Genomic DNA, 55,772 nt, shown 5'->3' with positions numbered 1-55,772 from the left:
CGTAGCGCCTCGAAAGGTGGGGGACGCGGGCAGGGCTATGCCGGAGGTTGTTGAGGAGCATCGGGAGGCAGCCGATAACCTGAATTGACCGCCGACCACCACCGGAACTGGCGGCTGCGCAACTCCTCGGAGGGGACGACAGTCATGAGCGCTGCCCGCGTGGGCGTAGTGACGTTTCCAGGCACACTAGACGACCAGGACGCCGCCAGGGCCGTGCGCCTCGTGGGCGGGGAAGCGGTGCCGCTGTGGCATGCCGACCGGGACCTGAAGGGGGTCGACGCGATCTTCCTGCCGGGCGGGTTCTCGTATGGCGACTACCTCCGGTGCGGGGCGATATCCCGGTTCGCGCCGGTGATGGAGGAGATCGTGCCCGCCGCGCGGGCGGGGCTGCCGGTGCTGGGGACGTGCAACGGGTTCCAGATTCTCTGTGAGGCTCATCTGCTGCCGGGGGCGCTGACCCGTAACGCCTCGCTGCATTACATCTGCCGTGATCAGCGGGTGCGGATCGAGACGGCCGGCACGGCGTGGACGAACTCGTACGAGGCCGGCCAGGAGATCACGCTGCCGATCAAGCACGGCGAGGGCCGGTATGTGGCCGACCCGGAGACGCTGGCCGAGCTGGAGGCGACGGGCCGGGTCGTGGTCCGTTACGTCGGCGGCAACCCGAACGGCTCGCTCAACGACATCGCGGGCGTCAGCAACGAGGCGGGCAACGTGGTGGGCCTGATGCCGCACCCCGAGCACGCGGTCGAGGAGCTGGTCGGCGCGCGGAGCACCGACGGCCTGGGTTTCTTCACCTCCATTCTCAAGAAGCTGGTGGACGCATGAGCACCGACTCCGTCAAGCGCGCGGAGGCCACGCCCGACGAGCAGCTGCCCTTCGCCGAGCTGGGCATGAAGCGGGACGAGTACGACCGGGTCCGCGACATCCTGGGCCGCCGCCCGACCAGCTCCGAGCTGGCGATCTACAGCGTCATGTGGTCGGAGCACTGCTCGTACAAGTCGTCCAAGGTGCATCTCAAGCAGTTCGCCACGAAGGCCCCCGAGTCGGATGCGCTGCTGGTGGGCATGGGCGAGAACGCCGGGGTGGTCGACATCGGCGACGGCTGGGCCGCCACCTTCAAGATCGAGTCGCACAACAGCCCCTCGTACGTGGAGCCGCACCAGGGCGCCGCGACGGGCGTCGGCGGGATCGTGCGCGACATCATGTCGATGGGCGCGCGCCCGATCGCGGTGATGGACTCGCTGCGGCTCGGCGGCGCCGACCAGGCCGACACGCGCCGGGTGCTGCCGGGCGTGGTGCAGGGCATCAGCCACTACGGCAACTGCCTGGGCCTGCCCAACATCGGCGGCGAGGTCGTCTTCGACCCCTGCTACATCGGCAACCCGCTGGTCAACGCGCTCTGTGTGGGCCTGCTGCGCAAGGACCAGATCAAGCTGGCGACCGCGCCGGGGCCGGGCAACAAGGTGGTGCTGTTCGGCGCGGCGACGGGCCCCGACGGCATCGGCGGCGCGAGCGTGCTGGCGAGCGCGACGTTCGAGGAGGAGTCGGCGGCCAAGCGCCCCGCCGTCCAGGTGGGCGACCCGTTCATGGAGAAGCTGCTCATCGAGTGCTGCCTGGAGCTGTACGCGGCCGACGTGGTCGTGGGCATCCAGGACCTGGGCGCGGCCGGGGTGTCCTGTGCGACGACCGAGCTGGCCGCGAAGGGCACCGGCGGCATGAACGTGGACCTGAACCTGGTCCCGCTCCGCGATCCCTCCCTGAGCCCGGAGGAGATCCTGATGAGCGAGTCGCAGGAGCGGATGATGGCGATCGTCCGCCCCGACGACATCGCGGCGTTCATGGCGATCTGCGAGAAGTGGGACGTCCCGGCGACCGTGATCGGCGAGGTGACCGACACCGGCCGGCTGGTGATGACCTGGAACGGCGAGGTCATCGTCGACATCCCGCCGGGCACCGCGGCCGACGACGGCCCGGTGTACGAGCGCCCGTACCACGAGCCGTCGGGCCAGGCGGCGCTCAACGCCGACACCCCCGACCGGCTGCCGCGCCCGTCCGACCTGCGGGCGACGCTGCTGCGGCTGCTCGGCTCGCCGAACCTGGCGTCGAAGGAGTGGGTGACCAGTCAGTTCGACCGGTACGTACGCTCCAACACGGTGCTGGCGCAGCCCGCCGACGCCGGGATGCTGCGCATCTCCGAGGACATCGCGGGGGGCGTGCCGACCACGCGCGGCATCGCGCTGTCGGTCGACGGCAACGGCCGTTACGCCAGGCTCGACCCGTACGCGGGGGCGCAGCTCGCGCTGGCCGAGGCGTACCGGAACGTGGCCGTCACCGGCGCCCGCCCGCTGGCCGTCACCAACTGCCTCAACTTCGGCTCGCCGGAGGACCCCGAGGTGATGTGGCAGTTCGCCGAGGCGGTGCGCGGCCTGGCCGACGCCTGCCGCACCCTGGGCGTGCCGGTGACCGGCGGCAACGTGTCGTTCTACAACCAGACGGGTTCGACCCCGATCAACCCGACCCCGGTGGTCGGCGTGCTCGGCGTGATCAACGACGTGTCGAAGCGGGTGCCGACCGGGTTCACCGGCGAGGGGCTGCGGGTGGCGCTACTGGGCGAGACGCGGCCGGAGTTCGGCGGCTCGGAGTGGGCGCACGTCGAGCACAGTCACCTGGGCGGCCTGCCGCCGCAGGCGGACCTGGAGGCTGAGCAGGCGCTGGCCCGGGTGCTGGTGGAGGCGGCCGCGCGGGGCCTGCTGGAGGGCTCGCACGACCTGTCCGACGGCGGGCTGGCGATCGCGCTGGCCGAGTCGTGCCTGGCGCGCGGCGTGGGCGCCACGGTGACGGTCACCGGCGACCCGTTCACGGAGCTGTTCAGCGAGTCGGCGGCCCGGGCGCTGGTCGCGGTGAAGCCGGAGGCGTTCGAGGCGCTGGCCGGGCTCTGCTCCGAGCACGAGGTGCCGTGCTCCGGGCTGGGCGTCACGGGCGGGTCGTCGCTCGTGGTGGAGGGCGTGCTGGAGGTGCCGGTCGCGGAGCTGCGCGAGACGCACGAGGGCACGCTGCCGGCGCTGTTCGGCTGATCGAGCGTACGAGAAAGGGCCGGTACGGGTCGCGTACCGGCCCTTTCGGCGTCTTTAGGAGGATGCCTTGAGGCAGACCACGTAGACGGTGCCGCTCGTCTGCCCCTGGCCCTGGACCGTCACGGCCCAGGTGCTGGGGCCTACGGGAGCGTTGCCGATGACCTGCGTGCCGGAGCTGACGGCGAAGCCGCCGCCGGTCGCCAGGTCGCCGTGGTCGCAGCTGGCCGTGCCGCCGCTGCGGTTGAACTTCGCGGACTTGGTGTAGGTCGTGTAGGTGACCCCGCCGCCGCCCGGCTCACCCTTCGGGCCCTGCGGACCCTGGGGGCCGCGGTCGCCCTTGGGACCGGCCGGTCCCTGGTCGCCCTTCTCGCCCTTCTCGCCCTTCGGGCCCTGCGGACCCGGCTTGCCCTGCGGGCCCGCCGGTCCCCTGTCGCCCTTGGGGCCCTTGACGCCGGGCTTGCCCTGGGGGCCGGCCGGGCCGGTGTCACCCTTCGGGCCCGCCGGGCCGGTGTCGCCCTTGGGGCCCTGCTCCCCCTTCGCCCCCTGCGGGCCGGTGTCGCCCTTCGGGCCCTGCGGGCCCTGGGGGCCCTGCTTGCCCTGCGGGCCGCGCATGCCGCGGGGGCCCTGGGCGCCGGTGTCGCCCTTCGGCCCCTGCGGGCCGGTCTCGCCCCGGGGGCCGCTGGAGACCGTGCTCTGCAGCACCGTCTCGCCGCCGATCTTCATGCGGGTCTCGGTCTTGCGGCACTTGCCGGTCGCGTTGATGATGCGGACGTATCGCGACTTCTTGTGCACGCAGGCCGTGACCTCGCCGGCCGCGGCGGCGGTGGTGGCGGCGGTCGAGGCGGTCGCCGAGCCGCCGACGGCGAGGAGGGAGGCGGCCAGCGCGCCCACTGCGGCCACGCGCAGAATCTTCATCGGAGGAACCCTTCAGGTACGGATGTTACTGCTGTTGGTCACGCGCCAAACGTTCCAGGGGATGACAATTTTTACGTAACGTGTTTATCACAGTACAAAACGTGACACTCCGGCCTGACGTTACTTGACACCGTCAGCAGGGTCGATGGGGGTAAAAGGACGCATTCGCGGGCCCGATCCCCGGTGGATAATCAAGGGCGTGCCGACGTCCGCGCCCTACCTCCCGCCCGCGACCCAGCCCGTGCGCGGCGCCGTCTGGGTGATCCATCTCGCGCTGCCCATGCTCGGCTTCTGGCTGCTGATCGCGCAGCCCCAGCTGAACGTCGAGTGGCAGCACAACCCCAGCCACTTCTGGATGATCGTGATCGTCGCCGGGCTGAACGTCGGGCTCGGCACCCTCATCAGCGAGGCCTCGCGCAGGCGGCAGGACGCGCGGCTGTTCCTGGTCTCGATGGTGTTCATCAGCAGCGCGGGGTTCTTCTTCCTGCACGGGCTGGCCACTCCTCAGGTGATCCTGCCCACCGGGTCGCTCGGCTTCGACCTGGGGCAGACGGTCGGGCTGACGATCGCGTCCGGGTTCGCGTTCGCCTCGGCGCTGCCGCTCGGCGAGCGGGCGGCCCGCCTGGTGCTCCGCGAGCAGCACCTGATCCGGGGGGTGCTCTTCGGGTTCATGGCGCTGTGGGGGTTGGCTTCGCTGATCCCGGACGTGACACCGCTCAGCCGGCCGCCGCTCACCGACCCGGTCATGTGGGTGGTCTGGCTGTCGGTGCCGGGGCTGGTGCTCTACACGGCGGCGGGCGTGATGATGTTCCTGCTCCACCGGCGGCGCCCGTCGGCCATGCTCATCAGCCTGATCACCGCGTACGCGCTGCTGGCCGAGTGCATGATCGCCGGGATGCCGCAGCTCAACTGGCACCTGACGTGGTGGGAGTGGCACATCCTGCTGACGTTCGCCTTCGGGTTCGTCGCCTACAGCGCCTACCTGCAGTTCCGGCGGGAGGGGTCGAGCGCGGGGCTGTTCGACTCGGTGGCGCTGTCGGCGACCGTGCGGCGCATCCAGCGCGACTACGACCGCGCGCTGGAGGAGCTGGTCGAGCACGTGCGGCGGGGCGAGCCGCTGGCCGCCGCCCGGCTGTCGGGCAAGTTCCGGCTGAGCGAGGGGCAGGCGGCGGTGCTCGACCGGGCGGGGCGGGCGCTGGCCGACGAACGCGAGCTGTCCGAGCGGCTGGGCGCGCTGGTCGACGTCAGCGCCCAGACCCGGGTGGGCCTGCCGGAGCAGGAGTTACTCGCCGTCGCGCTGGATCGCGTCAGGCAGGCGTACGGGGACGTGCGGATCGGACTGGTGGCCGAGGGCCGCGCGCAGATCGGTTCTCGCGCGTACGAGTTCGACGGCGCCGACCCCGTCGAGCGGGACGGCCGGATCGCCTTCCCGCTGACGGTGAAGAGCCGGCTGGCCGGGGTGCTGGAGGTGCCGCTCGGCCGGACCGGGCAGGACCGGGCGCTGGCCGCCACCCTGGCCGGGCAGCTGTCGATCTCGCTGGAGAACGCCCGCCTCTACCAGGAGCTGCACACGCTCTTCCGGCAGTACATGTCGCCGGACGTGGCCGGCGCGCTGCTTGCCGACCCGGGCCAGGCCGAGCTGGGCGGCCAGGTCAAGGAGGTGACCGCGCTCTTCGCCGACCTCAAGGGGTTCACCTCGTTCTCCGAGCGGGTCGAGCCCGGCGAGATCGTGGAGATGCTCAACCGCTACCACACGGCCGGGGTGCCGTGCGTTCTCGACAACGGCGGCACGATCGTGCAGTTCGTCGGCGACGCGCTGCTGGCCCTGTTCAACGCCCCCGCCACGCAGGCCGACCACGCCAGGGCCGCCTGCCGGGCCGCGCTGGAGATGCAGCGGGCCGCCGCGGAGGTGGCGGAGGAGATGGCGTGGAAGCGGGCCGGTCAGGAGCCCTGGCCGACGTTCCGGGTCGGGGTCAACACCGGGCCGGCGCTGGTGGGCAACATCGGCAGCCCGGAGCTGCGCGGCTTCAACGCGATGGGCGACTGCGTGAACGTGGCCGCCCGGCTGGAGGCACTGGCCGAGCCCGGCACGGTGGTGATCGGCGCGGCCACCCTCGAACAGCTCGGCGACGGGGCGACCGTGCGGCCGCTGGGCGAGCTGAGCCTGAAGGGCAAGCAGGAGCTCGTCGAGGCGTACGTCCTCACCGGGCTGCGATAGCCCGGGCGCTTCCCGTACGGAGATAATCGGCGCATGAAAGCAGAGTCCGGCGAGTTACTCGCCCTGCTCACCGACGACGAGATCGCGGCCCTGCGCGCGGCCGGGCGGCCGCGCCGGTGGGACCGCGGGGCGACGGTCATGTCCGAGGGCGACACCTCCGACTGGGTGCTCGTGCTGACCGAGGGCCGGGTCAAGGTGTCCTCCCACACCAGCGCCGGCACCGAGGTGGTGCTGGCCGTGCGCGGGCCGGGCGGGCTGATCGGGGAGATGTCGGCGATCGACGGCTCGCCCCGCTCGGCGACGGTGACCGCGCTGGAGCCGATCTCCGGCATCCTCGTCAGCGACTTCCCCGGCTTCCTGCAGCAGCACGGGCGGATCGCGGTGCTGCTCATGCGGATCGTCACCGGGCGGCTGCGCGACTCCGACCGCAAGCGGATCGAGTACGGCGCGTTCGACACCACCGGGAGGGTGGCCACCCGGCTGATCGAGCTGGCCGAGCGGTACGGCGAGCAGACCAGCGCCGGGGTGCGGGTGGCGCTGCCGCTGTCGCAGGACGAGCTGGCGGGGTGGACCGGCGCGTCCAGGGAGGCGGTCAGCAAGGCGCTGCGCTCGCTGCGCGACCGGGGGCTGATCGAGACCGGGCGGCGCCGGGTTACCATCCACGATCTGGAGGGGCTGCGGAAGCGGGCCCGGTGAACGAACTTCTAGAACAGGCCTCACCCCTCCTGACTGTGACGTACGCCGTACGTCATAGTGGTGTGCATGGTCGCCGTCACCCCCGATCGGGCCCGGATGCGTTACGCCTGGCGCGTGTGCTCCGTCACCAGCCTGGGGCTGGTCCTCATGGGACTGGCGGGCAGCACGCTCAACGTGGCGCTGCCCACAGTCGTGCGGCACTTCCAGGCCACCCCGTTCCAATCGGGGTGGATCCTGCTGGCCTACCTCCTGATCAACACCGCGAGCCTGCTGTTCTTCGGCCGGGTCGCCGACCTGCTCGGCCGGCGGGAGGTCTACCTGGCCGGGTTCGCGCTGTTCACCCTCGGCTCGCTGGCCGCCGGGTTCGCGCCGGACGTCTGGTTCCTGATCGCCATGCGCGGGGTGCAGGCGGTGGGGGCGGCGATGATCCTGGCCAACGGCACCGTCATCATCACCGAGGCGTTCCCGCCCGACCGGCTCAGCCAGGGCATGGGCGTCTACATGGGCACCCTGTCGGTGGCGCAGCTCGCCGGGCCCACGCTGGGCGGCCTGATCGCGTCCACCGCCGGCTGGCAGTGGATCTTCTGGGTGAACGTGCCCGCCGGGCTGGCCGCGACCGTCTGGGGCGCGCTCACGCTCCGCAAGATGCCGCGCGGCCCCAGGAAGCCGGTGGACGCGCTCGGCAACGCGCTGATCTTCGCCGCGCTGTCGGCCATCCTGCTGGCCCTGTCGGAGGCCGGGTCGGGCGGGCTGACCAGCCCGGTGGTGCTGGCCGGGGCCGGGGTGTTCGCCGCGCTCGTGCCGCTGATCGTGCTCGTGGAGCGGCGGGCCGCCCACCCGGTGCTGGACCTGCGCCTGTTCGGCGGGCGGATGCTGGCCTGCGCGAACCTGGCCTCCTTCGGCAACGCGCTGGCAAGGGCGTCGCTGATCCTGGTGGCGGCGCTCTACTTCCAGGCGGCCCGGGGCGTGGACGCCTTCGCCGCCGGGGTGAGCGTGCTGCCGGTGCCGGTGGGCATGGCGCTCGCCTCGCCGATCGTGGGCGCGCTCGGCCGCCGGGTGTCCCCGTACGCGCTGTCCATCGGCGGCGCGCTGATGAGCGCCGCCGGGCTCGGCACGCTCATGCTCACGACCGGCCCGGACGCCCCGTACTGGGTGATCGGGCTCGGGCTCTTCGTGGCCGGATGCGGCAGCGGGACGTTCCTCACCGGCAACACCACCCAGGTGATGACCGCGCTGCCGAGCGGCAGCCTGGGCGTGGTGAACGGGTTCCGGCTCATGGTGATGAACGTCGGGATCGTGCTCAGCGTCGGGCTCTCGCTGAGCGTGCTCGGCGGCGCGGTCGGCCCGGACGTGCGGGCCCAGGTGTACGCGGGGACGCTGTCGAGGCTGTCACCCGTCGCGCTCGACCAGCTCATGACCGGTTTCCAGCGGACGTACGCCGTGCTGTTCGCGGTCGCGCTGACCGGTGCCGCCTTCGCCGCCCTGGCCCGCTCCCCCCGCCGCTGACCGCCGGGCCGCCAGGGCCTCGATGCCGGCCAGGACCAGGTCGACGCCGAACGTGTCGTACAGCTCGGGCGGGACCCGGACGAGGGGGCCCGCCATCGCCACCAGGTTCGGGTAGCGGTCGGCGGGGAGCGCCTCCAGGCCGAGGCGCTTGACCCGGACGATCTCGTCCACCTCCTCCGGCGAGTGGCAGGCGTCGAAGTGGATGGGGGCGTCGGCGATGGAGACCGCGCTATGCAGCAGGTACCTGGCGATCAGGACGCTCTCCTCGTCGGTGAACCCGGCTGAGCGGGTCAGGCCGAGCGCCTCGTCCCAGATGGCCAGGAAGTTCGGCACCTCGGTCTGGCCGACCTGCTCCAGGATGCTCTTGGCGCACGGGTGGGCGCGCAGCGTGCGGATCAGCCCCTGCACCAGGTCGCGCAGGCGCGCCTGCCAGGGCCGGTCGTCGGCGGGCTTGACGGCGAAGCCCGCGATGAGGTGGTCGGCCATGCCGACGAGCAGCCGTTCCTTGTTCTTGAAGTGCCGGCCGGTCACGGCGGCTTCATCAGCGAGCACCTGCACTGGGGCTGGATCTACCTGATCAACGTGCCGCTCGGGGTCGCGACCTTCGGCCTGGCCGCGCTGGCCGGGCTGGCGTTCGCGCTGGTGGAGACGCGCGGTGCGGAGCCGATGATCGACATGACGCTGTTCCGGTCGCGCCAGTTCACCGGCGGCACCCTCACGCTCGGCCTCTGGTCGTTCGGCGTGTTCGGGATCTACTTCTTCAGCGCGCTCTGGCTGCAGAACGTGCTCGGCTTCACGCCCACCGAGGCCGGGGGCGCGTTCGTGCCGATGGCGCTGGTCATGGGCACGGTGGCGGTGCTGTCGCAGCGCATCGGCGCCCTGCTGGGCCTCGGGCGCACGGTGGCGCTCGGCATGGCGCTCATGGGGGCCGCCATCTTCATGATCTCCGGTGTCGGCGCCGACGGGACCTACGGGGACGTGCTGCCCTGGTTCCTGCTGTACGGGCTCGGCGGCGGCATGCTGGTGCCGCTCAACGCGGCGGTGCTCGACGGGATGCCGGCGGGCCGCTCCGGCATCGGCTCGGGGGTGCTGAACGTGTCGCGCGAGGTGTTCGGGCTGCTGGGCATCACCGTGCTGGGCGCGGTGCTGAGCGCCAGGCAGGCGGCGAGCGGGGCAGCGCCGCTGACCGCTTTCCTGGAGGGCTACCAGTTCACGCTGGTCATCGCGGCCGGCGTGGTGCTGGCGGGCATCCCGCTCGCCCTCTACACGCTGCGCGCGAACCGTACACTGCCGCCCGCCCCCGAGCCTCAGGCGGCGACGGCGGGCTCGCTGAACTGAGTGCGGTACAGCTCCTCGTAGCGGCCGCCGGCGGCGAGCAGCTCGGCGTGCGTGCCGCGCTCCGCCACCCGGCCGTCCTCGATGACCAGGATGACGTCGGCGGCGCGGATCGTGGACAGCCGGTGCGCGATCACCACCGCGGTCCGCCCGTCGAGCGCCTCCGCCAGCGCCTCCTGCACGGCCGCCTCGCTGGTGGAGTCGAGCGCGGCCGTGGCCTCGTCCAGGATGACCACCCGGGACCTGGCCAGCAGCAGGCGCGCGATGGTCAGCCGCTGGCGCTCGCCGCCCGACAGCCGGTAGCCGCGCTCGCCCACGACCGTCTCCAGCCCGTCGGGCAGGGACTCCACCAGAGCGGCGAGCCGGGCGCGGCGCAGCGCGTCCCAGAGCTCGTCCTCGGTGGCCTCGGGCCGGACGAACAGCAGGTTGTTCCGGATCGTGTCGTGGAACAGGTGGCCGTCCTGGGTGACCATGCCGAGCGTCTCCCTGATCGAGTCGGCCGACAGGTCGCGCACGTCCACGCCGCCGATCCGCACCGCGCCCGAGTCCACGTCGTACAGCCGCGGGATGAGCTGGGCGATCGTCGACTTGCCCGCGCCCGACGAGCCCACCAGGGCCACCGTCTGGCCGGGCGCCGCGGTGAAGGAGACGCCGTGCAGCACCTCGACGCCGCCCCGGGTGTCGAGCGCGGCCACCTCCTCCAGCGAGGCGAGCGACACCTTGTCGGCGGACGGGTACGCGAACCGTACATCGTCGAACTCGACCGACACCGGCCCGTCCGGCACCGAGCGCGCGTCCTTCCTGTCCTTGATCAGCGGCTCCAGGTCCAGCACCTCGAAGACCCGCTCGAAGCTGACCAGCGCGCTCATCACGTCCACCCGGGCGCCGGCCAGGGCCGTCAGCGGCGAGTAGAGCCGGGTGATCAGCATCGCCAGCGCCACCACCGAGCCCGCGTCCAGCCGCCCGACCAGCGCGTAGAAGCCGCCGATCCCGTACACCAGCGCCAGCGCCAGCGACGAGACCAGCGTCAGCGCGGTGACGAACGCCGCCTGGGTCATGGCCGTGCGCACCCCGATGTCGCGCACCCGCCCGGCGCGCGCCACGAACTCCGCCGACTCCCTGGCCGGGCGGCCGAACAGCTTCACCAGCGTCGCCCCCGGCGCCGAGAACCGCTCGGTCATCTGGGTGCTCATGGTGGCGTTGTGGTCGGCGGCCTCCCGGCGCAGCCGGGCGATCCTGGCCCCCATCCGGCGGGCGGGCAGCACGAACACCGGCAGCAGCAGCATCGCCAGCAGCGTGATCTGCCACGACAGCGAGATCATCACGGTGACCGCCAGCACCAGCGTCACGACGTTGCCCACCACGCCGGAGAGCGTGTCGGTGAACGCCCGCTGCGCCCCGATCACGTCGTTGTTGAGCCTGCTCACCAGCGCGCCGGTACGGGTCCGGGTGAAGAACGCGACCGGCATGCGCTGAACGTGGTCGAAGACCGCCGTGCGCAGGTCCAGGATCAGGGTCTCGCCGATGCTCGCCGACAGCCAGCGGCCCACCAGCCCCAGCCCCGCCTCGGCCAGCGCCAGCCCGGCGATCAGCAGCGCCAGCCCGGTCACCACGCCGGCCGGCTCGCCCGCGCCGATCGCGTCCAGCACCCGCCCGGCCAGCACCGGCGGGGCCACCGCCAGCGCCGCCAGCACCACGCTCAGGCCCAGGAACAGCGCCAGCTTCCGGCGGTTCGGCCGGGCGAACATCCAGACGCGGCGGAGCGTCGCCTTCGAGATCCGGCGACGCTCCGTCTTGTTGTTCAGCGAGTACAGCTGATGCCAGGCGGTCACTTCCATGCTCATGACATGGAGGCTAGAAGCTCAAGTTATGTTGAGGTCAAGCGCCGATCTTCTTGCCGCGCCCATGCCAGACCACCGCCACCGACGGGCGCGGCTGGCTGCCCTCGCCGTCGGGCCAGCGGCTCGCGGGCTGGTCGGGCGACGCGCCGTCCGCCTCGCCCGGGTGCTGCACCGCGACCCAGACGCTGAGCTGGTCGTCGCTGATCAGCGGGCCGCAGGTCTCCGCGGCGACCGGCACGGTGAGGAACTGGCGTACGTAGCCGCGCTCCTTGCCCTTGACCGGCATCACGAACAGGCCGTCGTTGGTGCCGAGCGCGTTGCCGTCGGTGGAGATCCACAGGTTGCCGTCGGGGTCGAAGGCCACGTTGTCCGGGCAGGAGATCGGCGACACCTTCTTCTTGTCGAACCCGGCGAAGTAGGTCGAGGCGTCGTTCGGGTCGCCGCACACCAGCGGGATCGACCAGGAGAACGTCCTCGCCGCCGCGTCGTTGCCCCGCTCGAACAGCTCCAGCACGTGCCCGTGCTTGTTGGCCGCCCGCGGGTTGGCCTCGTCGACCTGCGCCGGGGTGCGGTTGGAGTTGTTGGTCAGCGCGATGTAGACGCCGCCGGTGACCGGGTTGCGCTCCATGTCCTCCGGGCGGTCCATCTTCGTGGCGCCCACCTTGTCGGCGGCGCTGCGCGTGTAGACCAGCACCTCCTCGGCGGTCATGCCCTTCACGAACGACTTCTTCCCGCTCACCAGCGGGATCCACTCGCCGGTGCCGTCGAACGCGCCGTCCTTCGGCAGCCTGCCGGAGCCGTCGAGCTCCTTCTTCGGGCTGTCGCCGCGGAACTTCGCCACGTACAGCGTGCCCTCGTCCAGCAGGGTGCGGTTGTGCCGGTCGTGGCCCTTGATGTAGCGGCGCTTGGAGACGAACTTGTAGACGTACTCGAAACGCGAGTCGTCGCCCATGTAGGCGACCACGCGGCCGTCGCGGGACAGCGTCGTGGTCGCGGCCTCGTGCGCGAAGCGGCCCAGCGCGGTCCGCTTGATCGGCGTCGAGTCCGGGTCGAACGGGTCGACCTCCACGATCCAGCCGAACCGGTTCACCTCGTTCGGGTGCTTCTCCAGGTCGAACCGCTCCTCGACCCGGTCGAACCGGCGGCCCGAGACGCCCGACGGGATGCTGTAGCGCTCGATGTACGGCTTCTGCGCCTTGGGGACCTTGTCGCCGTTGACGAAATACTGGTTGAAGTTCTCCTCGGCGGTCAGCACCGTGCCCCACGGCGTCGTGCCGCCGGCGCAGTTGTTCAGCATGCCGATCGGCTTGACGCCCCTCGGGTCCGCCTCCGTCTTCAGCAGGTCGCTCCCGGCGGCCGGGCCGCTGAACCGCATCGGCGTGTGGACGGTGATGCGGCGGTTGTAGCGGCGGGCGCCCTTCGTGACGAGCTTCCACTCGCCCGTGTTGCGGACCCGCTCCACCTCGACCACCGAGCCGCCGTGGGCCGCCATCGCGATCCTGATCTGCTCCTCGGTGGCCTCGTCGCCGCCGGAGTAGCCGCGGAACATCAGGTTCTCGTCGGTGTACTCGTGGTTCACCCAGAGCAGGCCGCGGTTGCGGCCCTTCGGGAAGAACGACACGTAGTCGCAGTTGTAGCCGAACTGCATGGCCTGGGCCTCGGCCGTCTGGTTCTCGAAGTCGAACTCCGGCGCTCCCGGCAGCACCGGGTCACCCCAGCGCACCACCACCGACGACCGGTAGCCCTCGGGCACCCGCAGCGCGTCGTCCTTGTTCGGCGGCACCGGCTTGAACCGGATCCCGCCCGGCCCGCCCTTCCTGCCGGGGGCGGCGACCGCCGGGCCCGCCGCCACCGTCACCCCGGCGCCCGCCACCAGCGCGCCCAGCGCACCGGCCGCCAGCGCGCCGCGGCGGGACAGCGCCTGCTCCACCACCTCGCCGAAGTAGGGGTTGGCGCTGGTGTTGGCCACCTCGTGCGCGCACTGGTTACCACAGCGGAACTGGCAGGTCATCGCGGATCGGCCACCCTTGTGCGGGGTGGAAAGCAGCGGCAGCAGCCGGCGCGGCGACAGGTTCGCCACAGGGTCCTCCAAGGTTGCGCGGTTCTCCCGGCCGGGACGTTACGGTCGCCGCGCTAACCGCGGGTGAACGATCGCCGCCACCTTGATGAACGCTTTACACCTCGCCGGTCGGCAGCCCGGACGCCGCGGCCGGTTCCGGCCCGTTCAGCGCCGCCGAAGGACCGCAGGAGAATGGGACCGTGCCACCACGCAGACGTGACCCCGAAAAACTGAGAACCGCCCTCGACGAGCAGCTTGTCACGCTCGGCCAGCCGCCCTACGACGGCCCCGACGGCGGCCTCGAAGACGCGCTCGTCGCCGCCGTGCTCACCGCCTACGACCGCGGCCTCGAACCCGAGCGCGCCGCGGCCCGGTTCGCCGTGCGCCACCTGCTCGATCGGCTCGCCGCCGCCGCGCCCGGCCGCACCGTCGAGGTCCGCGTCCCCCCGTACGCGGCGATCCAGGCCATCGCCGGCCCCCGCCACACCCGCGGCACCCCGCCCAACGTCGTCGAGACCGACCCGCGGACCTGGATCGAACTCGCCACCGGCCGCCTCACCTGGGCCGACGCCGTCGCCCGCGGTTCCGTCGCGGCCAGCGGCGCGCGCGCCGACCTGTCCGAGCACCTGCCGCTCTAGCGGGGGCCGCGCATCCACGGGATCCGCTCCTCGAAGCACCGCTCCGCGAGCCCCTGCGGCAACCTGCCGCACTCCTGGACGATGTCGTAGAACCAGACGACGGCCGCGCCGAGCAGCAGCAGCGCCAGCACGCTGAACGCGATCCCGGTGATCGCCCGGCCCTTGCCCGCCCGCCTCACCAGGGCGATGATCCCGAACACGATGGACAGGATCGCGGTGAGCAGCCCGGTGAAGCAGACGAACACCAGGAACGGGCTCGCGACCCCCAGCACCAGCGACGCGGTCGCCATCCCGCTCCCCGGCCGCGCCGCCTCCCATCCCCCGGGCCCGTACGCCCCGGGCGCCCCGCCGTACGGGCTGGAAGGCGACGTCCCAGGCACAGGCCCCTGCTCCCCGTACGCCCCGTAGCCGTGCGGCGCCTGACCATAGGGCGCGCCGTAACCCGGCCCAGGCCCTCCGTACGGCTGCGCGCCGCCCTCGGGCACGCCATAAGAACCAGATCCGCCGTAAGGGGACCCCGGCCCGCCGTACGGCTGCGCACCGTAACCACCAGACCCGCCGTAGGACTGCCCTGGCCCGCCGGGCGGCTGCGCACCGTAACCACCAGACCCGCCGTAAGACTGCCCCGGCCCGCCGGGCGGCTGCGCACCGTAACCACCAGACTCGCCGTAAGACTGCCCCGGCCGACCAGGCGGCTGCTCGCGCTGAGGGCCGCTCTCGTCTCGGTGCTCGCCGTACGAAGACGGGGGTCCGCTCTCCTTCCCCTGGTCGTGCGGAGTGTCCTCGTAGCGGGATGGGGGGCGGGTTGCTCCGGTGTCCCGCTGGTCTTCGGGGGTGCTCTCCCAGCCCGGGTACGGCGGGGTGGCGCCGGGAGTGGGATAGGCGCGGCCCTCGTCCCTGTCTCCGAAAGTCCCCTCATCCCTGTCGTTGATGGCCGGGAACACCGCTGTCTGCTCGGCGTCGCTCTCATCGGACGCCTGGGCGGGCGGCGGGGTCTCGGGTGAGGTGGGCAGGTCAGGGTGGCCCGGCTTCCTCGGCTCAGGCCGTGGTTCAGGGCCGGGCGCGGGCGGCGGGCCAGGTGTGGGCGGCGGGCCGGGCATGGGCGGCTCGGGACGCGGCTGAGGGCCAGGCCCAGGCGGTTCAGGGCGCGGCTCCGGACCCGGCCCCGGCGGCTCGGGACGGGGCTCAGGGCCCGGCCCAGGTGGCTGGGGCTCAGGGCCCGGCCCAGGTGGCTCGGGCCGCGGCTCGGGGCCGGGTCCGGGCGGCTCGGGACGGGGCTGAGGGCCTGGCGTGGGCGGCTGAGGGCCGGGCGTCGGCGGTTCTGGGCTCGGCTGAGGGCCGGGCGGTTCGGGGCGGGGTGCGGGGCCTGGGGGTGGGGTGGGTTCGACGGGGCCCGGGCCGGGGACGGGACCGGGGCCGGGGACCGGGCGGGAAGGGTCCGGGGGGCGGGGGTTGTCGCCGGGCTCCTCCGCCGGGGATCCGGTGGGGTCGTCGGAAGCGGGGTCCGAGTCGCCTTCGGCCCACCAGGGGCGGTCCGAAGGGGGTTCGGGGTTCTGGTTCGGGTCGCCAGGTGTGGTCACGTCTGCTCTCCCGACGGGTATGCATGCCGGACACTTCACCCTTTCGCGGGAGCGGCCCTTGAAACCCGGCGACACGGTAAGGATCGGTGAATCCTTCGGTCACCAATGGACAGAGGGGGACGAGCACCGACCCGGGTGTACGAGCACGGAGCCGGCCGACCTAGACTGAAGTACGTGCTGAAGGGCGACGGCCGGCTGGGCCATGACCTTGACCCTCACGACCGCGCGCCGAAAGACGCTTGCGGCGTGTTCGGCGTCTGGGCGCCAGGCGAGGAAGTTTCCAAACTCACCTACTACGGGCTGTACGCGTTGCAGCATCGCGGACAGGAGTCCGCCGGCATCGCGGTCAGCGAGGGCAGCCGCATCCTCGTCTACAAGGACATGGGCCTGGTCGCCCAGGTCTTCGACGAGTCGGTGCTGGGCACCCTCCGCGGCCATCTGGCCATCGGCCACTGCCGCTACTCGACGACGGGCTCCAGCGTGTGGGAGAACGCGCAGCCCACGCTGAGCTCGACCGAGGTGGGCGGTCTCGCGCTGGCCCACAACGGCAACCTGATCAACACTCCGGCGCTGGCCGAGCGGCTGAAGCCGGGCGCGACCCGGGCGACGACCGACACCGAGGTGCTGACGACGCTGCTGGCACAGGATCCGGGCAAGTCCGTCGAGGAGACCGCCGCCGAGCTGCTGCCGCAGGTCAAGGGCGCGTACTCGCTGGTGTTCATGGACGAGACGACGCTCTACGCGGCGCGCGACCCGCAGGGCATCCGCCCGCTGGTGCTGGGCCGGCTGGAGCGCGGCTGGGCGGTGGCGTCGGAGACGGCGGCGCTCGACATCGTGGGCGCCACGTTCGTGCGCGAGATCGAGCCGGGCGAGCTGCTGACGGTCGACGAGCGCGGCGTGCGGTCGCGCCGGTTCGCGCTGGCGGAGCCGAAGGGCTGCCTGTTCGAGTACGTCTATCTCGCCCGTCCCGACACGACCATCGCCGGGCGCGGCGTGCAGGTCACCCGGGTCGAGGTGGGCCGGGTGCTGGCCCGCGAGCATCCGGTCGAGGCCGACCTGGTGATCCCGACGCCCGAGTCCGGCACGCCCGCCGCCGTGGGCTACGCCCAGGAGAGCGGCATCCCGTACGGCCAGGGCCTGGTGAAGAACTCCTATGTCGGCCGTACGTTCATCCAGCCGTCGCAGACGATCCGCCAGCGCGGCATCCGGCTCAAGCTCAACCCGCTGCGCGAGGTGGTCGAGGGCAAGCGCCTGATCGTAGTCGACGACTCGATCGTGCGCGGCAACACCCAGCGGGCCATCGTGAAGATGCTGCGCGAGGCGGGCGCGCGCGAGGTGCATGTACGGATCTCGTCGCCGCCGGTCGCCTGGCCGTGCTTCTACGGCATCGACTTCGCGACCCGGGCCGAGCTGATCGCCGGCTCGCTGACCGTGGAGGAGATCCGGGCCTCGCTCGGCGCCGACTCGCTCGGCTACATCTCGCTGGAAGGGCTGACCAAGGCCACCACGATCCCCGCGGAGCGGCTCTGCAGAGCCTGCTTCGACGGCTCGTACCCGATTCCGATCGACGAGGACAACGTCGGCAAGTTCGTGTTGGAGAGCAAGGCGTGACCACCTATGAGGCCGCGGGCGTCGACATCGAGGCGGGTGAGCGCGCGGTCGCGCTCATGAAGGAGAAGGTGGCGCGGTCGCGCCGCCCCGAGGTGGTCGACGACGCCAGCGGGTTCGCCGGGCTGTTCGACGCCTCGGCGCTGCTGCGGTACCGCCGGCCGCTGCTGGCGACGTCCACCGACGGGGTCGGCACGAAGGTCATGCTGGCCCAGCGTTACGGCAAGCACGACACGATCGGCGTCGACCTGGTCGGCATGGTCCTCGACGACCTGGTGGTCTGCGGGGCCGAGCCGCTGTTCATGACCGACTACATCGCCTGCGGCAAGGTCGTGCCCGAGCGGATCGCGGAGATCGTCGGCGGGGTGGCCGAGGGCTGCCGGCTGGCGGGGGCGGCGCTGGTGGGAGGCGAGACGGCCGAGCATCCCGGCGCGATGGGCCCCGACGAGTACGACCTGGCGGGCGCCGGCACGGGCGTGGTCGAGGCCGACGCGATGCTGGGCCCCGAGCGGGTGCGCGAGGGCGACGTGGTGCTGGCGCTGGCGTCGTCGGGCGTCCACTCCAACGGCTACTCGCTGGTGCGCCACGTGCTGAAGCTGGCCGACCTCTCGCTCGACGCGGAGCTGCCCGAGCTGGGCCGGCCGCTCGGCGAGGAGCTGCTGGAGCCGACGCGGATCTACTCGCTCGACTGCCTGGAGCTGGCCCGCGCGGTCGAGGTGCACGCCTACGCGCACATCACCGGCGGCGGTCTGGAGAGCAACCTGTCGCGCTCGCTGCCCGGCCATCTCGACGCGGTGCTGGACCGGTCGTCGTGGACGCCTCCGGCGATCTTCGAGGTGCTGGCGGGTCACGGCCGCATCGCGCAGGCCGACATGGACCGTACGTTCAACATGGGTGTCGGCATGGCCGCGATCGTCCCGGCGGAGGTGGCCGACGAGGCGGTCCGCCTGCTGGAGGGCCGCGGGCTGCCCGCGTGGGTGCTGGGCGAGGTCGTGCCCGGCGAGGGGCGCGCCCGCTACCGCTGACTCGATTCCGGGCCGGGGCCGCTCATCGGTTCCGGCCCGCGCGCCCCGGGACGCGCCGCCCCGAAAGGCGTCGGCGGGTTTCACCGCCGTAAAAAAATTCAGCCGCCGAAAATGGCGACGCCGTGGTGCACCGCCGTCGGAATGGGCGGCGGTGCACCACGGCGACAGGACGCCTACGTGACGAAGCCCCACGGTCGCCCGTGGGGCTTTTCACGCTCGAGTGCGGGAGGCCCCGGCGGGCGCCGGAGGTCCTGCCTCGGTCAACGAGAAGAGTGAGAACGTCTAGCGGCGGCCGGACGAGCGGCCGTCGTCGTCGTTCCCGTAGTCGTCGGCGTAATCGGCATAGCGATCCACCAGCTCATCGTTGAGGTCGTCGGCGTCGTTGTTGCGGCTGGAGTCTCCGACCCCGAGTTCGTCGCGAAGTCGGTCAAGATCCGTGCCACCGCTGTTGTACTTCAGCTGGCGAGCAACCTTGACCTGCTTGGCCTTTGCTCGGCCGCGCCCCATTGGCTCGACCCCCTCGTGTGGGGTCGTGTCCCGACCCCTCGTCGCTAACGCACCACACGCTGACGCCGCCCATGCTCCGGGCGTCAGCCTATCGTTCGCCTATTACCGTACCTGTTTTGTGCCCAGCTCGGTACGTCGTATGGGCGCGGGGCGTCAGCGCCCTAGCCAAATGCCCCGAATCCGCCCTATTTCCGACATTCTTCTCTCCGCCAGCCTATCCGCTGCCACCGCCGGAGGCACGCCCTCCTCGGACGAGATGGCGAAGATCTTCCGCGTCGTGTCGTAGATCATCGCGGCCTTGGCGCGGGCACGTTCCATGACGAAGCCCTCGATCTCGTCGGCGACCTGGATCACGCCGCCGGAGTTGACCACGTAGTCGGGCGCGTAGAGGATGCCGCGCTCGTCGAGCTGCTTCTCCACGCCGGGGTGGGCGAGCTGGTTGTTGGCCGAGCCGCAGACGATCGCGGCCCGCAGCCTGACCACCGTCGCGTCGTCCAGCGCCCCGCCGAGCGCGCACGGCGCGTACACGTCGATGTCGGCGCCGGTCAGCTCGTCGGCGTCGGCGACCACGTCGACCTCGGGGTGGGCCCGCTTGATCCGCTCGATCGCACGCTCGCTGACGTCGCAGACCACCACGTCGGCGCCGTCCTCGAGGAGCAGTCCGACCAGGCGGTGGCCGACCTTGCCGACGCCTTCGACGCCGACCCGCCTGCCCCGCAGCGAGGGAGTGCCGAAGACCCGCTCGGCCGAGGCGCGCATGCCCTGGAAGACGCCGAACGCGGTCAGTATGGAGGAGTCGCCGGCGCCGCCGTGGGCGAGCGTGCGGCCGACGACGAAGCGGGACTCGCGGGCCACGAGGTCCATGTCCTCGCTGTAGGTGCCCACGTCGCAGGCGGTGATGTAGCGGCCGCCGAGCGACTCGACGAAGCGCCCGTACGCGCGCAGCAGCGCCTCGCTCTTGTCTTTGGAGGGATCGCCGATGATGACGGCCTTGCCGCCGCCGAGGTCGAGGCCTGCCAGCGCGTTCTTGTAGGCCATGCCCTTGGCGAGGTTGAGCACGTCGGCGAGGGCCGCCTGCTCGCTCTCGTACGGGTAGAACCTGGTGCCCCCGAGGGCGGGGCCGAGTGCGGTGTTGTGGATGGCGATGATGGCTCGCAGCCCGCTCTGCTCGTCGGCGCAGAAGACGACCTGCTCGTGAAGGTCCTTGTGGGACCTGCCGAAGACGTCGGTCACTGTAGTGACTCCCTGTCCGGTCCGCCGCCTCTTCACAGCGGAGATCACCCAAGCGTAATGGGCCTGACGGTGCACGGCAGGTGGGCTTCATGACACGATGCCTCCGTGCTGCCCTATGCCGCCTACCTCCGCGTCTATGAGCCGCTGACCGCGTTCTCCGAATCGGAGCGCAAGGTCTGGGCCGAATATGCCGAGTCGCGCGACCGTCCGCGCCGGGCCACCGCACTCCAAGCCGAGCACGAGGAGTCGGTCAGGCGCATGCTCGGCACCCCTCCCCAACCCGTACCCGCCCAGGAGAGCCCCAACGCTTACCTGCGGCGTGTGGAGGATCGTCTGTACGTCTGTCCTTGGCAGACTCGGTTGCGCTCGTGGCTGGCCTTCTCGCGGCTGCGCGGGAGCATTCCAGCGAAGCTGCTGGACCGGTTCGTCCCGAATGCGATCGCCGAGCAGACGGCCGACGACTTCGACCGTTACAAGCGCGCCGCGGGGTCGGGCGGGCTGCGCACGCACATCCGCACCACGGCCTGGCACGTGCCGCCGTCGTGGTTCGTGCCGTTCGACGGCAATGAGCGCTGGCTGGTGCTCGGCACCACCGCCCCCGGTCAGGACGTGACCACCGCCACCGGGCGCAACCTCATATACGTCACCTCCATGGCGCAGGCAAGGAGGCGTGCCGCGCGGGCGCTGCAGGTGATGCGGCGCCACCTCGGCGACGCGGCGCCCAACTTCGACGTGGAGGACGTGGCGCGGTGGCTGGAGGAGTTCCACCCGCACTCGCTGGTCGAGCTCGACTACGGCGGGCTGGTCCACCTGATGGACGACGAGGCGCTGCAGGCCGACCAGTCGGTGGCGGAGCTCTCGGCGGCCCTCACGGGGCTGGACACGGGTCAAGAAGAGCTTGCCTACGCCATGTACCAGAGAGTCATCCTTCGCTGGAAGTCAATGCAACTCCTGGAATCTTCCAACTGAGCCCCAATACGGCCGTCTGACCTGCATGAGTAGGTCATGACTCGCGGCTGCTCACTTCTGCGAACTGAGTAGTTTGCCGTTTTCACTGCGATACCACGAAACGTGTCGCTAGAATCACCGAGCGTGACATCGCCGCAGGGGCGGGCAGTTGGGTCGAAGAAGGACTCGCCAATCGCTCTGCGTGGCGGTATGGTCACATCGGGTGATGCCGCATATGGCTCAGAAAAGCCGCACGCTCTGGGCCATAGAGGGACATCCGTGACACGCGCAAAGGCAGTCGCAGGATCGCGAAGCCGGTCCACACGGAGGAGAGGCCGCACACATGTCAGCTCGTACACCCGAGGCCGAGCCGCTGCTCACGCCCGCCGAGGTCGCCACCATGTTCCGGGTCGACCCCAAGACCGTCACCCGGTGGGCCAAGGCAGGCAAGTTGACGTCGATCCGCACCCTCGGCGGTCACCGGCGCTACCGGGAGACCGAGGTCCGGGCTCTGCTGGCGGGGATTCCGCAGCAGCGCTCGGAGTAGGGGCGGGGTCGTCACCAACCTCAGGGGGGTTTCCGCGGTGGGCCAGGTCGGCTTGGCCCGGTCCACCTCAGTGACGATTCCGGCGTCATAGACGTCGTACAGGGGAGTTGGCGCCGCCCGCCCGGCGCCATCCTTCCCGTGATTTCCCGCGCCGCCCGACAGCGGTGCTCTTTACTACGCGACCGGGGGTCGCGCGTTGTTCGCGGGCCGTCGAGTCTTCAGCATGCTCCGGTTCCGCTCCTCGGTGACCTGCGGTGATCCGATCAATCCCGGGCTTCCGGCATGAAGGCCGTACCCTGCGGCGAACTCGATCGTTTGGTGGTACAGGTGCCCCAACATCCGCATCGCGGGGGAGACACATGCCAGGACCGCCAGTGAAGACATCGACCGTCACCGAGTTGAGAGAGGTAGACGCACTGCCTCGACCCAGACCCACCATCCGTAACGTCGCCGAACGCGCCGGCGTCTCGAAATCGCTGGTGTCACTCGTGCTGCGCGGTTCCCCGCACGTGAGCGAGCACCGGCGCCAGGCCGTGCTGCAGGCGGCCCGCGAGCTCGGCTACCGGCCCAACGCCGTCGCGCGCAGCCTGGTCGAAGGCCGCACGCACCTCGTCGGCGCCCTCGTCGCCGACCTCCACAACCCCTTCTACGCCGAGTTCCTCGACGGTCTGCAGGAGAGCCTGCACGGCGACGGGCTGCGCATGCTCATCGGCAACAGCCAGTGGGACCCGGCGTTCGAGGACGAGGCCGTGGAGGCCTTCCTGGAACTCCGGGTCGACGGGCTCGTGCTCTTAGGCATAGCGCCCACCAGCGAAACGCTGATCGAAGCGACCTCGTACACCCCGACGGTCGTCGTCGGGGAACGTGACATCCAGCTGGACGGCGTCGACACCGTCGTCGACGACGACCAGCACGGCGCCCGCCTGGCGATCGACCATCTGGCCGCCGCCGGGCACAAGCGCATCGCGCACATCGAGGGGCCGCGCCCCTCCCGCTGCGAGGGCTACCTCGTGGCGATGCGCAGGCACTCGCTGGCGCCGTACATCATGGTCGAGGCCGCGGACTCGTCGGAGGACGGCGGCAAGGCGGCGGCGATCGCGCTGCTGACCCGCGAACCGAGACCCACCGCGATCTTCGCGGCCAACGACGTGGTCGCGCTCGGCGTGCTCACCGCCGCGGCCGAGCTCGGCCTGCGGGTCCCGGAGGACCTCTCCGTCGTCGGCTACGACAACACCCACCTGGCGGCGTCGGAGCACATCTCCCTGACCTCGGTCGACCTGCCCCGCCGCGCCATGGGTCGGACGGCCGCCGCGCTGCTCAGCGACCGCATCTCCGAGCCGGTCAAGGCCGCCCGGCTACGCGAGGTGACCCCCGAGCTGATCGTGCGGCGCAGCACGGGTCCAGCCCAATAGCGGGCCAAGGCTGGGTCAACCCGCTCCGCGAAACGCCCGGCCGGCTGTTAACTCGTCAGGGTCATGCTAATTGTGGCCGGACTTGCGGTCCGGCCACGATCTGATCCGGGGGGACAGCCATGCGTGATCCGGAACTGGTCTCGTGCGCCCAGCGTGCCGCGGCCGAGCTAGAGCGCGCCTGGGCGCAGTGGCGCGCTGGGCGCGGGCGCGGCACCGACGTCGGTGTGGAGTCGGTCGCCAGCTACGTCGCCCACTCGCTCGACCACCCGTGGGGCCGCCCCCGCGTCGTCCTCGGCCTGGACGCCGAGGACGCGCGGGAGCTGGCCGCCCTCCTCCAGCGCCAGGAGGTCGGCGAGCACGTCTGGTAACCATGCCGTGCCGCGCCCGGAAGGCGAGGTTGCCGTAAGTTGGAGCGCATGCGCGCTCTACCCGTCTCCGTCCTCGCCCTCTGCGGCCTGGCCGTCTCCGCCTGCGGCGGCGCCCTTCCCGGTGCCCCCGTAGCGGACCAGATGGCGCGGCGGGACGCCGCGCCCACGGTGAGCGCCGAGCCCGCCGGCACGGCCGGCTCGGCCCGGCCCGCCGAGAAGGCGCCGCTCGTCCGGCCGCTCGAGGGCAGGGTCGTCGTCATCGACCCGGGGCACAACGGAGGCAACGCCCGCGCCCCGAAGGAGATCAACCGCAAGGTCAACGTGCTGACCCAGTGGAAGTCCTGCGACACCACCGGCACCTCCACCAACAGCGGCTACCCCGAGGCGGCCTTCACCTGGGACGTCTCCAAACGCCTGCGGAAGATCCTCAAGAAGCGCGGCGCGACGGTGAAGCTCACCCGCCCGAACAACACCGGCGTCGGGCCGTGCATCACCGAGCGGGCCGCCATCGCCAACCGCCTCAAGGCCGACGCCGCGATCTCGGTCCACGCCGACGGCTCCGCCCCGGGCAACCGCGGCTTCCACGTCATCATGCCGAAGAAGATCGGCGGGCCGGTCGACCCCGTGGTGGGCGAGTCGGCCAAGCTGGGCAAGGCGGTCCGCGACGCCTTCCGCAAGGACACCGGTCTGCCGTACTCGACCTACATCGGCAAGAAGGGGCTCGACTACCGCAGCGACCTGGGCGGGCTCAACCTCTCGACGGTGCCGAAGATCTTCATCGAGGCCGGCAACATGCGCAACGCGGGCGAGGCGGCCAAGTTCCGCGACCCGCGCTTCCGGCAGAAGATCGCCCTGGCGCTCGCGAACGGGTTGCAGCACTATCTGAATGCGTGATCCCTTACCCCAGACTCTGCCGTTCCCTGCCCTCCTCCTACGAACTGACCGCCGGGGCCGCCGTCTCCGGCCCCGCCGACCTGATCGGCGCCGTCCGCACCGCGCTGCCGGGGCTGGACCTGCTGCCGGGTGACCACGGCGCCGTCGACCTGCGGCTCGACCCGTCGCTCGGCGCGGAGGCGTACCGGCTGACCGTGGGCTCGCGCGGGGTCGAGATCGCCGCGGGCGGCCGGGCGGGCGCGTTCTACGCCGCCCAGTCGCTGCGCCAGCTGCTCCCCCACGACTCTCTCCGGTACGGGGCAGGCGGCTCTTGGACCGTGCCCGGGGTGCGTATCGAGGACGAGCCCCGCTTCCCCTGGCGCGGCCTGCACCTGGACGTGGCGCGCCACTTCTTCCCCAAGCGGGAGGTCATGCGGCTGGTCGACCTGATGGCGCTGCACAAGCTGAACCACCTCCACCTCCACCTGGCCGACGACCAGGGCTGGCGGGTGGAGAGCCCGGCCTACCCGCTGCTGCACGAGGTGTCCTCCCACCGGCCGCGCTCGGCCGTCCACCACTACGGCGAGCCCGAGGCGTACGACGACATCCCGCACGGCGGCTACTACACGCTGGCCGACCTGGCCGAGATCGCCGCCTACGCCCGCGCCCGGCAGGTGACGGTGGTGCCGGAGATCGACGTGCCGGGGCACGCCTCGGCGATCCTGGCCGCCTACCCGTCGCTGGGCGCGACCCGCGAGCCGCACGACGTGCTCGACCGGTGGGGCATCTCCCCCGCGATCCTGTCGCCGCTGCCGCCGACGATCGAGTTCCTGACCACGATCTTCGACGAGCTGCTGGGAGCGCTCGGCGAGACCCCGTACGTGCACATCGGCGGCGACGAGGTGGTGCTCGACCAGTGGGCCGCCTCCGCCGAGATCCGCGCCTACGGCGAGTCGCTGGGCCTGGCCGGCGTCAACGAGCTGCAGGCGTGGTTTCTGCGGCGGCTCGCCGACGCGCTCGCCGAGCGGGGCAGCCGGGCGGTGGTGTGGGACGAGGCGTTCGTGAGCGGCGGCCTGCGGCAGGACACCGTCGTCATGCCGTGGCGCGGCCAGGGCGTCGGCCGCCGGGCCGCCGCCGCGGGCCACGACGTGGTGGCGACGTCGGTCTTCCCGCTCTACTTCGACTACGCGGAGGCGGCGTCGGCGGACGAGCCACGCGCCATCGGCGAGACGATCACCGTGGCGGACGTGACGGCGTTCGACCCGGCCCCGGCCGAGTGGGCGCAGGAGGAGCGCGACCGGGTGCTCGGCGTGCAGGCGCAGCTCTGGACCGAGCGGGTGCCCGACCCGCGCACCCTCGACTACCGGCTCTGGCCGCGGGCCTGCGCGCTGGCCGACATCGCGTGGGGCGCCGGCGACGACTTCGCCGGGCGGCTGGAGACGCACCTGGGAAGGCTGGACGCGCTCGGCGTCGAGTATCGCCCGGCGGCCGGGCCGCACCCGTGGCAGCGCCGCCGCCCGCACCGGCCCGGCGTCATCAAGCTGGACGAGGTGATGGAGCGCATCGAGGCCATGACCCACGACCCCGAGTCGACCCGGCCCAGCATCTGACCCTTCACCGGGCCAGCGCGAGGGCGAGCCGCTGCGGCAGCGAGGTGTTGCGCCTGCGGCCGAGGGTGTGGACGGCCGTCTCCAGGGCCTCGCGCTGGCCCACCAGCACCACCCACGACTTGGCCCGGGTGATCAGGGTGTAGAGCAGGCTGCGGCGGAGCATGATGCCGCCGGCCTCGGTCACGATCGGGGCGACCACGAACGGGTACTCGCTGCCCTGGGCGCGGTGCACGCTGATCGCGTAGGCGTGGGTCAGCTCGTCCAGCTCGTCGAAGGCGTACTCGACCGTGCGGCCGTCGTCGGTGCGCAGCTCGACCAGCCGCTCGCGCTGGTCGAGGCCGGTGACGGTGGCGATCTCGCCGTTGAAGACGCCCTTGTCGTAGTTGTTGCGGATGGGCAGCACCCGGTCGCCGACGCGGTAGACCGAGGAGCCGTACCAGTGTTCGTCCACCCCGTCGCCCGGCGGGTTGAGGCGTTCCTGGAGGCGGCGGCCCAGCTCGGCGGTGCCCGTGACGCCCTTGCGCATCGGGCAGAGCACCTGCACCTGGTCGGGGCGGATGCCCTGCTTGCGGGGGATGGCCTCGGTGGCCAGGTGGATGACCCGGTCGGCCACCGCCGCCGGGTCGTCCAGCTCCTCGAACCAGAACCCGCCGCCGCCGGGCAGCCCCGGCAGCTCTCCGCCGCGCACCCGGTAGGCGGCGCGGACGATGCCGCTGTCCTGCGCCTGGCGGAAGACGTGGGTGAGCCGGACGCGCGGGACCTCCTCGACGCTCAGCAGGTCGGCCAGCACCCGGCCGGGGCCGATGCTGGGCAGCTGGTCGCTGTCGCCCACCAGCAGCAGGTGGCTGCCGGACGGCACGGCCGACGCCAGCCGGGTGGCGAGCTGCAGGTCGAGCATGGACGCCTCGTCCACCACGATCAGGTCGGCCTCGACGGCCCGCTCCTGGAAGAGCGCGCCGTCGTCCTCCGGCTGCTGGGCGAGCATGCGGTGGACGGTCATCGCGGGCAGCCCGGTCAGCTCCGACAGCCGCTTCGCGGCCTTGCCGGTGGGCGCGGCGAGCGTCACCCGGCCGCCCATCCCCCGCACGGTGGCGGCGATGGCGGCCACGGTGTGGCTCTTGCCGCAGCCGGGGCCACCGGTCAGCACGGAGACGGTGCTGGTCAGCACCAGGTTGACCGCCGCCCGCTGGTCCTCGTGGAGCGAGTCGTCCTCCTGGTAGTTGCGGAGCCGCAGCGTGGACGGGGCCCGCAGCAGCCGGGCGAGATGACCGGCCAGGGCGACCTCGCGGCTGTGTTCCTGCTTGCCGTAGACGACCAGCCGGCTCGGGTCGGCGGGGACGGCCTCCACGACCACCCGGCGGTCGGCGTGCAGCGCGTCGACCGCCTGCCTGATCGCCGGCTCGTCCTGCTCGACCAGCGCGGCCACCTGGGCGACGAGCGCGCGCAGCGGCACGAAACAGTGGCCGCCGCCCGCCGCGGCCGCCTCGATCCGGTCGACCACCGCCGCCTTGACGCGCTGCGGGCTGTCCTCCGGCACGCCGGAGCGGAGCGCGATCCGGTCTGCGCTCTGGAACGCGATGCCGCGCACCCGGCCCACGAGCTGGTACGGATCGGTGGTCAGCACGTGCAGCGCCTCGTCACCGTACGTCTGATAGATCTTGGCGGCGAGCAGCGGGCTCACCCCGAAGCCCTGGAGGGCGACCATGAGGGCGGCGACGGCCTTCTGCTCGGCCCACGCCTCGACGATCTGGGCCTGGCGGACGGCGCCGATGTTGACCACCTCGCGCAGCCGGGCCGGCTCGGTGTCGATGACCTTGAGCGTGTCTTCGCCGAAGTGGCTGACGATGGCGTGGGCCAGCCGCGGGCCGACCCCGCGGATGAGGCCGGAGCCGAGATAGAGGGCGATGGCCCGGACGGTGGACGGGGCGATCCGCTCGCAGCGGCGGACCTGGAGGCGGGCGCCGAAGCGCGGATGGTCGCCCCACTCGCCGCCCAGCAGCAGCCGCTCCCCCGGCTGCACCCCCGCCAGCGACCGGCCGGAGGCGACGAACGGGGGCCGGTCGTCCTCGCTCACCCGGGCCACGGTGTAGTCGTCGTCGCCGACGTGCACCAGCTGCTCGACCGTGACCTCGACCTCGTCGGGTCTCACCACTCAACTCCCGGCCGTCGTGTCCGGCATCGGACATTAGCCTGCCGTGCCGACAGTTCTACCCGTCGTGCAGGATCTTCTGGAAGAGCAGGTGGTCGCGCCAGGCGCCGTCGATGAGGAGATACTGCGCGGCCACGCCGATCTCGGTGAAGCCGCACTTGCGCAGCACCCGCTGGGAGCCGTGGTTGCCGAGGAGGGTGCCGGCCTGGAGGCGGTGCAGGCCCAGCGACTCGGTGGCGGCGCGGCACACCTCGCGGACGGCGGCGGTGGCCAGGCCGCGGCCGGTGAGCGCGCCGTCGACCCAGTAGCCCAGGTGGCCGTTGCGGAAGGCGCCGAGGACGATGTCGTTCACGTTGACGCTGCCCACGATGCGGTCGCCGTCGGCGAGCACCCAGGGGAACATCCGGCCCTCGTCGCGGGCCTGGAGCATGTCCCTCACCCGCCTGGCCTGCGTGGAGGTGGTGAAGAACTCCTCGGCGCGCCGCGGCTCCCAGCGGCGCAGGTGGTCGCGGTTGCGCGTGTACGCCTGCGCCAGGGCCTCGGCGTCGTCCGGGGCCAGCGGCCGGAGCACGACCCCGCCGCTCAGCTCCGCCGTACCGGTCACCGGCCGGCTTCCGCGCGGCGCGGACTCGTACGAACGACCACCGCACGACGCCGCGGGGCCGTGCGGGAGAGAGGCCGGGGAGGTTGCGTACGGGCGACCACCGCGCGGCGTGAGGCCGGGCGGGCGGTCATGGGGAGGCCGTCCGGCCGATGATGTCGGTGATCGACGAGAGCCGGTGGAGGCGGACGCGGCGGGAGAGCTGCCGGTGGATGCGGGAGGCCCAGAGGGGGCCGCCGTAGATCCAGCCCGTGTAGCCCTGGACCAGGGTGGCGCCGGCCAGCAGCCGTTCCCAGACGTCGTCCACGTCCTCGACGCCGCCTACGGACACCAGCGTGAGCCGGTCGCCGACGCGGGCGCGCAGCCGCCGCAGGACCTCCAGCGAGCGGGCCTTGAGCGGGCGGCCGGACAGCCCGCCGGTGGGGCCGTCGTGCGCGATCGTGGTGTTGGTCGCGATGATGCCGTCGAGCCCGAGTTCGAGGGCGAGGTCGGCGACGGCGTCGATGTCCTCGTCGGCGAGGTCGGGCGCGATCTTGACGAGCAGCGGGGTGCGCCGGGGCGTGCCGTCGCAGACCTCCTTGACGGCGGTCAGCAGCGGCCGGAGCAGCGACACCGCCTGGAGGTCGCGCAGGCCGGGCGTGTTGGGCGAGCTGACGTTGACGACCAGGTAGTCGGCGAGCGGCGCCAGCTCCTTGGCGCTGGTGACGTAGTCGGCGGTCGCCTCGGACTCGGGCACCACCTTGGTCTTGCCGATGTTGACGCCGACCACGGCGGGAATGCCGCGGGTGCGGCGCAGGCGGCGGGCGGCGGCGGGGGCTCCGGCGTTGTTGAAGCCCATCCGGTTGACCACGGCGCGCTCGCGGACGAGCCGGAACAGCCGCGGGCGCGGGTTGCCCGGCTGGGCGTGCGCGGTGATCGTGCCGACCTCGACGTGGGAGAAGCCGAGCGCGGCCACGGCCTCGGCGCAGGCGGCGTCCTTGTCGAAGCCGGCGGCCAGCCCGAGCGGGCCGGGGAAGTGCACGCCGAACGCGGTGATCCGCAGGGCCGGGTCGTGCGGGGCGAGCGCCCGGTGGAGCACGCGCTTGAGCAGGGGCGTCCTGGCGAGCAGTGCCAGGCCCCTGACGGTCCGGTGGTGCACGGTCTCGGCGTCGAGCCGCCGCAAGACCTGCCTGAAAAGGAGGCGATACATCAGGGATCTAGGCTACCAATCCCGCCTCGTAGGCGATGATCGCCGCCTGGACCCTGTTGCGCACGCCCAGTCTGCCGAGGATGGCGCTCACGTACGCCTTGACCGTGCCTTCGACGATGTGCAGGCGGCGGGCGATCTCCGCGTTGGACAGCCCGGCGCCGAGCAGCGCCAGCACCTCGCGTTCGCGCTCGGTCAGGGCGGTCACCCGGTCGCGGGCGTGCGCGCCGCGCGCCATCCGGCCGCCCGCGAGCTGGGTGATGACCCGGTGGGCGACCTTGGGCGACAGGTAGGCGGCGCCGCCGGCCACCGCGTGCACGCCGGCGATCAGCTCGCGCGGGTCGCCCGCCTTGAGGAGGAAGCCGCTGGCGCCGACGTCCAGCGCCCGGGCGATGTAGTCGTCCTCGCCGAACGTGGTGAGCATGACCACCGCCGTGCCGGGCGCGGCTCTGCGCATCTCGGCCGCGGCGCCCAGCCCGTCGAGCCCGGGCATGCGGATGTCGAGCAGCGCCACGTCCGGATGGTGGCTGATCGCCAGGTCCACCGCCTCGCGCCCGTCGCCCGCCTCGGCCACCACCTCCAGCTCGGGGTCGGACGCCAGGATCGCGCGGACCCCGGCCCGGATCATGGCCTCGTCGTCGGCCAGCAGGATGCGAATCACGCGTTCTATAGTGGCGCGCATGGCGCAGGTGAAGGTCTACGGACGGCGCGACGTGTGGGCGGGGCGGCAGCGGGAGGTCTCCGACCTGCTCCACGCATGCCTGGTGGAGGCGTGGGGGCTGCCGGAGGACAAACGGTTCCACCGGTTCCTGCTGCTCGACGCCGACGACCTGATCTGCCCGTTGCGTTCGGACGCGTACCTGATCGTGGAGATCGTCTGTTTCACCGGCCGGAGCGACGACGCCAAGCGCGCGCTCATCCGGCGAATCTACGAGCGGCTCCCGTACGATCGAGAAGACGTGGAAATCACAATCATCGAGATGCCGCAGGTCAATTGGGGCATCCGGGGCATGGTGGCCGACGAGCTGACGCTGCCTTATCAGGTCGACGTCTAGCGCCGGGGGTGACCGTCGGGCGCGACCCCCAGTGAGCGGTATGGTCCGAACCATGAGCACTCACTACGACGTCGTGGTCCTGGGCGCGGGTCCGGGAGGATACACGGCCGCCGTCCGTGCCTCCCAGCTCGGGCTGCGCACGGCGGTCATCGAGGAGAAGTACTGGGGCGGAGTCTGCCTGAACGTGGGCTGCATCCCGTCCAAGGCGCTGCTGCGCAACGCGGAGCTGGCCCACCTCTTCACCAAGGAGGCCAAGACCTTCGGCATCCAGGGTGACGTCACCTTCGACTACGGCGCCGCCTTCACGCGCAGCCGGAAGGTCGCGGACGGCCGGGTCAAGGGCATCCACTACCTGATGAAGAAGAACTCCATCACGGAGTACGACGGCCGGGGCACGTTCCTCGACCCCAACACCATCCAGGTGAACGACGAGACGATCACCTTCGACAACTGCATCATCGCCGCCGGCGCGACCACCCGGCTGATCCCCGGCACGTCGCTGTCGGAGCGGGTGGTGACCTACGAGGAGCAGATCCTGTCGGGCGACCTGCCGGGCAGCGTCATCATCGCGGGCGCGGGCGCCATCGGCGTGGAGTTCGCCTACATTCTCCACAACTACGGCGTCAAGGTCACGATCGTGGAGTTCCTCGACCGGATCGTGCCGCTGGAGGACGAGGAGATCTCGGCCGAGCTGGCCAAGCGCTACAAGCGTCTCGGCATCGAGCTGCACACCTCGACCCGGGTGGAGGGCATCGAGGACACCGGCTCCTCGGTCCGGGTGACCGTGTCGCGTGACGGGCAGCAGCAGGTGCTGGAGGCCGACAAGGTGCTCCAGGCGATCGGCTTCCAGCCGCGGGTCGACGGCTACGGCCTGGAGAAGACCGGCGTGGAGCTGACCGACCGGGGCGCGATCGCGGTCGACGGCCGGATGCGCACGAGCGTGCCGCACATCTACGCGATCGGTGACGTCACGGCCAAGCTGATGCTGGCGCACGCCGCCGAGGCGATGGGCATGATCGCCGCCGAGACCATCGCGGGCGCCGAGACCATGGAGCTCGACTACCCGATGATCCCGCGCGCCACCTACTGCCAGCCGCAGGTCGCGAGCTTCGGCTACACCGAGGCGCAGGCCCGCGAGCTGGGCCACGACGTCAAGGTGGTCAAGTTCCCGTTCACCGCGAACGGCAAGGCTCACGGCCTGGGCGACGCGACCGGCTTCGTCAAGATCATCAGTGACGACAAGTACGGCGAGCTGCTCGGCGCCCACATGATCGGCCCGGACGTCACCGAGCTGCTGCCCGAGCTGACGCTGGCCCAGCAGTGGGACCTGACGGTGCACGAGGTGGCCCGGAACGTGCACGCGCACCCGACGCTCAGCGAGGCGGTCAAGGAGGCGATCCACGGGCTGGCCGGTCACATGATCAACATGTGAGCGGACGATCGGTACGGGGCGGGTCATCTCCCGCCCTCGCTCGATCTCCGTTATCCGGGCATAGGGGGCGCATCGCGCGGTAGTGTCAGCCCGCGATGGCCAATTCCACGGGGACACGGCAGCCGCTCGCGCATGCTCCGGCGCGCGGGAGCCGCCTGGGGTGGCTGGACGCGCTGCGCGCCGTCGCCGCGCTCGTGGTCGTGTACGAGCACGCGCTCAACCCCCTCTTCCCGGAGCTGCGGTCCGTCACCGGGCCGTGGTTCGACGCCGGGATGTACGGCGTCATGGTGTTCTTCCTGGTCAGCGGCTATGTGATTCCTGCCTCGCTGGAACGGCGGGGCAGCGTCGCCGGGTTCTGGATCGGCCGGCTGTTCCGGCTCTACCCGCTGTGGGCGGTGGCCGTGGCGGCGGCCCTGCTGCTGGCCGTCACCGGCGTCGACCCGATGCACATCTGGCTCACCCAGCGGCCCGCGTCGGCGGTCCTCGGGCATCTGACCATGCTGCAGGACCTGCTCAACGTGCCGAACGTGCTCAACGTGCTCTGGACGCTCTCGTACGAGATGGCGTTCTACCTCCTGGTGACCGCGCTGTACGTGGTGCGGGCGCACCGGCGCAGCGCGGAGATCGCCTGCGGTTTCGGGGCGGCCGCCGTGCTGGCGGGCGGGGTGCTGCCGTCGGTGCTGCTGTCGCGCGGGGCCGGGGCGACGCTCGCCACCGTCCTGGCCGTGGTCGCGCTGGTGGGGTGCGGGCTGGCCGGGGTGCTGAGCGGGCGGCGGGCGGGCGCGCTGGTGCTCGGCGTGACGGTGCTGGGGCTGCTCCTGGTGAACGGGCGGATTCCGGCCTGGCAGAGCCTGACGATTCTGGCCACCATGTTCGCCGGCACGGCCCTGTACCGGGCGCGGGAAGGGCAGATCCCGGTGCGGCGGGCGGCGGTGTTCGCGGGGAGCGTGCCGGTCGCGGCGGTCGCGGCGGCGCTCTGGCACGGCGGCGGCGCCGTGTGGCCGTGGGTGAGCGCGGTGCTGGCGGCGTGGGCGACGTTCGGGACGGGGATGCTGCTGGCGAACCGGCGGGTCCCGGGGTGGTGGGCGTGGCTGGGCCTGGTGAGCTACTCGGTCTACCTGCTGCACCCGGTCCTGCTGGAGATCGTGGACGGGCTGCTGGCCGACCCCGCCGCCGTCGCCTGGCCGTACCGGGCGGGGCTGGGCGTGGTGGTGCTGGTGACGCTGCTCGGCGCCGCGTCGCTCACGTACCGCCTGGTGGAGGCGCCCGCCCAGCGTGCGGGCAAGCGCATCGCGGCGCGTATACTCGTAGGCGAATAGTCGTCTACGAGTAGGACGAACATGGCCAGGAAAGTGGGCAACCTGCTCGCGCTCGCGGTGCTCGCCGCGCTCCTCGAACGTCCCATGCATCCGTACGAGATCGCTTCCACGCTGCGTGAGCGCGGCAAGGTGCGGGACATGGACCTGAAGATCAGCTCGCTCTACACGGTCGTGCGCAACCTCGACCGGCACGGGCTGGTGGAGGCGGCGGGCAGCGAGCGGCAGGGCGCGCGGCCCGAGCGGACCGTCTACCGCATCACCCCGGCGGGCCGGGAGGAGCTGGAGGACTGGGAGCGCGAGCTGATCGCCACGCCGGTGACGGAGCAGTCCCGGTTCAAGGCGGCGCTGTCCGTGCTGGGCGTGCTGCCCCCGGACGAGGCGGCCCGGCTGCTCCGGCTCCGCCTCCGGGCGCTGGAGGAGCACCTCACCGGCCTGCGCGGCGCGCTGGACGCGCACCTGACCGGGGTTCCGCGCCTGTTCCTGCTGGAGGACGAGTACGAACTCGCGCAGCGGGAGGCGGAGGCCGCCTGGGTCCGGGCGCTCGTCGCCGAGCTCGACGACGCCACGTTCCCCGGCCTGGCGGAGTGGCGGGCCTACCACAAGGAGGAAAAGTGATCGCGCATGTCACCTCGGCCGACGGCACCACCATCGGCTACCGGCGGATCGGCAGCGGGCCGGGGCTGGTCATCTCGCACGGCGGCATGGGGTCCGGCCACAACCACCTGGAGCAGGCACGGGCTCTGGCGGACACGTTCACCGTCTACTTACCCGACCGGCGCGGGCGCGGCCTCAGCGGCCCGTTCGGCGACGGCTACGGGGTACGGCAGGACGCCGAGGACCTGGCCGCCGTCATCGCCGCGACGGGCGCGCGCTACCTGTTCGGGCTGAGCGTCGGCGGCGCGAGCGCGCTTGCGGCGGCGCTGACCGTGCCGGCGGTCGAGAAGCTCGCGGTGTACGAGCCTGCCCTGTCGACCGCGCCGCTCGGCTGGGTGCCGCGCTTCACCGCGGAGCTGGACCGGGGCCGGACGGCGGCGGCTCTGGTCACCGCCATGAAGGGAGCGCAGATGGGCCCGCCGCTGCTCAGGGCGGCTCCCCGGCCGCTGCTGGAGCTCGGCACCTACCTGGGGTTGCGGAGCGAGGATCGCCGGGGCTCCGGTGAGTACGAGCCGATGCGGGTGCTCGCCGAGGCGCTGCGCCACGAGACGCGGATCCTGGCGGAGATGAACGGCAGGCTCGGCGAGTTCCGCGCGCTGCGGACCGAGGTGCTGCTGCTCGGCGGCGCGAAGAGCCCCGCCTACCAGAAGGCCGCGCTGTCCGCGCTGGAACGGGTGCTCCCGCACGCCACCCGGGTGGAGCTGCCCGGCGTCGGCCACGAGGCGCCCTGGAACGCCGGGCGCGGCGGCTCGCCCGAGCGGGTGGCGGCGGCGATGCGCCCGTTCTTCACCGCATAACATTTCGCGAAAAAGAGTTCGGCTCCGGGCGGCCGGGCCACTACGGTCCTGCTATGGACGGACTCACCCCCATGCCCGGGCCGGTGCGGGCGGCGCGGATCCTGCTCTGGATCTACATCGCGCTGATGGCCCTGGCCGCCTTCGGCCTCATCGTCATCCTGGCCTTACAGACCGCTTCCGTGCCGTTCCTGCTGATCGTGGCGTGGAGCTTCCTCATCCTCGCGGTCACCGTCGTCATGACGATCAAGCTGAGCTCCCGCAAGCGGTGGGTCCGGATCGGTCTGATCGTGGTCATGGCGATGAGCTGCATCGGCTACCTCATCAACGTGACCTCGGGGCTCTCGCTCGGCACCCTCCTGGGGCTGGGCCTGTCGATCGCGGTGATCGTCTGCCTCTTCCAGCAGGACAGCAGGGACTACCTGGACCAGTGACGGGCCATCCTGGCCGCCATCTTGCGGGCGTCCGCGCGGTGCCTGGCCAGGGTGCGCAGCGGCTTGGCGTCGTTGTGCAGGTCCCAGTAGAGCGCCACGGCCGGTCCCTTGCGCACGGCGACGAACTTCTGCGTACGGGGGAACGGGTTCTTCTTGGTGGCCCGGATCGTCCGCGCCGCCTGCAGCGCCTCGTCGCCGATGCGCGGCCGCTTCACCTTGACCGTCTTGCCGCACTGCCGGAGCAGCGCCCGCATCCGGTCCATCATCTTCCCCGCGCCCTTGGCGCTGTGGAACACGAACAGCTGCTCGCCGCGCCGCCGGTCGGTCCGCGCGCCGCCGCCGAACTCGGTGTCGTACGAGACCTCACGGCTGGCCTTCCACCCGGACAGCATGACGGGGCGGCACTGGATGTTCCACACGTCCTCGGCCCCGTCCAGGCCGAGGATCCAGTGGTCCTCGTCCTGCCGCGCCTGCTTCTCGTACAGCAGGAAGTTCTTCGGGACGGCGGGCGCCTGCGCGGGGGCCAGCAGCGCGCCGGCCACCACCAGCGTGATCGTCTTGAGCATGCGCCGACGCTACCGAAACCCGCTGCAAGAAGGCTGAAAGGGGCGTATGTCACCCGGCAAGGGGCTTGAAAGGGGTGAGGCGGACAGTGCGGGCAACAAGCTCCGGAAAGGACCGCACGATGTCGCTCTCCCGCCCCGTCGCCGCTCTCGCCCTCTCCGCAGGCGTCCTGCTCGCCATCGCCCCGGCCGCCCAGGCGGCGGCCACCACCCAAGCGGCCACCTCGTGGGGGCCGCGTTACGCTCCCGGCAAGCAGGCCAAGGCCGTCGGCTCGCTGACCGCCAAGGGCGAGGACCACGCCGTCCTCCCCACCGCCGACACCGTGAAGGTCACCGGCAAGCTCTACGACCTGGCGGCCTCGCCCAAGGTCTGCGGCTGGGCCGTGTTCCGCATCACCTACCGGGACGGGAACCAGCTGCCGTTCAAGCACCGCAACATCCGCGACTGCACCTACCGGTCGGCCAAGCGCTTCTCCTTCACCGACCGCGACGTCTACCAGGTCGAGCTCAAGGTCTGCGCCGAGGGCAAGCGGGCCAAGCCGTCGCTCACCTGCCTGTACGCGGGCACCTGGAAGACCCTCTACCTGTCCAATTGAGCCCGCCACACGCGGCACGGCCCCTCGACCCGCACGCCCACGACCTCGCCTGCGCTGACGGGGACGGCGTGGCCGGGCACCCGGGCGGTGACGCGGGTGCCGTCGGCCAGCAGCAGGGCGACGGTGGCGTCGTGGCCGTGGAAGTCGTGGCCGGTCACCGTCGCCTCGACGCCCGGGCCGGGGGCGAGCACGATCTGCTCGGGCCGCACCATGACCGTGAGGTCGCGGGAGCCGTCGGGGACCTCGTCGGCGGTGACCGGGCCGAGCGGGGTCCGCAGGTCGGGGCCGGTCGCCGGCAGGAACACGGCCTCGCCCACGAACGCCGCCACCCAGGGGTCGACCGGCCGGCGGTAGACCTCGACGGCGGGGCCGCTCTGCAGGACGCGGCCGTCGCGCATCACCGCCACCTGGTCGGCGACGGACAGCGCCTCGTTCTGGTCGTGGGTGACGAGGATGCCGGTCGCCTTGTCGGCCCGGAGCGCGGCCCGCACGTCCCTGCGCAGGTCGGCGCGGAGCCCGGCGTCGAGCGCGCTGAACGGCTCGTCCAGCAGGATGACCGAGGGCCGGGGCGCCAGCGCGCGGGCGACGGCGACCCGCTGCTGCTGGCCGCCGGACAGGTGGTGCGGCATCCGGTCGCCGTAGCCCGCCAGCCCGACCAGTTCGAGGACCTCCTCGGCCCGTCCTGATCGGCGTTCGTCGCGGGTCAGCCCGAACGCGACGTTGTCCCGTACGGACAGATGGGGGAAGAGCGCACCCTCCTGCGGGACCGTGACGACGTGCCGCCGCTCGGGCCGGGTGTGCTTGCCCGGCCCGGCGACCACGCGGCCGTCGACGAGGATCTCACCGTCGTCGAGCCGTTCGAAGCCCGCCAGGCAGCGCAGCAGCGTGGTCTTGCCGCAGCCGGACGGGCCGAGCACGGCGGTGAGCGTGCCGGCGGGCACGGTGAGGTCCGCCCCGGCGAGCGCGGTCACCGCGCCGAAGCGCTTGGTGAGGCCGCGCAGGTCCAACTGGCTCATCGTGAGGTCTCCGCGGTGAGGATGCCGGTGCGCGCGGTGAGCAGCCACGCGGGCACCGATGACAGCAGCACGAGCAGGGCCGCGTAGGGGGCCGCGGCCGCGTAGGCGGCCACGGTGGTGTGCGTCCACAGCTCGGTGGCCAGGGTATCGACCCCGGTCGGGCGGAGCAGCAGCGTGGCGGGCAGCTCCTTCATGCAGGTCAGGAAGACCAGCGCGGCGCCGGCGCCGATGCCGGGCAGCACGAGCGGCAGCGTCACCGTGCGCAGCACGCCCAGCGGGCCGCGCCCGAGCGAGCGGGCCACGTCCTCCAGCACCGGCGGCGCCTGCGCGGCGGCCCCGGTGACGGCGGCGAGGGCGAGCGGCAGGAACAGGGCCGCGTAGCCGAGCGCCAGCAGCCAGGTCGTCTGGTAGAGCGGGTAGGCGAGCGTCACCCCGAACGACACCAGCGACAGCCCGATCACCACCCCGGGCAGCGCGTGGCTGACGTAGGCGAGCCGGTCGAGCAGGGTCGCCAGCGGCCCCGGCGCCTTGGCCGTCAGCAGGCCCAGCGGCAGCGCGAGCGCCATCGTGAGCGCGGCGCCGGCGAACGACAGCCAGAGCGAGTTGCCCATCGCGGCGGCCACCTCCGCCCACGCGCCCGGCCGTGAGACGCCCTGGACCATCCGGAGGCCGAGGCTGAGCGCGGTGACGCCGAGCGCGAGCCCCGCCACCGCGGTCAGCGCGGCGGCGGCCGGCCAGCGGGCCCGCCCGAGCCGGAGCCGGGCCGCGGCCCTGCGGGTGCCGCCGAGGTGGGCGTACCGGGCGCCGCGGCGGCGGGTGGCGGTCTCACCGGCGAGCACCAGCATGGTCAGCACGACCAGCACGGTGGACAGCACCAGCGCGCCGGTGCGGTCGAAGCCCAGGTCGAAGGCGACGAACACGGCCCGGGTGAACGTGTCCGTCCGGACGATCGACACCGCCCCGAAGTCGGAGAGCACGTACAGCGCCACCAGCAGCGAACCGGCGGCGTAGGCGGGCCTGACCTGCCGCAGCGTCACGCCGGTGAACGTGCGCCACGCGCTCCTGCCCAGCGAGCGCGACACCTCCTCCTGCGCCGGGTCCGCGTTGATGAGCGCCGCCGCGGTGGGCAGGAAGACGTACGGGTACGAGCAGAGGGTCAGCACCAGCGCCGCCGCCCAGAAGCCCTCGAACCCGTCGATCGACGAACGCCAGGCGAACGCCGCGATGTAGGTCGGCACGGCCAGCGGCAGCGCCGCCAGCACCGCGAAGAGCCGTCTGCCGGGCAGATCCGTACGGACGACCAGAAACGCCGACAGCACGCCCAGGACCGCGCAGGCGGCGGTCACCACCGCCGCCAGCCCCAGAGTCCGGACGGCCAGCCGGGCCGTCCGGACGGTGAACACCTCCTGCGCGATCCGCGCCCATCCGGCCTCGGCCGTCCTGATCGTCAGGTAGGCCACCGGAACGAGCGCGACCGCCACTGTCACCACGGAGAGGGTGAGCAGCAGCGGCCTGCGCGTGCGCTTGCGGATCACTACGGGACGAGCCCCGATTCCTTGATCAGCGCGATCGTGGCCTCCAGCTCGTCGAGGTCGTTGAGGTCCACGTCGGGGGCGGTCAGCTGGTCGAGCGGCGGCACGTACGCGGGCGGGTCCACGCCGGCCACGACCGGGTACTCGTTCGTCTCCTCGGCGAAGTACTTCTGCGCGTCCTCGCTGAGCAGGTACGTGACGAACTCCCGGACGTCGGGGTTCTCGGCGGCCTTCTTGAGCACGCCCACCCCGGCCACGTTCACCAGCGCGCCGGTGTCGCCGTCGGGGAAGAAGTGGAGCTTGGCCTTGAGCTGGTCGGGCGTGGTGCCGCGCTCGGCGGCCAGCTCGCCCAGGTAGTAGTGGTTGATGAGGCCGACGGCGACCTTGCCTTCGTTGACCTCTTCCAGGATGGGGCCGTTGCCCTCGCGGATCTGCGGGTCGTTGGCCTGGAGCCCGGCGAGGAACTCCTTGGCCTTCTCCTCGCCGTGCTGGACCCGGATCGCGGTGACGAACGCCTGGAAGGAGGCGTTGGTCGGGGCCACGCCGACCTTGCCCTTCCACTCCGGCTTGGTGAGGTCGAAGACCGACTTGGGCAGGTCGGCCTCCGCCACGAGGTCGGGGTTGTAGACGAGGACCCGGGAGCGGGCGGTGACGCCGACCCACTCCTTGCTGCCGGCCCGGTAGATCTCGGGTACCTTGGCGGCCACGTCGTCGGGGATGGTGGCGAACATGCCCTTCTTGGCCACGGCGCCGAGCGCGCCCGCGTCCTGGGCGAAGAACGCGTCGGCGGGCGACCGGTCGCCTTCCTCCAGGAGCTGGCCCGCCATCGCGGCGGTGTTGCCGTACCTGGCCTCGACGGCGATGCCGGTCTCCTGGGTGAAGCGTTCCAGGAGCGGCTTGACCAGCGACTCGCTGCGGCCGCTGTAGACGGTGATCTTCTTGTCGGCACCGGCGGCGGGCTCGTTCTCGGGTGTGCCGCCACAGCCGGCGAGCATCAGGGCAGCCGCGACCAAGGCGGACAGAGCAAAGGGGCGTCTCACGACAAGTGAGCTTAGCCTCACCTAATTTCGCTGTCGATAGGGGGTCCCGTCAGACCGAGCCGTTCCAGGCGGTCGGGGTCGGCGATCACGTCGACGGCCGCGATCCTGCCGTCCGTGACGGTGAACGCCATCACCGACAGCAGCCGGCCCTTCGCCACGACGACCACGCCGGCCGCCCCGTTGACCAGCGCGGGCCGGGCGAACGGCGAGAACCGCCCGAACGTGACCGCCTGCCCCGCCACCGTCCCGGCGCCGCGGAAGACGACCGTGTGCCGGGCCCGCGCCACGCCGCCGTCGGACCGCAGCACGACCTCCGGATCCAGTACGGAGACGAGCGCGTCGAAGTCGCCGTCCCGGGCCGCGGCGAAGAACGCGTTCACCACGTCCCGCTGGCGGGCCGGATCCGGGTCGGGCGTCGGAGCCTGCCCGCGTACCCGGCGGCGCGCCCGGCTGGCGAGCTGACGCACCGCGGCCGGTGACCGGTCGAGCAGCGGCGCGATCCCCTCGAACGGCACCGCGAACATGTCGTGCAGCACGAACGCCAGCCGCTCGGCCGGCGACAGCGTCTCCAGCACCACCTGCAGCGCCAGCCCGACCGAGTCCGCCAGCATCGCCTCGTGCTCGGGGTCGGCACCGGACTCCGGGCTGATGATCGGATCCGGGATGCGCACGTCCAGCGGCTCCTCGTCGCGGCGCCGCCGCGAGCGCAGCGCGTTCAGGCACACCCGGCCCACCACCGTGGTCAGCCACGCCCCCAGGTTCGTCACGCCGGAGGTGCCGGCGCGGCTCGCCCGCAGCCAGGCCTCCTGGACGGCGTCGTCCGCCTCGCTCAACGAGCCGAGCATCCGGTAGGCGACCGCCCGCAGCCGGCCGCGCTCCGCCTCGAAACGCTCCGCCAGCTCGCGCTCGTTCACCGTGTCACATTCCTTCGCCCGGCGGTGTCGACGTGGTGGACCCACCCCATCGATTCTGGAGCATCCATGACATCCCGCATTCTGGTCACCGGTGGCACCGGCACCCTCGGCCGCCTCGTCGTACCGCTCCTGCGCTCCGCCGGCCACCCGGTCCGCGTCCTCGCCCGGCGGAGCGGCGACGTGACCGCCGACCTGTTCACCGGCGAAGGCGTGCGGCCCGCCGTGGAGGGCGCCGACACCGTCCTGCACCTGGCGGGCGGCCCCAAGGGCGACGACGTGGCGACCCGCAACCTGGCCAGGGCCGCCGCCCGCGCCGGGGTGCGGCACCTGGTGCACATCTCGGTGATCGGCGCGGACCGGGTGCCGCTGGCCTGGTTCCGCTCCCAGCACGGGGCCGAGCGGGCCGTGTGGGAGTCGGGCGTGCCGTGGACGATGCTGCGCGCCGCGCAGTTCCACGACCTCGTGCTCAAGGCCGTGACGCAGCTGGCCAGGCTCCCCGTGGTGCCGATCCCCGGCGGGCTCAGGTTCCAGCCGGTGGACGCCCGCGACGTCGCCGCCCGCCTCGCGGAGCTGACCCTCGGCGAGCCATTCGGGCTGGTGCCCGATCTCGCCGGGCCGCAGGTGTACGGGATGCGCGAGCTGGTGCGCGGCTACCTGGAGGCCCGGGGCAGGCGGCGGCCGATGCTGCCGGTCCGGATGCCGGGCCGGGCGGGCCGCGCCTACCGGGCGGGCGACAACCTCTCCCTGGAGGGGGCGGACCTGGGCAAGCGCACCTGGGAGGAGTTCCTGAACGAACGGGTGCGCTAGAAACCGTTGGACAGCGCCCGCTCGCGCGGGACATCGTGGGCGGCATGCGACAAGAGGACATCTGGGACGCTGAGGCCGCCCGCCGCTACGACACCCCGGGCACCGGCATGTTCGCCCCCGAGGTCCTGGATCCGGCCGTCCGGCGCCTGGCCGGGCTGGCGGGCGGCGGCCGGGCGCTCGAGTTCGCCATCGGCACCGGCCGCGTCGCCGTGCCGCTCGCCGAGAGCGGAGTGAGCGTCACCGGCATCGAACTGTCCCGGCCGATGATCGACCAGCTTCGTACGAAGGCGGACGCGGAGACCATCCCCGTGATCGAAGGCGACATGGCGACAGCCCGCGCCCCCGGCACGTACACGCTGGTCTACCTCGTCTTCAACACGATCTCCAACCTGCTCACCCAGGCCGAGCAGGTCGACTGCTTCCGCAACGCCGCCCGCCACCTGGAGCCCGGCGGCCGGTTCGTGATCGAGCTCGGGGTGCCTGACCTGCGCACGCTCCCGCCCGGGCAGCAGGCCGCGGTCTTCCACTGCGAACCCGGCTACATCGGCCTCGACACCTACGACGTGGTGCGCCAGCACCTCGTCTCGCACCACTTCGGGTTCGGCGACGGCAGGGAGGCCCGGCTGTTCCGCAGCCCGCACCGGTACATCTGGCCCGCCGAGCTCGACCTCATGGCGCAGCTGGCCGGGTTCGAGCTGGAGAGCCGGCACGCCGGCTGGGACGGCGCCGAGTTCACCGCCGAATCGCGGTCGCACGTGTCGGTTTACCGTCTTCCCGGCTGACGTCGGACGATTTCGCCGGACCTGTCACGACCCGGGGGCTTGCCTTGTCCCGGCGGCGGGAACCAGCCCGTCAACGGGGGGACGAGGAAGGCGTTGACATGAAGATCGTGGTAATCGGCGGGACGGGCCTGATCGGGTCGAAGCTCGTGACCGGGCTCGGCGAACACGGGCACGAGGCGGTGGCGGCAGCCCGGAACACCGGGGTCAACACCGTCACGGGCGAAGGGCTCGCCGGGGCACTGGCCGGCGCGGACGTGGTCATCGACGTGTCGAACTCCCCGTCGTTCGAGGACACCGCCGTCATGCAGTTCTTCGAGACCTCCACCCGCAACGTGCTCGCCGCGGAGGCCGACGCCGGCGTCCGCCATCACGTCGCGCTGTCGGTGGTGGGCACCGATCGGCTGCCGGACAGCGGGTACTTCCAGGCCAAGCTCGCCCAGGAACGGCTGATCGAGAAGGCGGGCATCCCGTTCTCGATCGTCCACGCGACCCAGTTCTACGAGTTCACCCGCGCGATCGCCGACGCCGCCTCCACCGACGGCCGGACCGTACACATCGCGCCGGTGCTCTACCAGCCCATCGCCGCCGACGACGTGGCCAGAGCGGTCGGCAAGACCGCGGTGGGTTCGCCGCTCAACGGCAGGCGGGAGATCGCCGGACCGGAACAGTTCCGGATGGACGAGTTCTTCCGCGACGCCCTCGCGGCCTGGAACGACCCCCGCGAGGTCGTCACCGACCCGGACGCCCGCTACTTCGGCGCCCGCCTGAGCGAACGCTCCCTGGTGCCGGCCGACGGCGCGGTCCTCGGCGAGATCCGCTACGCCGACTGGCCGGGCCGCCGGTAGCCCATCACCGGTGGGCGGCCGCGATGACGCGTTCGGTGTGGGTGGTGACCGGGGCGCGGTAGCCCAGGTCGAGGGCGGGGTCGCGGCGGAGCACCGCCTCCTGTAGACGGCGCAGTCCGGGGCCCGGTTCGATGCCCAGGTCGCCGACCATGACCCGGCGGGTGTCCTGGTAGACGGCGAGGGCGTCCGAGGAGCGGGAGGCCCGGTAGAGCGCCAGCATGAGCTGGGCCCGGGGCCGTTCCCGCAGCGGGTGGGCCGCGGTGTGGGCGGTGAGCGCCGGCACCGTCGCGTGGTGGTCGCCGGCGGCGAGGCGGAGGTCGAAGTGGTCCTCCAGTGTGGTCAGGCGCTCCTCCTCCAGGCGGGCCGCTTCGACCTGGGCCCACGGGGCGGTGATGCCTGTCAGCGCGCTGCCCCGCCAGAGTGTCAGCGCTCGCTGGAACAGGTCCTCGGCCGCCCCGGGCGCCCCGGTGGTCCGCGCCGTGACGGCTTTACGGACCAGCAGCGTGAACAGATGGGCGTCGACGTCCTCCCTCCGGATGTTCAGGCGGTATCCGCCGCCGATGGTGGTGATGACCTCGTCGTCCTGGTGACGGGAGAGGAGGTCGCGCACCTTCGACACCACGATGTGCAGTTGTTTGCCCGCTGTCGCCGCCGTGCTCTGCCCCCACACGTCGGCCAGCAGTCGTTCGGCGGGCACCACCTGGCCCGCGCTGAGCGCCAGCCGGGCCAGCAGCCCGACCCGCCGCTCCCCGGCGACCTTCACCGGCACGCCGTCCGCTGTGACCTCCCAAGGTCCGAGCATGCTGATCTTGAGTCTCATCCTGGCCCCCCCAGTTGCGGCCGCGATCGATCATCACTGTAGGGAGGCGGGCGGCGCAGCGGTGTCCGGCGAACGCCCTACACCTGGTCCTCCGTCTGGTTGAGCTCGGCGAGCGTGATGAGGCCGTCGTCGAGGGCCCGGCTGACCAGCTCGCTCTTGGTGCGGGCGGCTCTGCCGACGTTGGCGTACTTGACGCGGACCCGCGAGATGTACGTGTCGACGGTCTTGACGGTGATGTTGAGCTTCGCGGCGACGAGGTCCTTGGACGAGGAGACGAACCAGGCCCGCAGCACCTCGGTCTCGCGCTGCGACAGCCGCGGCCGGTCCGGGGAGTCGTCGGCGGCGAGCGCCCCGGACAGCGACGGCGCGGTGTAGGGCTGCCCGCGGGCGGCGGCCCGGATGGCGGGCACCAGGTGCTCGGGGCCCTCCCGCTTGGTCAGGTAGGCGAGCGCGCCGAGGTCGACGCACTTGATCGCGGTGCGGTCGTCGGTGTGCTGGGAGTAGACGATCACCCGTCTGCCGCTCCGGGCCAGCCGGTGCAGCTCGCCGAAGTCCGGCCGGCCGGGCGTCAGCTCCAGATCGAAGATCACCACGTCGGCGTCGGCTCCCGGCCCGGTCCACACCTCGGCCAGCCGGTCCCCGGCGTCGATGAGCTCGATCGGGGGCTCCGCGCCGGCGCACCAGGCGCGCACACCGGCGGAGATGGCGGCGTGATCGTCCACGATCACGGCGGTGATCACCCGGTCATCTGGGGGGTGGGCTGCCATCGGACCTCCATCCATACCGTGTCGTCGGTGTTGACCGTCTCCACCTGCACTCCTGGCGTCGCCGGTGCCGGTACGTCCACCTCGCCGCTGTCGGCGACGACACTCACCGACACCAGGTCCACGCCGCCCATGACCGTCACCCGGGCCCGGGAGGCGGCGGTGGCCAGTACGGTCAGCACCGGCTCGGTCAGGTCGCGCCGGACGGCGACGGGCGGCGTCGGCCACCGCCCGCGCGCGTCCAGCTCCACCTCCACGCCCTTGCGGTCGGCGACGTCGGCGCAGTGCCGCAGCTCGTGCAGCAGCGGGTTGGCCACAGTGTCGATCTCGGCGAACAGCCGCCGCATCCGGGCCGCCTCGATCGCGCTGCGCCGCTGCGCCTCCGGGTCCTGCGGGCACAGGGTGCCGGCGGCGAAGCCCTCCAGCAGCGGGACCGTGTGCGCCGACAGTTCGCCGAGCCGCTGCCGTCTGCGGCGGTGCGACTCGGCGGCGACGGCCTCGGCGATGCGCACCTGTTCCAGCTCCCGCCGGGCGGCGGCGGCCCGCGCGCCGATGTCGCGGAGCACGGCCGCGCCCACGGCCACGCAGAGCGGGAAACCGACCACGCTCACCGAGCCGGTGGCGAACCGGGCCAGCGCCTGGATCGTGGGGTCGTGCAGCAGGAACACGTTCAGCAGGGCCAGCAGCTCGTGCCCGGCCAGGAACATGCCGGTGTCGCGGAGCGGGCGTCCGAACAGCACCACCAGGCCCGCCCAGTTCGCCGCGCCGAAGATCCAGTCGGTGGTGGTGGAGGTCTGTCCTTGCGGGAGCGTCGCGTACGAGAGCGCGGAGGCGGCGAGCACGACGGCCACGGCGGGCGCGCACAACCGGCCCCACGACCGCCCCCGGGTGAGCAGCGCCGCCTCGCCCGCTAGCACCGCCATCAGCAGGGCGAGCGCCGTCACCTGGGCGCCCGGCGTGGCGTACTTCTCCCAGTGGCGCAGCAGGTTGGACAGCCCGAGCCCGCACACGATCACCACGGCGACCACCAGCGCCGCCAGCCGCAGCCCGCGGTGGAGCTGGACGTCGGTACGGTCCTCCACCATGTCAGTCATGGGTCTCCTGCCATTCCAGCCGCACTCGGGTGCCCTCGCCGGGCGCGGAGACGATGCGGGCCGTGCCGCCGATGCGGGTCATCCGGCCGTGTACGGACTCGCGCAGGCCGCGCCGGGTGGGCGGCACGGCCTCCTGGTCGAAGCCCTTGCCCCGGTCCACGATGTCGAGCCGGAGCGCGCGGGCGTCGCCGCTGAGCCGGACGGCGGCCCGGGTGGTGCCGGCGTGGCGGCGCACGTTGGTGAGGGCCTCGCGGGTGGCGTCGGCGAGGGTGGTGGCGATGCCGGTGGGCAGCGTCAGGTGCGGCGGCGCGTCGAACTCGACGGTGAGCTGCACGGCGTCGAGGTCGGCGCGGAGCAGCTCGACCAGGTCGGTCTCGCGGGCCGACTGGCGGTCGTCGGAGCGCAGCCGCTCCAGGTCGCGGCGGGCCTGCGGGGCCAGCCAGGCGGCGTCCGAGGGCACCTGCCCGGTGCCGACCATGAGGAGCGTGGTGGCCGCGGTGTCGTGCAGCGCGTTGGCGAGTTCCCGCTCCTCGGCGCGGACGGCCGCCGCCACCTCGGCTTCGGCCCGTGCCCGCGCGGCTTCGGCGGCCATGCGGTCGGCCCGGTCGGCGGCCCGCCGCAGCAGCGTCCATACGGTCCTGGACAGCGCGGCAGCCGGGAGCACCCACAGGTAGCCGCGGAGCACGCCCGGCGCCGCCCCGGCCGCGGCGACGAGGGCGGCCGCCCCGCCTCCCGCCGCGAGCGCCATGAGGCCGCCGACGAGCGGCGTGGTGTGCCACTGGCAGGTCACGCAGGCGAACGTCACCAGCAGGCGCAGCCACGCGCCGTTGGTGTCCTCCAGCGCGCCGGTCCAGAACATGCTCGCGCTCAGGCCCAGCAGGACGACCGTGTCGGCGGCGACCAGCGCGTTCCCCCGGCCCGCGCGCAGCCACCAGGCGTGGGCGCAGGTCCACACCGCCGCGACGGCGACCACCGAGGCGGTGGCCGGGAAGTTGCCGGGCGAGGCCCGTAACAGGGCGATGGCGCAGATCGGCAATGCCATAGCCAGACGCACGGCGGCGGCGTACCGCCGGCCGAAGCCCGCGAGCAGCCGAGCCGCCCCCGTTACCGTGATCTCGTTCCCCGTCACCGTGAGGCAGCCTAACGACTTCCGCGCCGATGATCACGTTTCAAGAGGATTCGTAAGGTTTGCGGCTTGGTGATCTCACCGGGACAATGATCCGCGGCCGGGCGTGGCTTCCAGGGGGGTGGCCGTGCCGGCGGCTGGGGAACGATGAACGGGTACTCGGAACTACAGCTCGGACCGCTCGACCACGTGAGGCCGGTGGTCGCCCTGCATCCGGCCGCCAGCCTGCTCTCCTTGGTCGCGGGCAGCGTGGGCGGCCGGCCGCACGGGGTGCCCGGGCACTGGCGGCGCGGGGTGAGCCGGGTGGTGGGCGCGGACGCGGCCGCGTTGACGCCGCTGTTCGACCCGTACTGCTCGATCATCCCTGACTGCCTGACCGGGACGGCGACGATGGTCGAGGCCGACATCGGCGCTCATCTCGACATGCTGGCCGACCTGGACGCGGGGACGCTGCTCGGGGAGCTGGAGGCGGAGTTCGGCGCGGAGGTCCCGGTCCACTGGCGGCCGGTGGTGGAGCGGCCGCGGGCGTGGCTGCGCGTGTACGCGGAGCTGATGAGCAGGCTGTGGCAGGAGTTCGCGCCGATGTGGCGCCGGGCGGACGCGCTGCTGCGCAAGGAGCAGGAGCGGGTGGGGGTCGCCGCGGTCACCGGGACGCTGGACGCCGTGCTCACCGGGCTGAACAGCCGGTTCACGTTCACCGGCACCTCGCTGCGGCTGCCGGACCAGCAGGGGCGGCAGTTCGACCTGGACGGCAGGCGGCTGACGCTGGTGCCCGTGATCTCCGGTCACGGGGCCTGCCTGTTCTCCTTCGACCCGCCGGGGCCCGCGTGGATCGGCTATCCCCTGCCCGCGCTGGGGCTGCTCTGGTCCGATGACGGCGAGCCGGACGCCGGGAAGGACAGCCTGGCGCTGACCGTGGGGCGGGTCCGCGCGGCGATCCTGCGGGCCGCCCGGCTGCCGCTCACCGTGGGCGCGCTGGCCGGGCTGCTGGGCTGCACCCCGGCCACGGCGAGCTACCACTGCGACCAGCTCCAGGCGGCCGGTCTGCTGAATCGCGAGCGGCACGGCCGTCACGTGCGGGTCCGGCTGACCGCGCGGGGCGAGGCTCTGGTCGACCTCATGAGCTGATTGTTAGGCCCCTGTCTAAAAGATCGAATCCGTCCGGCGCTTTCCCTATGTTGTGCCTCCGTGCCGGTACGTACCGGCACGATCACACGACACCCACTCTCCCCAGGGGGCACGCATGCGCAGATCGATGAGAACGCTGGCCGTAGTGACACTGGGAGGCGCGCTGGCGCTGACGCCGGCGACCGTCTCCTTCGCCGCCACGGCGCAGGCTTCCGTGACCGTCACCGCCGGGAGCGAGCTGGTGCGGGCCGGCGAGAGGCTGAACGTCGGCGACTCGCGGCAGTCGCCCAACGGCCGCTACCGGCTGGTCATGCAGCCGGACGGCAACCTCGTGCTCTACGCCAAGGGCAGCAGCAAGGGGCTCTGGAGCAGCAGGACCACCGGCGCCAAGAAGGGCGCGTTCGCCACGATGCAGACGGACGGCAACTTCGTCGTCTACAGCGCGACCGGCAAGGCCGTCTTCTACACCGCCACCAGCAAGCCCGGCTCCTTCCTGTCCGTGCAGGACGACGGCAACCTGGTCGTCTACAGCAAGTCCTTCGACGCCCTGTGGGACCGCTACTCCGGGCTGGACAATCTGCTGCGGCCCGGCGAGATGCTCCGGCCGGGCCAGCTCCGGCGGTCCACCGACCGCCGCTACCGGCTGGAGATGCAGCGCGACGGCAACCTGGTGCTCTACAAGAGCTCCAAGGCGCTGTGGAGCACCAAGACCACCGGTTCCAAGAAGGGCGCGTTCGCGCTCATGCAGGAGGACGGCAACTTCGTCGTCTACAACGCCGCGAACAAGCCGGTCTGGCACAGCCGCACCGCCACGCCCGGCTCCTTCCTGGCGGTGCAGAACGACGGCAACGTGGTGATCTACACCAAGTCGTTCAAGGCGCTCTGGTCGACCAAGACCACCGGCAAGTAGCCGAAGGGCACCGGCCCGGTCTCCGTCACCGAACCTGCTCCGCTGCGGGGAGCTCGCCCGGTGCGGGGGCCGGGCCGTCCGCGTTCCTGGGCGGCAGTGCGGCGATCAGGACCGGGATGACGAGGAAGGACGAGTACGCCCACAGGCTGTGGAACTGCCCCCAGGGCAGCCCGGTGAGCGGCTGGAGGCGCAGATAACCGGCAGCGGCCCAGGCGCTGGTCAGCGCGATCGCCGGCCAGGTGGCGCGCCCGGCGCGGGCGGCCAGCAGGTACGGCACCGGCCACACCAGGTACTGGGCGCCGAGCCGGTAGGTCAGGATGAGGAAGACGAGCAGCAGGACCAGGGTCAGGTCGACCGGATCGGCCTTCCGCCACCACCAGCCCGCCGCGAGCAGGCCGGCGAGGAGCACGATCAGGCCGATCCGGCCGAGGGACGGCGAGACCGCCTGGCTGCCGCCGGTCGCCAGCACCGTCCAGCCCCAGTCGCCCACCACCGGCCGCGTCGAGATGATGGCCTTGGCCAGGTCGACCAGCCCGGTGAACGGCGTGTCCAGGAACACCGCGCTGCTGAGCAGCCAGAGCCCGGGCACGGCCCCGGTCCAGAAGAGCACCACCAGGCGGCGCGAACCGGCGACGGCGAGCACCACGCCCGGCACGAGCAGCACCGACCAGTTGGTGCAGGCCACCGAGAGCCCCATGAGCACCCCGGCCCAGTGGGCGCGCCCGGAGCGGGCCACCACCAGCGCGGCCACCCCGAACACCAGGGTGAGCGGCGGGAACTGGCCGTGGATGCTGCTCACCATGATGCCGATCGGCACGCACGCGTACTGGAAGCCGCGCAGCGCCCCGCGCTCCCCGGCCAGCTTGGCCACCAGCGGGATCAGCGCCAGGTCGGCCAGCACCGGGACGATCCGGCCCGACATGTTCCAGGAGAGCCCCAGCAGGTCGCCCAGCTCCTTCTGGCCCGCCAGCACGTACGCCAGGAACGGCAGGAAGTGCCAGCCGCCCTCGCGCATGTGGGTGGTCGGGTTGCGCCCGGCCAGGATCTCGTCGGCGGCCCCGGAGAAGTCGTTGGCGAAGTCGTACGGCTGGGACGGGTCCTGCGCGGCCCAGAGCATGACCACGACGCGCAGCACCGCTCCCGTCGCGAGCGCCGCCCACAGCGGCGGCGCCCAGCCGCGGCGCTGCGCCAGGATCGCCAGGACGAGGCCGGCCACCAGCGGAGGACCCACTACCAGAGCTGGGCTCACGTGCTCTCCTCCAACTGCCTCGCGGTCGGTCGACAGGACGAGAAAGACCGTAGCCTACGGAGCCAGTCCAAGCGTTCGCTGGGAAGGACCTCCGGGTCGCCTGAACCGATGCGGGGCCGTGCGCCGAATGCCGGTATCGTCGCTGAGACCTTGAGTGAAAGGAATGCCAGGAGATGCCGGAGGTGGCCGGAGCCCGCGTGCTCGTGACGGGCGGTGCGGGTTTCATCGGAAGGCGGCTGGTGGCGGCGCTGCTAGCCGAGGGGGCCGAGGTGACGGTCGTCGACCTGCGCGCCCACCCGGATCCGGCGGTCACGTCCGTCGTGGGCGACCTGCGCGACGCGCGGGTGCGCGAGCGCGCGGTCACACCCGGGCTGGACGCGGTGGTGCATCTCGCCGCCGTCACGTCGGTGCTCCGCTCGGTGGAGGATCCCGCCGGTACGTACGAGACGAACGTCGCGGCCACCTCGGGGCTGCTGGAGCTCGCGAGGGTGCACGGGGTGCCGCGGTTCCTGCTGGCCTCGACCAACGCGGTCACGGGCGACGTGGGCGACACGCCGATCAGCGAGAGCCTGGCGCTGCGCCCGCTCACCCCGTACGGCGCGACCAAGGCGGCGGGCGAGATGCTGCTCAGCGCCTACTCGGGGGTTTACGGGATGCGCACGAGCGCGCTCCGCTTCGCCAACGTGTACGGCCCGGGGATGCTGGCCAAGGACAGTTTCGTCCCGAGGCTGATGCGGGCCGCCGCCGAGGGTAGGGGGGTCCAGGTGTACGGCGACGGGGGTCAGCTGCGCGACTACGTCCACGTCGACGACGTGGTCCAGGCCATCCTGCTCGCCTGGCGCGAGGACCACGACGGCCCGCTGATCGTCGGGTCCGGCACGTCGGTCAGCGTGAACGAGCTGATCGAGGCGGCCCGGAAGGTCACCGGCGCGCCCATCCCCGTCGAGCACGTGCCCGCGAAGCAGGGTGAGATGCCGGCGGTCGTGCTCGACATCTCGGCGGCCAAGGCGCTCGGATATCGGCCACGCCACGATTTGGCCTCCGGAATGGCCACAGTATGGCCGGACTTCATGCCTTCTGCAGCAGAATCATCTGCGGCGAAAAGCGACAACGCGGAGGAAGACGTATGACGAGCCCGGACATCGACGACGCCGCAGTTGCGGAGTTCACCGCTCAGTACGGCTCGGACCTGCCACCCGTCGCGATCGTCATCGCCGCGTACAACGAAGACCGGAGCATCGGCGCCACGCTGAACGGCATCCCCGCGGTCGTCGAGGGGCTGGAGACGGCGACCATCGTGGTCGTCGACGGCTCCACCGACCGCACCGCCGAGGAGGCGCGCAAGGCCGGGGCGATGGTCTGCGACGTGCCGGTGAACCGCGGGCAGGGCGCGGCGCTGCGGCTCGGCTACCGGCTGGCGCGCGAGGGCGGCGCCCGCTACATCGTCACGACCGACGCCGACGGGCAGTACGACCCGGCCGACATCAAGCGGGTGCTCGCCCCGGTCCTGCAAGGCGAGGCCGACTTCGCCACCGGGTCGCGGGTGCTCGGGCGGCAGGAGACCCACGACCGGGTCCGCCGGCTCGGCGTGCACGTGTTCGCCTGGCTGATCAGCCGGTTCACCGGGCAGCGCATCACCGACACCTCGTTCGGCCTGCGGGCGATGCGGGCCGAGGTCACCGCCGCGGTCACGCTGAAGCAGCCGCAGTACCAGTCGTCGGAGCTGCTGATCGGCGTGATCTCCCGGGGCTTCCGGGTGGTCGAGGTGCCGGCCACGATGCGGCTGCGCGCGGCCGGCACCACCAAGAAGGGCGGCAACCTCGTCTACGGCTACCGCTACTCGCGGGTCGTGCTCGGCACCTGGCTGCGGGAGCGCCGCCGCCGTTCCTCGCCCTCCTCGTCCTCGCCCGACTCGGCGCGCTCCTCGTCGGGGCGGCTGCCGGCGAAGACGAAGTAGTGGAACAGGAAGAACTTGGCGACGAACAGCAGCCCGTAGATCCCCAGGAAGACGGCTCCCACGAACACCACGCGGGGGCCGTCGGTGTCGAACAGCCGGTGTCCGACCTGGTCGGCGACGCCGGTGCCCCAGGAAGCGATGAGCAGCCCCGCCACGGCGGTCAGCCAGTACGGGAGCAGCTCGCGCAGCGGCTTGGGCCGGCCGCGCACCTTCCACGCCCATGACCGGTTGAGCACGTAGTTGACGACCGCGCCCAGCGCCCAGGCGGCGACGGAGGCGGCGGACGGGCCGAGCAGTTTCAGCCCGTAGAGCGTCAGCAGCGTGACCTCGCTGACCACGCCCGCCACCACCGACCCGATCGCGTAGCGCCCGAAGATGCGCGGGAGCGCCCCGCGCAGGAGACCTCGGATCCGATTCACGACGCCGCGGGCTCCCAGCCCTCGGGGACGCGGAAGACGCCCAGGATGGACTGCCCGAACGGGATCGGCAGGACCCGGTCGAGCACCCGGGTGACCGGGACCAGGACGCGGTCGTACAGGCCGACGGCGCCCGCCTTGGGCGAGCCGGCCTTGCCCAGCTTCACCGCGGCCCACCAGGCGATCCCGCCCAGCAGGTTGACCGGGCGGGACAGCTCCACCTCCAGCCCGGCGCGGAGCGCGGCGTCGCGCAGCGTGGCCGGGGTGTAGCGGCGGAAGTGGCCCACCTTCCGGTCGAAGTCGCCGTACAGGCTCTGGTAGGCGGGCACCCAGAGCACCAGCGTGCCGCCCCGCACGACCGAGCGGGCGAGGAGGGTGAGGACGGCGGCGTCGTCCTCGAAGTGCTCCAGCACGTTGATGGCGATCGCGGTCTCCACCGGGCGGTCGAGGGTGGTGCCGCAGGCGAGGTCGAACTGGGCCGCCTCGACCTCCCCGCGACCGGCGAACCGGTCTTTCATCACCTCGACCGCGTCGGGGTCGACGTCGGTGACCACGAGCCGGTCGAGGCCGGTGAACTGGCTGGCGAACTCGCCCAGACCGGCCCCCACCTCCAGCACGCTGCGCCCGCAGTGCGGGGCGATCAGGTCGAACTGGTAGCGGCGGTAGCGGGGCTTGTCGTGGCCGCCCTCCTCCCGCTCCGCCGTCCGGCCGGTGGCCCGGGCGAACGCGCCTTCCTCAGCGTTCACCGCTTCTCGCCGCGCAGGGCGCCGCGCCAGTCGACCTTGGGCTTCATGGCCTCCAGGTCGGCCCGCTCCGCGTACCGCTTGGTCACGTCGAACAGGGACGTGATCAGCGTGTCGGACAGCAGGTGCGGTTCGAGGCCGAGCTCGATCAGCCCGCTGTGGACCACGTTGTAGTAGTGCTCCTCGTGCTCGACCCGCGGGTTGTCGAGGTGGTGGATCTCGACGTCGTCGGGGAAGCTCCGCGCGATGGTCTCGGCGATCTGGGCGACCGACATGGACTCGGTCATCTGGTTGAACACCCGGAACTCGCCGCGCTCGGCCGGGTTCTCGCAGGCGAGCTGGATGCAGCGGACGGTGTCGCGGATGTCGATGATCCCGCGCGTCTGGCCGCCCTTGCCGTAGACGGTGATGGGGTGGCCGAGCACCGCCTGCACGACGAACCGGTTGAGGACCGTGCCGAACACCGCGTCGTAGTCGAACCGGGTGGCGAGCCGGTCGTCGAGCGCGGTCTCCGGGGTCTGCTGGCCGTAGACGACGCCCTGGTTGAGGTCGGTGGCGCGCAGCCCCCAGATCCGGCAGGCGAACTCCATGTTGTGGCTGTCGTGCACCTTGGACAGGTGGTAGAACGAGCCCGGCCGCTTCGGGAAGAGCACCCGGTCCTTGCGGCCCTTGTGCTCGACCTCCAGCCAGCCTTCCTCGATGTCGATGTTGGGCGTGCCGTACTCGCCCATCGTGCCGAGCTTGACCAGGTGGATGTCCGGGTCGGTCTCGGCGATCGCGTAGAGCACGTTGAGCGTGCCGGCCACGTTGTTGACCTGCGTGTAGACCGCGTGCTTGCGGTCGATCATGGAGTACGGGGCGGCCCGCTGCTCGGCGAAGTGGACCACGGCCTCCGGGCGGAAGTCGCGGAACATCTCGTAGGTGAACTCCGCGTCCGTCAGGTCGCCGACGTACGGCTTGATGGTCTTGCCAGTGATCTGGTGCCAGGTGGCGATCCTGGTCTGCAGCGACTCGATCGGAACCAGGCTTTCCACGCCGAGCTCGAAGTCGTACTGCCGCCTGGCGAAGTTGTCGGCCACGGCTACCTCGTGCCCGCACTGCGAGAGGTGAAGAGCGGTGGGCCAGCCGAGATAGCCGTCACCGCCGAGGACCAGAATCCGCATAGACCTGACTTTCTAACTTCTGTGCGACAAGCGCGGGGGACAATACATGGCGTACGGGGTTGTATCACGCCCGGAAGTGGAAGTGTTCCCCCCGCTGTACTCATCACACTCGTACCACATGACTGATCCTCGTCTTCACCTCTCGCGTACCTTCACAGGAGGTTGACAGGCACCTCTCGCGGTCCGTTCAGGAGGTGACCTGGCCTTGCGGGAACCGCCCGGTCAGCCGGAGTCCGCGGAAGGAATCACGCCGTCAAGGACGCTGTCAATCGGGGCGGCGGCGACGTCCTCTCCGGGGCGCGACAGGAAGACGTTGACGTGGTACTCGCCCGCCTCCTCCTTGCCCGCGGGATCGACGCCCTGCTCGGCCAGGGCGCGCAGGGCGAAGTCGCGCTCGCTCTCGTCCGCGAACCGGCGCTGCGGGAAGGTGGCGCCCTCCAGCTGCTCGGTGACCAGCCCGTGGCGGGCCAGCGAGTCGGCCACCGGGGTGAAGTCGACCGTACGCAGGCAGAGCGCCGCGAACCAGGGACGGCGGTCGGCGGACGTGCAGTCGAGCAGCCGATCGATCGTCCGGTCGGTGATGTAGCCGATGCCGCCGGTGACGGTGATCAGGTCGGCCTCGTCGACCACCGCCGCCAGCTCGGGCGAGGGGTCGTCGTGTTCCAGGTTCTCGACGGCTCCCCCGTC

Annotated in this window: 53 protein-coding genes and 1 pseudogene (1 of these 54 cut by a window edge); 29 read left to right on the top strand and 25 right to left on the bottom strand. The window is 72.1% G+C overall.

The window, feature by feature from the left end; translation table 11 throughout:
* Positions 1-144 precede the first annotated feature (144 nt).
* Positions 145-828 (top strand): phosphoribosylformylglycinamidine synthase subunit PurQ, encoded by a 684-nt coding sequence (gene purQ, locus AB0J42_RS23475; protein ID WP_364297752.1) that lies wholly within the window; start codon positions 145-147, stop codon positions 826-828.
* Complete coding sequence (purL, locus tag AB0J42_RS23470) at positions 825-3,077, top strand: phosphoribosylformylglycinamidine synthase subunit PurL (RefSeq protein ID WP_364297750.1); 2,253 nt, start codon at positions 825-827, stop codon at positions 3,075-3,077. The genes purQ and purL overlap by 4 nt, the downstream gene beginning before the upstream one ends.
* A gap of 54 nt (positions 3,078-3,131) precedes the next feature.
* On the opposite strand, the gene AB0J42_RS23465 is transcribed toward purL, so the two are convergent.
* Entirely contained in the window at positions 3,132-3,992 is an 861-nt protein-coding gene (locus AB0J42_RS23465) for a hypothetical protein (protein WP_364297748.1), read from the bottom strand.
* A gap of 199 nt (positions 3,993-4,191) precedes the next feature.
* Between AB0J42_RS23465 and AB0J42_RS23460 the strand changes: the two genes are divergently transcribed.
* The 3 genes from AB0J42_RS23460 to AB0J42_RS23450 all read left to right on the top strand — a co-directional run bounded on the left by AB0J42_RS23460 (position 4,192) and on the right by AB0J42_RS23450 (position 8,412).
* A complete protein-coding gene (locus tag AB0J42_RS23460) occupies positions 4,192-6,210 on the top strand; it encodes an adenylate/guanylate cyclase domain-containing protein (RefSeq protein WP_364297746.1) in 2,019 nt (672 codons plus the stop codon).
* 33 nt (positions 6,211-6,243) lie between these two features.
* Positions 6,244-6,906 (top strand): Crp/Fnr family transcriptional regulator, encoded by a 663-nt coding sequence (locus AB0J42_RS23455; protein WP_364297744.1) that lies wholly within the window; start codon positions 6,244-6,246, stop codon positions 6,904-6,906.
* A gap of 66 nt (positions 6,907-6,972) precedes the next feature.
* On the top strand, positions 6,973-8,412 hold the full coding sequence (locus AB0J42_RS23450) for an MFS transporter (RefSeq protein ID WP_364297742.1): 1,440 nt from the start codon (positions 6,973-6,975) through the stop codon (positions 8,410-8,412).
* Here the strand turns inward: AB0J42_RS23450 and AB0J42_RS23445 are convergent.
* Positions 8,296-8,943, bottom strand: coding sequence for a TetR/AcrR family transcriptional regulator C-terminal domain-containing protein (locus tag AB0J42_RS23445; RefSeq protein ID WP_364297740.1), 648 nt, complete (start codon positions 8,941-8,943; stop codon positions 8,296-8,298). The genes AB0J42_RS23450 and AB0J42_RS23445 overlap by 117 nt on opposite strands.
* On the opposite strand from AB0J42_RS23445, the gene AB0J42_RS23440 reads away from it, so the two are divergent.
* Positions 8,929-9,750, top strand: coding sequence for an MFS transporter (locus AB0J42_RS23440; RefSeq protein ID WP_364297738.1), 822 nt, complete (start codon positions 8,929-8,931; stop codon positions 9,748-9,750). The genes AB0J42_RS23445 and AB0J42_RS23440 overlap by 15 nt on opposite strands.
* On the opposite strand, the gene AB0J42_RS23435 is transcribed toward AB0J42_RS23440, so the two are convergent.
* Both AB0J42_RS23435 and AB0J42_RS23430 read right to left on the bottom strand, forming a co-directional pair.
* Complete coding sequence (locus AB0J42_RS23435; protein WP_364297736.1) at positions 9,720-11,591, bottom strand: ABC transporter ATP-binding protein; 1,872 nt, start codon at positions 11,589-11,591, stop codon at positions 9,720-9,722. The two genes, AB0J42_RS23440 and AB0J42_RS23435, sit on opposite strands and share 31 nt — an antisense overlap.
* A gap of 34 nt (positions 11,592-11,625) precedes the next feature.
* Positions 11,626-13,668: a PhoX family phosphatase gene (locus AB0J42_RS23430; RefSeq protein WP_364297734.1), complete on the bottom strand. Its 2,043-nt coding sequence runs from the start codon at positions 13,666-13,668 to the stop codon at positions 11,626-11,628.
* A 179-nt stretch (positions 13,669-13,847) separates the two neighbouring features.
* Here AB0J42_RS23430 and AB0J42_RS23425 point away from each other — a divergent pair, with 179 nt between their 5' ends.
* Positions 13,848-14,285, top strand: a complete 438-nt coding sequence (locus tag AB0J42_RS23425) for a sterol carrier family protein (RefSeq protein WP_364297732.1) — start codon at positions 13,848-13,850, stop codon at positions 14,283-14,285.
* Here the strand turns inward: AB0J42_RS23425 and AB0J42_RS23420 are convergent.
* Positions 14,282-14,575: a DUF4190 domain-containing protein gene (locus AB0J42_RS23420; protein ID WP_364297730.1), complete on the bottom strand. Its 294-nt coding sequence runs from the start codon at positions 14,573-14,575 to the stop codon at positions 14,282-14,284. The genes AB0J42_RS23425 and AB0J42_RS23420 overlap by 4 nt on opposite strands.
* 1,464 nt (positions 14,576-16,039) lie before the next feature.
* On the opposite strand from AB0J42_RS23420, the gene purF reads away from it, so the two are divergent.
* Complete coding sequence (gene purF / locus AB0J42_RS23415) at positions 16,040-17,476, top strand: amidophosphoribosyltransferase (protein WP_364297728.1); 1,437 nt, start codon at positions 16,040-16,042, stop codon at positions 17,474-17,476.
* The gene (gene purM, locus AB0J42_RS23410) at positions 17,473-18,498 is read left to right on the top strand and encodes a phosphoribosylformylglycinamidine cyclo-ligase (RefSeq protein ID WP_364297726.1); all 1,026 of its coding nucleotides are present in this window, start codon (positions 17,473-17,475) and stop codon (positions 18,496-18,498) included. The genes purF and purM overlap by 4 nt, the downstream gene beginning before the upstream one ends.
* 282 nt (positions 18,499-18,780) lie before the next feature.
* Here purM and AB0J42_RS23405 read toward each other — a convergent pair whose 3' ends face one another.
* On the bottom strand, positions 18,781-19,005 hold the full coding sequence (locus tag AB0J42_RS23405) for a DUF3073 domain-containing protein (protein WP_364297724.1): 225 nt from the start codon (positions 19,003-19,005) through the stop codon (positions 18,781-18,783).
* A gap of 153 nt (positions 19,006-19,158) precedes the next feature.
* Positions 19,159-20,238 (bottom strand): Glu/Leu/Phe/Val dehydrogenase dimerization domain-containing protein, encoded by a 1,080-nt coding sequence (locus tag AB0J42_RS23400; RefSeq protein WP_364297722.1) that lies wholly within the window; start codon positions 20,236-20,238, stop codon positions 19,159-19,161.
* A gap of 105 nt (positions 20,239-20,343) precedes the next feature.
* On the opposite strand from AB0J42_RS23400, the gene AB0J42_RS23395 reads away from it, so the two are divergent.
* The 6 genes from AB0J42_RS23395 to AB0J42_RS23370 all read left to right on the top strand — a co-directional run bounded on the left by AB0J42_RS23395 (position 20,344) and on the right by AB0J42_RS23370 (position 25,996).
* Positions 20,344-21,207: a hypothetical protein gene (locus AB0J42_RS23395; protein ID WP_364297720.1), complete on the top strand. Its 864-nt coding sequence runs from the start codon at positions 20,344-20,346 to the stop codon at positions 21,205-21,207.
* A gap of 322 nt (positions 21,208-21,529) precedes the next feature.
* A complete protein-coding gene (bldC, locus tag AB0J42_RS23390; RefSeq protein WP_013133571.1) occupies positions 21,530-21,733 on the top strand; it encodes a developmental transcriptional regulator BldC in 204 nt (67 codons plus the stop codon).
* Positions 21,734-22,092: 359 nt separating this feature from the next.
* The gene (locus AB0J42_RS23385; RefSeq protein ID WP_364297718.1) at positions 22,093-23,145 is read left to right on the top strand and encodes a LacI family DNA-binding transcriptional regulator; all 1,053 of its coding nucleotides are present in this window, start codon (positions 22,093-22,095) and stop codon (positions 23,143-23,145) included.
* Between the two features lie 119 nt (positions 23,146-23,264).
* A complete protein-coding gene (locus tag AB0J42_RS23380; protein WP_148035189.1) occupies positions 23,265-23,513 on the top strand; it encodes a hypothetical protein in 249 nt (82 codons plus the stop codon).
* 48 nt (positions 23,514-23,561) lie between these two features.
* Positions 23,562-24,407, top strand: a complete 846-nt coding sequence (locus tag AB0J42_RS23375) for an N-acetylmuramoyl-L-alanine amidase (RefSeq protein WP_364297716.1) — start codon at positions 23,562-23,564, stop codon at positions 24,405-24,407.
* Positions 24,404-25,996 carry a beta-N-acetylhexosaminidase gene (locus AB0J42_RS23370; protein WP_364297714.1) on the top strand — a complete coding sequence of 531 codons (1,593 nt, stop codon included), beginning with the start codon at positions 24,404-24,406 and terminating at the stop codon, positions 25,994-25,996. Before AB0J42_RS23375 ends, AB0J42_RS23370 begins: the two co-directional genes overlap by 4 nt.
* Before the next feature lie 4 nt (positions 25,997-26,000).
* Here AB0J42_RS23370 and AB0J42_RS23365 read toward each other — a convergent pair whose 3' ends face one another.
* The 4 genes from AB0J42_RS23365 to AB0J42_RS23350 all read right to left on the bottom strand — a co-directional run bounded on the left by AB0J42_RS23365 (position 26,001) and on the right by AB0J42_RS23350 (position 30,593).
* The gene (locus AB0J42_RS23365; RefSeq protein ID WP_364297712.1) at positions 26,001-28,145 is read right to left on the bottom strand and encodes an ATP-dependent RecD-like DNA helicase; all 2,145 of its coding nucleotides are present in this window, start codon (positions 28,143-28,145) and stop codon (positions 26,001-26,003) included.
* A 58-nt stretch (positions 28,146-28,203) separates the two neighbouring features.
* Positions 28,204-28,749: a GNAT family protein gene (locus AB0J42_RS23360; protein ID WP_364297710.1), complete on the bottom strand. Its 546-nt coding sequence runs from the start codon at positions 28,747-28,749 to the stop codon at positions 28,204-28,206.
* Positions 28,750-28,876: 127 nt separating this feature from the next.
* On the bottom strand, positions 28,877-29,935 hold the full coding sequence (locus AB0J42_RS23355) for a quinone-dependent dihydroorotate dehydrogenase (protein WP_364297708.1): 1,059 nt from the start codon (positions 29,933-29,935) through the stop codon (positions 28,877-28,879).
* A 7-nt stretch (positions 29,936-29,942) separates the two neighbouring features.
* On the bottom strand, positions 29,943-30,593 hold the full coding sequence (locus AB0J42_RS23350) for a response regulator transcription factor (RefSeq protein ID WP_364297706.1): 651 nt from the start codon (positions 30,591-30,593) through the stop codon (positions 29,943-29,945).
* A gap of 19 nt (positions 30,594-30,612) precedes the next feature.
* Here AB0J42_RS23350 and AB0J42_RS23345 point away from each other — a divergent pair, with 19 nt between their 5' ends.
* The 6 genes from AB0J42_RS23345 to AB0J42_RS23320 all read left to right on the top strand — a co-directional run bounded on the left by AB0J42_RS23345 (position 30,613) and on the right by AB0J42_RS23320 (position 35,620).
* On the top strand, positions 30,613-30,987 hold the full coding sequence (locus AB0J42_RS23345; RefSeq protein WP_364297704.1) for a tautomerase family protein: 375 nt from the start codon (positions 30,613-30,615) through the stop codon (positions 30,985-30,987).
* A gap of 52 nt (positions 30,988-31,039) precedes the next feature.
* On the top strand, positions 31,040-32,419 hold the full coding sequence (lpdA, locus tag AB0J42_RS23340) for a dihydrolipoyl dehydrogenase (protein ID WP_364297702.1): 1,380 nt from the start codon (positions 31,040-31,042) through the stop codon (positions 32,417-32,419).
* 95 nt (positions 32,420-32,514) lie between these two features.
* Positions 32,515-33,738, top strand: a complete 1,224-nt coding sequence (locus AB0J42_RS23335) for an acyltransferase (protein WP_364297700.1) — start codon at positions 32,515-32,517, stop codon at positions 33,736-33,738.
* Positions 33,739-33,759: 21 nt separating this feature from the next.
* Positions 33,760-34,353, top strand: a complete 594-nt coding sequence (locus AB0J42_RS23330; protein WP_364297698.1) for a PadR family transcriptional regulator — start codon at positions 33,760-33,762, stop codon at positions 34,351-34,353.
* Positions 34,350-35,189 (top strand): alpha/beta hydrolase, encoded by an 840-nt coding sequence (locus AB0J42_RS23325; protein ID WP_364297696.1) that lies wholly within the window; start codon positions 34,350-34,352, stop codon positions 35,187-35,189. Before AB0J42_RS23330 ends, AB0J42_RS23325 begins: the two co-directional genes overlap by 4 nt.
* Positions 35,190-35,242: 53 nt before the next feature.
* On the top strand, positions 35,243-35,620 hold the full coding sequence (locus tag AB0J42_RS23320) for a hypothetical protein (protein ID WP_364297694.1): 378 nt from the start codon (positions 35,243-35,245) through the stop codon (positions 35,618-35,620).
* On the opposite strand, the gene AB0J42_RS23315 is transcribed toward AB0J42_RS23320, so the two are convergent.
* Positions 35,605-36,186: a hypothetical protein gene (locus tag AB0J42_RS23315; RefSeq protein WP_364297692.1), complete on the bottom strand. Its 582-nt coding sequence runs from the start codon at positions 36,184-36,186 to the stop codon at positions 35,605-35,607. The genes AB0J42_RS23320 and AB0J42_RS23315 overlap by 16 nt on opposite strands.
* A 119-nt stretch (positions 36,187-36,305) precedes the next feature.
* Here AB0J42_RS23315 and AB0J42_RS23310 point away from each other — a divergent pair, with 119 nt between their 5' ends.
* Positions 36,306-36,779, top strand: coding sequence for a hypothetical protein (locus AB0J42_RS23310; RefSeq protein WP_364297690.1), 474 nt, complete (start codon positions 36,306-36,308; stop codon positions 36,777-36,779).
* Here AB0J42_RS23310 and AB0J42_RS23305 read toward each other — a convergent pair.
* Genes AB0J42_RS23305 through AB0J42_RS23290 form a run of 4 tightly spaced genes read right to left on the bottom strand, consistent with a single transcriptional unit; the run spans position 36,764 to position 41,281 of the window.
* Positions 36,764-37,795: an ABC transporter ATP-binding protein gene (locus AB0J42_RS23305; RefSeq protein WP_364297688.1), complete on the bottom strand. Its 1,032-nt coding sequence runs from the start codon at positions 37,793-37,795 to the stop codon at positions 36,764-36,766. The two genes, AB0J42_RS23310 and AB0J42_RS23305, sit on opposite strands and share 16 nt — an antisense overlap.
* Complete coding sequence (locus AB0J42_RS23300; RefSeq protein WP_364297686.1) at positions 37,792-39,330, bottom strand: iron ABC transporter permease; 1,539 nt, start codon at positions 39,328-39,330, stop codon at positions 37,792-37,794. Before AB0J42_RS23300 ends, AB0J42_RS23305 begins: the two co-directional genes overlap by 4 nt.
* Complete coding sequence (locus tag AB0J42_RS23295; RefSeq protein ID WP_364297684.1) at positions 39,330-40,367, bottom strand: iron ABC transporter substrate-binding protein; 1,038 nt, start codon at positions 40,365-40,367, stop codon at positions 39,330-39,332. The genes AB0J42_RS23300 and AB0J42_RS23295 overlap by 1 nt, the downstream gene beginning before the upstream one ends.
* Positions 40,368-40,384: 17 nt before the next feature.
* A complete protein-coding gene (locus AB0J42_RS23290) occupies positions 40,385-41,281 on the bottom strand; it encodes a sigma-70 family RNA polymerase sigma factor (RefSeq protein ID WP_364297682.1) in 897 nt (298 codons plus the stop codon).
* A 66-nt stretch (positions 41,282-41,347) separates the two neighbouring features.
* Here AB0J42_RS23290 and AB0J42_RS23285 point away from each other — a divergent pair, with 66 nt between their 5' ends.
* The 3 genes from AB0J42_RS23285 (at position 41,348) to AB0J42_RS23275 (ending at position 43,715) form a co-directional block, all read left to right on the top strand.
* Positions 41,348-42,088, top strand: a complete 741-nt coding sequence (locus AB0J42_RS23285) for an NAD(P)H-binding protein (protein WP_364297680.1) — start codon at positions 41,348-41,350, stop codon at positions 42,086-42,088.
* Between the two features lie 44 nt (positions 42,089-42,132).
* Positions 42,133-42,870, top strand: coding sequence for a class I SAM-dependent methyltransferase (locus AB0J42_RS23280; protein WP_364297678.1), 738 nt, complete (start codon positions 42,133-42,135; stop codon positions 42,868-42,870).
* A 98-nt stretch (positions 42,871-42,968) separates the two neighbouring features.
* On the top strand, positions 42,969-43,715 hold the full coding sequence (locus tag AB0J42_RS23275; RefSeq protein WP_364297676.1) for an SDR family oxidoreductase: 747 nt from the start codon (positions 42,969-42,971) through the stop codon (positions 43,713-43,715).
* Positions 43,716-43,719: 4 nt separating this feature from the next.
* Here AB0J42_RS23275 and AB0J42_RS23270 read toward each other — a convergent pair whose 3' ends face one another.
* The 4 genes from AB0J42_RS23270 to AB0J42_RS23255 all read right to left on the bottom strand — a co-directional run bounded on the left by AB0J42_RS23270 (position 43,720) and on the right by AB0J42_RS23255 (position 47,435).
* Positions 43,720-44,535, bottom strand: coding sequence for a BTAD domain-containing putative transcriptional regulator (locus tag AB0J42_RS23270; protein ID WP_364297674.1), 816 nt, complete (start codon positions 44,533-44,535; stop codon positions 43,720-43,722).
* 77 nt (positions 44,536-44,612) lie between these two features.
* On the bottom strand, positions 44,613-45,302 hold the full coding sequence (locus AB0J42_RS23265) for a response regulator transcription factor (protein ID WP_364297672.1): 690 nt from the start codon (positions 45,300-45,302) through the stop codon (positions 44,613-44,615).
* Complete coding sequence (locus AB0J42_RS23260) at positions 45,272-46,393, bottom strand: hypothetical protein (protein ID WP_364297670.1); 1,122 nt, start codon at positions 46,391-46,393, stop codon at positions 45,272-45,274. Before AB0J42_RS23260 ends, AB0J42_RS23265 begins: the two co-directional genes overlap by 31 nt.
* A complete protein-coding gene (locus AB0J42_RS23255) occupies positions 46,386-47,435 on the bottom strand; it encodes an ATP-binding protein (protein ID WP_364297669.1) in 1,050 nt (349 codons plus the stop codon). The genes AB0J42_RS23260 and AB0J42_RS23255 overlap by 8 nt, the downstream gene beginning before the upstream one ends.
* 231 nt (positions 47,436-47,666) lie before the next feature.
* Between AB0J42_RS23255 and AB0J42_RS23250 the strand changes: the two genes are divergently transcribed.
* Both AB0J42_RS23250 and AB0J42_RS23245 read left to right on the top strand, forming a co-directional pair.
* A complete protein-coding gene (locus AB0J42_RS23250; protein ID WP_364297667.1) occupies positions 47,667-48,647 on the top strand; it encodes a winged helix-turn-helix domain-containing protein in 981 nt (326 codons plus the stop codon).
* Positions 48,648-48,792: 145 nt separating this feature from the next.
* Positions 48,793-49,557, top strand: coding sequence for a hypothetical protein (locus AB0J42_RS23245; protein WP_364297665.1), 765 nt, complete (start codon positions 48,793-48,795; stop codon positions 49,555-49,557).
* Positions 49,558-49,582: 25 nt separating this feature from the next.
* On the opposite strand, the gene AB0J42_RS23240 is transcribed toward AB0J42_RS23245, so the two are convergent.
* The gene (locus AB0J42_RS23240; RefSeq protein WP_364297663.1) at positions 49,583-50,806 is read right to left on the bottom strand and encodes a hypothetical protein; all 1,224 of its coding nucleotides are present in this window, start codon (positions 50,804-50,806) and stop codon (positions 49,583-49,585) included.
* A 173-nt stretch (positions 50,807-50,979) separates the two neighbouring features.
* Here AB0J42_RS23240 and AB0J42_RS23235 point away from each other — a divergent pair, with 173 nt between their 5' ends.
* Entirely contained in the window at positions 50,980-51,936 is a 957-nt protein-coding gene (locus AB0J42_RS23235; protein WP_364297661.1) for an NAD-dependent epimerase/dehydratase family protein, read from the top strand.
* Positions 51,864-52,472: pseudogene (locus tag AB0J42_RS23230) on the top strand (glycosyltransferase family 2 protein); the annotation flags it as partial. The gene AB0J42_RS23235 and the pseudogene AB0J42_RS23230, both read left to right, overlap by 73 nt.
* Before the next feature lie 170 nt (positions 52,473-52,642).
* Here the strand turns inward: AB0J42_RS23230 and AB0J42_RS23225 are convergent.
* The 4 genes from AB0J42_RS23225 to AB0J42_RS23210 form a co-directional block, all read right to left on the bottom strand.
* The gene (locus AB0J42_RS23225; RefSeq protein WP_364297659.1) at positions 52,643-53,182 is read right to left on the bottom strand and encodes a GtrA family protein; all 540 of its coding nucleotides are present in this window, start codon (positions 53,180-53,182) and stop codon (positions 52,643-52,645) included.
* The gene (locus AB0J42_RS23220; protein ID WP_364297657.1) at positions 53,179-53,925 is read right to left on the bottom strand and encodes a methyltransferase domain-containing protein; all 747 of its coding nucleotides are present in this window, start codon (positions 53,923-53,925) and stop codon (positions 53,179-53,181) included. Before AB0J42_RS23220 ends, AB0J42_RS23225 begins: the two co-directional genes overlap by 4 nt.
* Entirely contained in the window at positions 53,922-55,085 is a 1,164-nt protein-coding gene (locus AB0J42_RS23215) for an NAD-dependent epimerase/dehydratase family protein (RefSeq protein WP_364297655.1), read from the bottom strand. Before AB0J42_RS23215 ends, AB0J42_RS23220 begins: the two co-directional genes overlap by 4 nt.
* A 222-nt stretch (positions 55,086-55,307) precedes the next feature.
* Positions 55,308-55,772, bottom strand: partial view of a class I SAM-dependent methyltransferase gene (locus AB0J42_RS23210; RefSeq protein ID WP_364297653.1) — the 3' portion only. 402 nt of this gene lie beyond the right edge of the window; 465 of the gene's 867 nt are visible here — the last part of the coding sequence; its start codon lies beyond the right edge, outside the window; the stop codon is at positions 55,308-55,310.

The organism is Nonomuraea sp. NPDC049649 (genome assembly GCF_040675175.1).
Lineage (GTDB): Bacteria > Actinomycetota > Actinomycetes > Streptosporangiales > Streptosporangiaceae > Nonomuraea.
This window is presented reverse-complemented; position numbering and strand designations above follow the sequence as displayed.

What these genes read in the sequence shown, in the direction of transcription:
- AB0J42_RS23465 (WP_364297748.1), bottom strand. Translation starts at nt 3,992, where the DNA reads ATGAAGATTCTGCGCGTGGCCGCAGTGGGCGCGCTGGCCGCCTCCCTC.
- bldC (WP_013133571.1), top strand. Translation starts at nt 21,530, where the DNA reads ATGTCAGCTCGTACACCCGAGGCCGAGCCGCTGCTCACGCCCGCCGAG.
- AB0J42_RS23450 (WP_364297742.1), top strand. Translation starts at nt 6,973, where the DNA reads ATGGTCGCCGTCACCCCCGATCGGGCCCGGATGCGTTACGCCTGGCGC.
- AB0J42_RS23215 (WP_364297655.1), bottom strand. Translation starts at nt 55,085, where the DNA reads ATGCGGATTCTGGTCCTCGGCGGTGACGGCTATCTCGGCTGGCCCACC.
- AB0J42_RS23455 (WP_364297744.1), top strand. Translation starts at nt 6,244, where the DNA reads ATGAAAGCAGAGTCCGGCGAGTTACTCGCCCTGCTCACCGACGACGAG.
- AB0J42_RS23280 (WP_364297678.1), top strand. Translation starts at nt 42,133, where the DNA reads ATGCGACAAGAGGACATCTGGGACGCTGAGGCCGCCCGCCGCTACGAC.
- AB0J42_RS23330 (WP_364297698.1), top strand. Translation starts at nt 33,760, where the DNA reads ATGGCCAGGAAAGTGGGCAACCTGCTCGCGCTCGCGGTGCTCGCCGCG.
- AB0J42_RS23310 (WP_364297690.1), top strand. Translation starts at nt 36,306, where the DNA reads ATGTCGCTCTCCCGCCCCGTCGCCGCTCTCGCCCTCTCCGCAGGCGTC.
- AB0J42_RS23285 (WP_364297680.1), top strand. Translation starts at nt 41,348, where the DNA reads ATGACATCCCGCATTCTGGTCACCGGTGGCACCGGCACCCTCGGCCGC.
- AB0J42_RS23235 (WP_364297661.1), top strand. Translation starts at nt 50,980, where the DNA reads ATGCCGGAGGTGGCCGGAGCCCGCGTGCTCGTGACGGGCGGTGCGGGT.
- AB0J42_RS23385 (WP_364297718.1), top strand. Translation starts at nt 22,093, where the DNA reads ATGCCAGGACCGCCAGTGAAGACATCGACCGTCACCGAGTTGAGAGAG.
- purQ (WP_364297752.1), top strand. Translation starts at nt 145, where the DNA reads ATGAGCGCTGCCCGCGTGGGCGTAGTGACGTTTCCAGGCACACTAGAC.
- AB0J42_RS23355 (WP_364297708.1), bottom strand. Translation starts at nt 29,935, where the DNA reads ATGTATCGCCTCCTTTTCAGGCAGGTCTTGCGGCGGCTCGACGCCGAG.
- AB0J42_RS23335 (WP_364297700.1), top strand. Translation starts at nt 32,515, where the DNA reads ATGGCCAATTCCACGGGGACACGGCAGCCGCTCGCGCATGCTCCGGCG.
- AB0J42_RS23255 (WP_364297669.1), bottom strand. Translation starts at nt 47,435, where the DNA reads ATGGCATTGCCGATCTGCGCCATCGCCCTGTTACGGGCCTCGCCCGGC.
- AB0J42_RS23320 (WP_364297694.1), top strand. Translation starts at nt 35,243, where the DNA reads ATGGACGGACTCACCCCCATGCCCGGGCCGGTGCGGGCGGCGCGGATC.
- AB0J42_RS23375 (WP_364297716.1), top strand. Translation starts at nt 23,562, where the DNA reads ATGCGCGCTCTACCCGTCTCCGTCCTCGCCCTCTGCGGCCTGGCCGTC.
- AB0J42_RS23405 (WP_364297724.1), bottom strand. Translation starts at nt 19,005, where the DNA reads ATGGGGCGCGGCCGAGCAAAGGCCAAGCAGGTCAAGGTTGCTCGCCAG.
- AB0J42_RS23265 (WP_364297672.1), bottom strand. Translation starts at nt 45,302, where the DNA reads ATGGCAGCCCACCCCCCAGATGACCGGGTGATCACCGCCGTGATCGTG.
- AB0J42_RS23420 (WP_364297730.1), bottom strand. Translation starts at nt 14,575, where the DNA reads ATGGCGACCGCGTCGCTGGTGCTGGGGGTCGCGAGCCCGTTCCTGGTG.
- AB0J42_RS23260 (WP_364297670.1), bottom strand. Translation starts at nt 46,393, where the DNA reads ATGACTGACATGGTGGAGGACCGTACCGACGTCCAGCTCCACCGCGGG.
- AB0J42_RS23305 (WP_364297688.1), bottom strand. Translation starts at nt 37,795, where the DNA reads ATGAGCCAGTTGGACCTGCGCGGCCTCACCAAGCGCTTCGGCGCGGTG.
- AB0J42_RS23275 (WP_364297676.1), top strand. Translation starts at nt 42,969, where the DNA reads ATGAAGATCGTGGTAATCGGCGGGACGGGCCTGATCGGGTCGAAGCTC.
- purL (WP_364297750.1), top strand. Translation starts at nt 825, where the DNA reads ATGAGCACCGACTCCGTCAAGCGCGCGGAGGCCACGCCCGACGAGCAG.
- AB0J42_RS23380 (WP_148035189.1), top strand. Translation starts at nt 23,265, where the DNA reads ATGCGTGATCCGGAACTGGTCTCGTGCGCCCAGCGTGCCGCGGCCGAG.
- lpdA (WP_364297702.1), top strand. Translation starts at nt 31,040, where the DNA reads ATGAGCACTCACTACGACGTCGTGGTCCTGGGCGCGGGTCCGGGAGGA.
- AB0J42_RS23315 (WP_364297692.1), bottom strand. Translation starts at nt 36,186, where the DNA reads ATGCTCAAGACGATCACGCTGGTGGTGGCCGGCGCGCTGCTGGCCCCC.
- AB0J42_RS23270 (WP_364297674.1), bottom strand. Translation starts at nt 44,535, where the DNA reads ATGAGACTCAAGATCAGCATGCTCGGACCTTGGGAGGTCACAGCGGAC.
- AB0J42_RS23345 (WP_364297704.1), top strand. Translation starts at nt 30,613, where the DNA reads ATGGCGCAGGTGAAGGTCTACGGACGGCGCGACGTGTGGGCGGGGCGG.
- AB0J42_RS23250 (WP_364297667.1), top strand. Translation starts at nt 47,667, where the DNA reads ATGAACGGGTACTCGGAACTACAGCTCGGACCGCTCGACCACGTGAGG.
- AB0J42_RS23435 (WP_364297736.1), bottom strand. Translation starts at nt 11,591, where the DNA reads ATGAGCATGGAAGTGACCGCCTGGCATCAGCTGTACTCGCTGAACAAC.